At 57.2% G+C, this 56,881-nt stretch carries 55 protein-coding genes, 5 tRNA genes and 1 other annotated feature (1 of these 61 running past the window's edge); of the genes, 50 read left to right on the top strand and 10 right to left on the bottom strand.

Annotated features, from left to right (window positions below; all coding sequences use genetic code 11):
- The 3 genes from pyrG to queE form a co-directional block, all read left to right on the top strand.
- A protein-coding gene (gene pyrG, locus H7K56_RS21430; protein WP_021507363.1) for a glutamine hydrolyzing CTP synthase crosses the window boundary here: on the top strand, positions 1–542 show its 3' portion. The gene continues 1,096 nt to the left of window position 1, outside the view; the window shows 542 of its 1,638 coding nt (coding positions 1,097–1,638); the start codon falls outside the window, past its left edge; the stop codon is at positions 540–542.
- 77 nt (positions 543–619) lie between these two features.
- Positions 620–1,918, top strand: coding sequence for a phosphopyruvate hydratase (gene eno, locus H7K56_RS21435; RefSeq protein ID WP_021507362.1), 1,299 nt, complete (start codon positions 620–622; stop codon positions 1,916–1,918).
- A 149-nt stretch (positions 1,919–2,067) separates the two neighbouring features.
- Positions 2,068–2,739 carry a 7-carboxy-7-deazaguanine synthase QueE gene (gene queE / locus H7K56_RS21440; RefSeq protein ID WP_150361122.1) on the top strand — a complete coding sequence of 224 codons (672 nt, stop codon included), beginning with the start codon at positions 2,068–2,070 and terminating at the stop codon, positions 2,737–2,739.
- A 207-nt stretch (positions 2,740–2,946) separates the two neighbouring features.
- Here queE and queD read toward each other — a convergent pair whose 3' ends face one another.
- Positions 2,947–3,309, bottom strand: coding sequence for a 6-carboxytetrahydropterin synthase QueD (gene queD, locus H7K56_RS21445; protein WP_176428100.1), 363 nt, complete (start codon positions 3,307–3,309; stop codon positions 2,947–2,949).
- Positions 3,310–3,602: 293 nt separating this feature from the next.
- On the opposite strand from queD, the gene cysJ reads away from it, so the two are divergent.
- The 3 genes from cysJ to H7K56_RS21460 are packed head-to-tail and all read left to right on the top strand — an operon-like array spanning position 3,603 to position 7,860.
- The gene (cysJ, locus tag H7K56_RS21450) at positions 3,603–5,405 is read left to right on the top strand and encodes an NADPH-dependent assimilatory sulfite reductase flavoprotein subunit (protein WP_058759740.1); all 1,803 of its coding nucleotides are present in this window, start codon (positions 3,603–3,605) and stop codon (positions 5,403–5,405) included.
- Positions 5,405–7,129 carry an assimilatory sulfite reductase (NADPH) hemoprotein subunit gene (gene cysI, locus H7K56_RS21455; RefSeq protein WP_059010910.1) on the top strand — a complete coding sequence of 575 codons (1,725 nt, stop codon included), beginning with the start codon at positions 5,405–5,407 and terminating at the stop codon, positions 7,127–7,129. Before cysJ ends, cysI begins: the two co-directional genes overlap by 1 nt.
- Positions 7,126–7,860 carry a phosphoadenylyl-sulfate reductase gene (locus tag H7K56_RS21460; protein WP_058759741.1) on the top strand — a complete coding sequence of 245 codons (735 nt, stop codon included), beginning with the start codon at positions 7,126–7,128 and terminating at the stop codon, positions 7,858–7,860. Before cysI ends, H7K56_RS21460 begins: the two co-directional genes overlap by 4 nt.
- 55 nt (positions 7,861–7,915) lie before the next feature.
- On the opposite strand, the gene H7K56_RS21465 is transcribed toward H7K56_RS21460, so the two are convergent.
- Positions 7,916–8,935: an aminopeptidase gene (locus H7K56_RS21465; RefSeq protein ID WP_058775990.1), complete on the bottom strand. Its 1,020-nt coding sequence runs from the start codon at positions 8,933–8,935 to the stop codon at positions 7,916–7,918.
- A gap of 248 nt (positions 8,936–9,183) precedes the next feature.
- On the opposite strand from H7K56_RS21465, the gene cysG reads away from it, so the two are divergent.
- The 17 genes from cysG to rpoS all read left to right on the top strand — a co-directional run bounded on the left by cysG (position 9,184) and on the right by rpoS (position 27,025).
- On the top strand, positions 9,184–10,599 hold the full coding sequence (cysG, locus tag H7K56_RS21470; protein ID WP_021507355.1) for a siroheme synthase CysG: 1,416 nt from the start codon (positions 9,184–9,186) through the stop codon (positions 10,597–10,599).
- Positions 10,600–10,608: 9 nt separating this feature from the next.
- Positions 10,609–11,517 (top strand): sulfate adenylyltransferase subunit CysD, encoded by a 909-nt coding sequence (gene cysD / locus H7K56_RS21475; RefSeq protein ID WP_021507354.1) that lies wholly within the window; start codon positions 10,609–10,611, stop codon positions 11,515–11,517.
- Between the two features lie 10 nt (positions 11,518–11,527).
- The gene (gene cysN / locus H7K56_RS21480) at positions 11,528–12,955 is read left to right on the top strand and encodes a sulfate adenylyltransferase subunit CysN (protein ID WP_058775992.1); all 1,428 of its coding nucleotides are present in this window, start codon (positions 11,528–11,530) and stop codon (positions 12,953–12,955) included.
- Entirely contained in the window at positions 12,955–13,560 is a 606-nt protein-coding gene (gene cysC, locus H7K56_RS21485; RefSeq protein ID WP_021507352.1) for an adenylyl-sulfate kinase, read from the top strand. Before cysN ends, cysC begins: the two co-directional genes overlap by 1 nt.
- A 54-nt stretch (positions 13,561–13,614) precedes the next feature.
- Positions 13,615–13,935, top strand: coding sequence for a DUF3561 family protein (locus H7K56_RS21490; RefSeq protein ID WP_021507351.1), 321 nt, complete (start codon positions 13,615–13,617; stop codon positions 13,933–13,935).
- Positions 13,936–14,105: 170 nt separating this feature from the next.
- On the top strand, positions 14,106–14,423 hold the full coding sequence (gene ftsB / locus H7K56_RS21495; protein ID WP_021507350.1) for a cell division protein FtsB: 318 nt from the start codon (positions 14,106–14,108) through the stop codon (positions 14,421–14,423).
- Positions 14,424–14,426: 3 nt separating this feature from the next.
- On the top strand, positions 14,427–15,143 hold the full coding sequence (gene ispD / locus H7K56_RS21500; RefSeq protein WP_150361123.1) for a 2-C-methyl-D-erythritol 4-phosphate cytidylyltransferase: 717 nt from the start codon (positions 14,427–14,429) through the stop codon (positions 15,141–15,143).
- On the top strand, positions 15,143–15,625 hold the full coding sequence (gene ispF / locus H7K56_RS21505) for a 2-C-methyl-D-erythritol 2,4-cyclodiphosphate synthase (protein WP_031279680.1): 483 nt from the start codon (positions 15,143–15,145) through the stop codon (positions 15,623–15,625). Before ispD ends, ispF begins: the two co-directional genes overlap by 1 nt.
- Positions 15,622–16,665: a tRNA pseudouridine(13) synthase TruD gene (gene truD / locus H7K56_RS21510; RefSeq protein ID WP_150361124.1), complete on the top strand. Its 1,044-nt coding sequence runs from the start codon at positions 15,622–15,624 to the stop codon at positions 16,663–16,665. The genes ispF and truD overlap by 4 nt, the downstream gene beginning before the upstream one ends.
- A 15-nt stretch (positions 16,666–16,680) precedes the next feature.
- Positions 16,681–17,724: a LacI family DNA-binding transcriptional regulator gene (locus H7K56_RS21515; protein WP_150361125.1), complete on the top strand. Its 1,044-nt coding sequence runs from the start codon at positions 16,681–16,683 to the stop codon at positions 17,722–17,724.
- 158 nt (positions 17,725–17,882) lie between these two features.
- Complete coding sequence (locus tag H7K56_RS21520; protein WP_150361126.1) at positions 17,883–18,953, top strand: SIS domain-containing protein; 1,071 nt, start codon at positions 17,883–17,885, stop codon at positions 18,951–18,953.
- A gap of 30 nt (positions 18,954–18,983) precedes the next feature.
- Positions 18,984–20,351: a PTS transporter subunit EIIC gene (locus H7K56_RS21525; RefSeq protein ID WP_150361127.1), complete on the top strand. Its 1,368-nt coding sequence runs from the start codon at positions 18,984–18,986 to the stop codon at positions 20,349–20,351.
- 79 nt (positions 20,352–20,430) lie between these two features.
- Positions 20,431–21,822 (top strand): OprD family outer membrane porin, encoded by a 1,392-nt coding sequence (locus H7K56_RS21530; RefSeq protein ID WP_150361128.1) that lies wholly within the window; start codon positions 20,431–20,433, stop codon positions 21,820–21,822.
- A gap of 11 nt (positions 21,823–21,833) precedes the next feature.
- Positions 21,834–23,678 (top strand): glycoside hydrolase family 9 protein, encoded by a 1,845-nt coding sequence (locus H7K56_RS21535; protein ID WP_150361129.1) that lies wholly within the window; start codon positions 21,834–21,836, stop codon positions 23,676–23,678.
- 385 nt (positions 23,679–24,063) lie between these two features.
- Entirely contained in the window at positions 24,064–24,690 is a 627-nt protein-coding gene (locus tag H7K56_RS21540) for a protein-L-isoaspartate(D-aspartate) O-methyltransferase (protein WP_021507341.1), read from the top strand.
- A gap of 166 nt (positions 24,691–24,856) precedes the next feature.
- Positions 24,857–25,981: a murein hydrolase activator NlpD gene (nlpD, locus tag H7K56_RS21545; protein WP_058776000.1), complete on the top strand. Its 1,125-nt coding sequence runs from the start codon at positions 24,857–24,859 to the stop codon at positions 25,979–25,981.
- Between the two features lie 51 nt (positions 25,982–26,032).
- Positions 26,033–27,025, top strand: a complete 993-nt coding sequence (rpoS, locus tag H7K56_RS21550) for an RNA polymerase sigma factor RpoS (RefSeq protein ID WP_021507339.1) — start codon at positions 26,033–26,035, stop codon at positions 27,023–27,025.
- A 93-nt stretch (positions 27,026–27,118) separates the two neighbouring features.
- On the opposite strand, the gene mutS is transcribed toward rpoS, so the two are convergent.
- On the bottom strand, positions 27,119–29,662 hold the full coding sequence (mutS, locus tag H7K56_RS21555) for a DNA mismatch repair protein MutS (RefSeq protein WP_058776001.1): 2,544 nt from the start codon (positions 29,660–29,662) through the stop codon (positions 27,119–27,121).
- Between the two features lie 472 nt (positions 29,663–30,134).
- Between mutS and mltB the strand changes: the two genes are divergently transcribed.
- The 17 genes from mltB to luxS all read left to right on the top strand — a co-directional run bounded on the left by mltB (position 30,135) and on the right by luxS (position 43,238).
- On the top strand, positions 30,135–31,217 hold the full coding sequence (mltB, locus tag H7K56_RS21560; protein ID WP_150361130.1) for a lytic murein transglycosylase B: 1,083 nt from the start codon (positions 30,135–30,137) through the stop codon (positions 31,215–31,217).
- Positions 31,218–31,303: 86 nt separating this feature from the next.
- The gene (locus H7K56_RS21565) at positions 31,304–31,639 is read left to right on the top strand and encodes a zinc ribbon domain-containing protein YjdM (RefSeq protein WP_021507336.1); all 336 of its coding nucleotides are present in this window, start codon (positions 31,304–31,306) and stop codon (positions 31,637–31,639) included.
- 212 nt (positions 31,640–31,851) lie between these two features.
- Entirely contained in the window at positions 31,852–32,628 is a 777-nt protein-coding gene (tam, locus tag H7K56_RS21570; RefSeq protein WP_136546977.1) for a trans-aconitate 2-methyltransferase, read from the top strand.
- Between the two features lie 102 nt (positions 32,629–32,730).
- Entirely contained in the window at positions 32,731–33,225 is a 495-nt protein-coding gene (pncC, locus tag H7K56_RS21575) for a nicotinamide-nucleotide amidase (protein WP_058776003.1), read from the top strand.
- Positions 33,226–33,318: 93 nt separating this feature from the next.
- The gene (gene recA / locus H7K56_RS21580; protein ID WP_021507334.1) at positions 33,319–34,389 is read left to right on the top strand and encodes a recombinase RecA; all 1,071 of its coding nucleotides are present in this window, start codon (positions 33,319–33,321) and stop codon (positions 34,387–34,389) included.
- Positions 34,390–34,556: 167 nt separating this feature from the next.
- Positions 34,557–35,012 carry a regulatory protein RecX gene (locus tag H7K56_RS21585; RefSeq protein ID WP_104189679.1) on the top strand — a complete coding sequence of 152 codons (456 nt, stop codon included), beginning with the start codon at positions 34,557–34,559 and terminating at the stop codon, positions 35,010–35,012.
- Between the two features lie 135 nt (positions 35,013–35,147).
- Positions 35,148–37,775 (top strand): alanine--tRNA ligase, encoded by a 2,628-nt coding sequence (alaS, locus tag H7K56_RS21590; protein ID WP_150361131.1) that lies wholly within the window; start codon positions 35,148–35,150, stop codon positions 37,773–37,775.
- A gap of 249 nt (positions 37,776–38,024) precedes the next feature.
- Positions 38,025–38,210: a carbon storage regulator CsrA gene (gene csrA / locus H7K56_RS21595; protein WP_058759760.1), complete on the top strand. Its 186-nt coding sequence runs from the start codon at positions 38,025–38,027 to the stop codon at positions 38,208–38,210.
- Between the two features lie 307 nt (positions 38,211–38,517).
- Positions 38,518–38,610 (top strand) — tRNA-Ser (locus H7K56_RS21600).
- Positions 38,611–38,619: 9 nt separating this feature from the next.
- Positions 38,620–38,696: transfer RNA gene (locus H7K56_RS21605), tRNA-Arg, on the top strand.
- Between the two features lie 233 nt (positions 38,697–38,929).
- Positions 38,930–39,006: transfer RNA gene (locus tag H7K56_RS21610), tRNA-Arg, on the top strand.
- 192 nt (positions 39,007–39,198) lie between these two features.
- Positions 39,199–39,275, top strand: a tRNA-Arg gene (locus H7K56_RS21615).
- 189 nt (positions 39,276–39,464) lie between these two features.
- Positions 39,465–39,541, top strand: a tRNA-Arg gene (locus H7K56_RS21620).
- 403 nt (positions 39,542–39,944) lie between these two features.
- Entirely contained in the window at positions 39,945–40,511 is a 567-nt protein-coding gene (gene yqaB / locus H7K56_RS21625; protein ID WP_021507331.1) for a fructose-1-phosphate/6-phosphogluconate phosphatase, read from the top strand.
- A complete protein-coding gene (locus H7K56_RS21630; protein WP_021507330.1) occupies positions 40,508–40,936 on the top strand; it encodes a YqaA family protein in 429 nt (142 codons plus the stop codon). Before yqaB ends, H7K56_RS21630 begins: the two co-directional genes overlap by 4 nt.
- Positions 40,937–40,967: 31 nt before the next feature.
- Positions 40,968–42,572, top strand: coding sequence for a glutamate--cysteine ligase (gshA, locus tag H7K56_RS21635; RefSeq protein ID WP_150361884.1), 1,605 nt, complete (start codon positions 40,968–40,970; stop codon positions 42,570–42,572).
- Between the two features lie 150 nt (positions 42,573–42,722).
- Entirely contained in the window at positions 42,723–43,238 is a 516-nt protein-coding gene (gene luxS, locus H7K56_RS21640) for an S-ribosylhomocysteine lyase (RefSeq protein ID WP_010617126.1), read from the top strand.
- 57 nt (positions 43,239–43,295) lie between these two features.
- Here the strand turns inward: luxS and H7K56_RS21645 are convergent, their stop codons facing one another.
- Positions 43,296–44,582: an HlyC/CorC family transporter gene (locus H7K56_RS21645; protein ID WP_021507328.1), complete on the bottom strand. Its 1,287-nt coding sequence runs from the start codon at positions 44,580–44,582 to the stop codon at positions 43,296–43,298.
- A gap of 13 nt (positions 44,583–44,595) precedes the next feature.
- Positions 44,596–45,390, bottom strand: coding sequence for a cytochrome C assembly family protein (locus tag H7K56_RS21650; RefSeq protein ID WP_010617128.1), 795 nt, complete (start codon positions 45,388–45,390; stop codon positions 44,596–44,598).
- Positions 45,391–45,556: 166 nt separating this feature from the next.
- On the opposite strand from H7K56_RS21650, the gene ffh reads away from it, so the two are divergent.
- From ffh to rplS, 5 genes are all read left to right on the top strand, one after another.
- Complete coding sequence (gene ffh, locus H7K56_RS21655) at positions 45,557–46,918, top strand: signal recognition particle protein (protein WP_021507327.1); 1,362 nt, start codon at positions 45,557–45,559, stop codon at positions 46,916–46,918.
- Positions 46,919–47,060: 142 nt separating this feature from the next.
- Positions 47,061–47,309 (top strand): 30S ribosomal protein S16, encoded by a 249-nt coding sequence (rpsP, locus tag H7K56_RS21660; RefSeq protein ID WP_007893313.1) that lies wholly within the window; start codon positions 47,061–47,063, stop codon positions 47,307–47,309.
- 18 nt (positions 47,310–47,327) lie between these two features.
- On the top strand, positions 47,328–47,876 hold the full coding sequence (rimM, locus tag H7K56_RS21665; protein ID WP_021507326.1) for a ribosome maturation factor RimM: 549 nt from the start codon (positions 47,328–47,330) through the stop codon (positions 47,874–47,876).
- Between the two features lie 35 nt (positions 47,877–47,911).
- Positions 47,912–48,676 carry a tRNA (guanosine(37)-N1)-methyltransferase TrmD gene (trmD, locus tag H7K56_RS21670; protein ID WP_021507325.1) on the top strand — a complete coding sequence of 255 codons (765 nt, stop codon included), beginning with the start codon at positions 47,912–47,914 and terminating at the stop codon, positions 48,674–48,676.
- A gap of 42 nt (positions 48,677–48,718) precedes the next feature.
- Positions 48,719–49,069, top strand: a complete 351-nt coding sequence (gene rplS / locus H7K56_RS21675) for a 50S ribosomal protein L19 (protein WP_021507324.1) — start codon at positions 48,719–48,721, stop codon at positions 49,067–49,069.
- Positions 49,070–49,125: 56 nt separating this feature from the next.
- On the opposite strand, the gene H7K56_RS21680 is transcribed toward rplS, so the two are convergent.
- A complete protein-coding gene (locus tag H7K56_RS21680; protein ID WP_150361885.1) occupies positions 49,126–49,647 on the bottom strand; it encodes a GNAT family N-acetyltransferase in 522 nt (173 codons plus the stop codon).
- 303 nt (positions 49,648–49,950) lie between these two features.
- On the opposite strand from H7K56_RS21680, the gene H7K56_RS21685 reads away from it, so the two are divergent.
- Positions 49,951–51,030 carry a 3-deoxy-7-phosphoheptulonate synthase gene (locus H7K56_RS21685; protein ID WP_150361886.1) on the top strand — a complete coding sequence of 360 codons (1,080 nt, stop codon included), beginning with the start codon at positions 49,951–49,953 and terminating at the stop codon, positions 51,028–51,030.
- Between the two features lie 6 nt (positions 51,031–51,036).
- Positions 51,037–52,158: a bifunctional chorismate mutase/prephenate dehydrogenase gene (tyrA, locus tag H7K56_RS21690; protein ID WP_150361887.1), complete on the top strand. Its 1,122-nt coding sequence runs from the start codon at positions 51,037–51,039 to the stop codon at positions 52,156–52,158.
- 33 nt (positions 52,159–52,191) lie between these two features.
- On the opposite strand, the gene pheA is transcribed toward tyrA, so the two are convergent.
- From pheA to raiA, 3 genes are all read right to left on the bottom strand, one after another.
- Positions 52,192–53,355 carry a bifunctional chorismate mutase/prephenate dehydratase gene (pheA, locus tag H7K56_RS21695; protein ID WP_058776009.1) on the bottom strand — a complete coding sequence of 388 codons (1,164 nt, stop codon included), beginning with the start codon at positions 53,353–53,355 and terminating at the stop codon, positions 52,192–52,194.
- Positions 53,356–53,377: 22 nt separating this feature from the next.
- Positions 53,378–53,502 (bottom strand) — a sequence feature (Phe leader region).
- Complete coding sequence (pheL, locus tag H7K56_RS23215; RefSeq protein WP_121497579.1) at positions 53,454–53,501, bottom strand: pheA operon leader peptide PheL; 48 nt, start codon at positions 53,499–53,501, stop codon at positions 53,454–53,456. Its footprint overlaps the feature before it by 48 nt.
- 97 nt (positions 53,503–53,599) lie before the next feature.
- Positions 53,600–53,926 carry a ribosome-associated translation inhibitor RaiA gene (raiA, locus tag H7K56_RS21700; protein WP_021507319.1) on the bottom strand — a complete coding sequence of 109 codons (327 nt, stop codon included), beginning with the start codon at positions 53,924–53,926 and terminating at the stop codon, positions 53,600–53,602.
- A gap of 64 nt (positions 53,927–53,990) precedes the next feature.
- Here raiA and H7K56_RS21705 point away from each other — a divergent pair, with 64 nt between their 5' ends.
- Positions 53,991–54,182 carry a hypothetical protein gene (locus tag H7K56_RS21705; RefSeq protein WP_150361888.1) on the top strand — a complete coding sequence of 64 codons (192 nt, stop codon included), beginning with the start codon at positions 53,991–53,993 and terminating at the stop codon, positions 54,180–54,182.
- 11 nt (positions 54,183–54,193) lie between these two features.
- On the opposite strand, the gene bamD is transcribed toward H7K56_RS21705, so the two are convergent.
- On the bottom strand, positions 54,194–54,934 hold the full coding sequence (gene bamD, locus H7K56_RS21710) for an outer membrane protein assembly factor BamD (RefSeq protein WP_058759616.1): 741 nt from the start codon (positions 54,932–54,934) through the stop codon (positions 54,194–54,196).
- A gap of 129 nt (positions 54,935–55,063) precedes the next feature.
- Between bamD and rluD the strand changes: the two genes are divergently transcribed.
- A complete protein-coding gene (gene rluD, locus H7K56_RS21715) occupies positions 55,064–56,044 on the top strand; it encodes a 23S rRNA pseudouridine(1911/1915/1917) synthase RluD (RefSeq protein WP_132467020.1) in 981 nt (326 codons plus the stop codon).
- On the top strand, positions 56,041–56,769 hold the full coding sequence (gene yfiH, locus H7K56_RS21720; RefSeq protein ID WP_150361889.1) for a purine nucleoside phosphorylase YfiH: 729 nt from the start codon (positions 56,041–56,043) through the stop codon (positions 56,767–56,769). The genes rluD and yfiH overlap by 4 nt, the downstream gene beginning before the upstream one ends.
- Positions 56,770–56,881: the final 112 nt, after the last annotated feature.

Consider the following 56,881-nt stretch of genomic DNA (forward strand, 5'->3'; position numbering starts at 1 on the left):
AATACGCGCGTGAAAACAACATTCCGTACCTCGGCATTTGCCTTGGCATGCAGATTGCGCTGATGGAATTCGCGCGCAATGTGGCCGGAATGGAAGGCGCCAACTCCACTGAATTTGTGCCAGACTGTAAGTACCCGGTGGTTGCGTTAATCACCGAATGGCGCGATGAAAACGGTAACGTTGAACAGCGTACCGAGCAGAGCGATCTGGGCGGCACCATGCGTCTGGGAAGCCAGCAGTGCCAGCTGACGCCGGAAAGTAAAGTGCGCCAGCTGTACGGCTCTGACGTCATTACTGAGCGTCACCGCCACCGTTACGAAGTAAACAATCTGCTGCTGAAGCAGATTGAAGCGGCGGGTCTGCACATTGCAGGCCGTTCCGGCGACGATCAACTGGTGGAGATCATTGAGATCCCGAATCATCCATGGTTTGTAGCCTGCCAGTTCCACCCGGAATTCACGTCGACCCCGCGTGATGGTCATCCGCTGTTCGCTGGCTTTGTGAAAGCCGCGCAGGAGCACCAGAAGCGTTTAGCGAAGTAAGAGTTTAACGAACAGCGCGCGAACTTTTCGCGCGTTGTTTGTCTTAGGATTGACTAACTTGTACTGAGGAAAATCGAATGTCCAAAATCGTTAAAGTCATCGGTCGCGAAATCATCGACTCCCGTGGCAACCCGACTGTAGAAGCAGAAGTGCATCTGGAAGGCGGTTTCGTTGGTCTGGCTGCTGCGCCATCAGGTGCATCAACTGGTTCACGCGAAGCACTGGAGCTGCGTGACGGTGATAAGTCTCGTTTCCTGGGCAAAGGCGTAACCAAAGCGGTTGCTGCGGTTAACGGCCCAATCGCTGACGCGGTAAAAGGCAAAGATGCCAAAGACCAGGCGAACATCGATAAGATCATGATCGAGCTGGACGGTACTGACAACAAATCCAACTTCGGTGCAAACGCCATTCTGGCGGTTTCTCTGGCAGCAGCGAAAGCAGCAGCAGCCTCTAAAGGCCTGCCACTGTACGCACACATTGCAGAACTGAACGGCACCCCGGGCAAATACTCTATGCCACTGCCAATGATGAACATCATCAACGGTGGTGAGCACGCGGATAACAACGTTGATATCCAGGAGTTCATGATTCAGCCGGTTGGCGCGAAAACCGTGAAAGAAGCCATCCGTATGGGTTCTGAAGTGTTCCATCACCTGGCTAAAGTCCTGAAAGCCAAAGGCATGAACACCGCGGTGGGTGACGAAGGTGGCTACGCGCCAAACCTGGGTTCAAACGCCGAAGCGCTGGCCGTTATCGCCGAAGCTGTTAAAGCAGCAGGCTACGAGCTGGGCAAAGACATCACCCTGGCGATGGACTGCGCAGCATCTGAATTCTACAAAGACGGCAAATATGTGCTGGCTGGCGAAGGCAACAAAGCCTTCACTTCTGAAGAGTTCACCCACTTCCTGGAAGACCTGACCAAACAGTACCCAATCGTTTCTATCGAAGACGGTCTGGATGAGTCTGACTGGAACGGCTTCGCTTACCAGACCAAAGTACTGGGCGACAAAATTCAGCTGGTGGGCGACGACCTGTTCGTGACCAACACCAAAATCCTGAAAGAAGGCATCGAGAAAGGCATCGCTAACTCTATCCTGATCAAATTCAACCAGATCGGTTCTCTGACCGAAACCCTGGCTGCGATCAAGATGGCGAAAGATGCTGGCTACACCGCGGTCATCTCTCACCGCTCTGGCGAAACTGAAGATGCGACCATCGCTGACCTGGCGGTCGGTACTGCCGCTGGCCAGATCAAAACCGGTTCTATGAGCCGTTCTGACCGCGTTGCTAAGTACAACCAGCTGATTCGTATCGAAGAAGCGCTGGGTGACAAAGCGCCGTTCAACGGTCTGAAAGAAGTTAAAGGCCAGGCGTAATCGCCTGCGGATGTGGCTAAACGGCCACATCGCCTGACATCAAGCCCCGCCTCGTGCGGGGCTTTTGCTTTTTATGGCACGAAGCAGCTGTGAAGCGACGCACAAAATCTGCCATAATCTGCGCCTCGAATTTCTGACGTGAGTAAAAAATGTTCTACCCGATTAACGAAATGTTCCAGACGCTGCAGGGCGAAGGTTTTTACACCGGCGTGCCGGCCATCTTTATCCGCTTACAAGGATGTCCGGTGGGCTGTAGCTGGTGTGATACCAAACATACCTGGGAAACGCGGGCGGATCGGGAGACGTCGCTGGGGGACATTCTGGTCAAAACCGTGGAGAGCGATGCCTGGGGCAGCGCCGATGCGGCCACGCTGATTGAGAGCATTCAGCGTCAGGGCTGGACCGCCCGCCATGTGGTAATCACCGGCGGTGAGCCGGCAATTTTTGACTTACGTCCACTGACCGAAGCGCTGGAGGCGGCCGGTTTTCAGTGTCAGATTGAAACCAGCGGCACGCATGAAGTGCACTGTTCCGCTGCTACCTGGGTGACGGTGTCGCCGAAGGTGAACATGCGGGGTGGCTACGATGTGCTGCCGCAGGTGCTGCAGCGTGCCGATGAGATCAAACATCCGGTGGCGCGCGAGCGGGATGTGGAAGCGCTGGATGCGCTGCTGGCTGGCCTGCAGGATGAGAAAAAACGCATTGTGGCGCTGCAGCCCATCAGCCGTGGCGAGGCGGCGACCAGACTGTGTATCGAAACCTGCATTGCCCGCAACTGGCGGCTTTCGATGCAGACGCACAAATACCTGAACATCGCCTGATTCACCCGATGCGCACCCGGCAAAATTAACGCCATTGTGGCGGGTAAGCATCAATGCGCACCCTGTAAAACTCATTACACCGTAGGGTCGCCATTGATGGCGACCTGGCCAATGGTAGCCGATGCGCATTAATGCGCACCCAGTAAAAATCCGCACTGCACCGTAGGGTCGCCATTGATGGCGACCTTCTGACCTTTACCGCGACTGTCAGCCGCGATAGACGCAGCCTGCGGTGCAGGTCTCTTTGATCATCACTGCACTCAGCTCAGGCAGAATCGGCTTCATCTCATCCCAGATCCATTTCGCCAGCACTTCGCTGGTCGGGTTCTCCAGACCGGGAATATCGTTGAGATAATGGTGATCGAGGCGATCGTAGATCGGCCTGAACGCCGCCTTTAGTTCGGCAAAATCCATTACCCAACCGGTATGCGCATCCACTTCACCGGTAATTTCCAGTCGCACCAGAAATGAATGGCCGTGCAGACGACCGCATTTATGCCCTTCCGGCACGTGAGGTAAGCGGTGGGCCGCTTCAAACTGGAACTCTTTAAACAGCGTGGTAGACATAATGGCTCTCAGACGTAAAAACCGCTGAAGTCTACCTGAAAAGCAGATTTTTCGCACCCGCCAGCGCTGAAAAGGGCATTTCTGCTGATTTGCCGTTTATGCCGTAAATTAACTGATTGAATTATTGAGACTTTATTTACCACTTTTACTGGTTAGGCTGACCCAAAAAACCACTTAGTCATTTTGGTTATTTATTATGTCGAAGCCTTATTTAATCGTTAATATACAGGCCGGTAACCTACCCACTCTTCCGCCGCTTCCCGGTACGGATTTCTGACACTGGAATTTTTAACGCGATGACGACTCAGGCACCCCCAGCGATGCTTCCGCTATCCCCGGAGCAAATTGCGCGCTTACAGGCCGCGACCACCGATTTCAATCCAACGCAGCTGGCATGGCTTTCTGGCTACTTCTGGGGCATGGTTAATCAGGCACCGGGCACCGTTGCCGCGCCTGCGCCAGTCGCCGCTGAGGTGCCGGGCATTACGCTGATCTCCGCCTCCCAAACCGGCAATGCGCGCCGGCTGGCCGAGCAGCTGCGTGACGATTTACTGGCGGCGAAACTGAGCGTCAATCTGGTGAATGCCGGCGACTACAAATTCAAACAGATCGGTCAGGAAAAACTGCTGGTCATCGTGACCTCAACGCAGGGCGAGGGCGAACCGCCGGAAGAGGCGGTGGCGCTGCATAAATTCCTGCTGTCGAAGAAAGCGCCGAAGCTGAGTGATACCGCCTTTGCCGTGTTTGGTCTTGGCGATACCTCCTATGAATTTTTCAGTCAGGCCGGTAAAGACTTCGACCAGCGTCTGGCCGAACTGGGCGGCGAACGCCTGCTGGATCGCGTGGATGCCGATGTTGAATACAGCGAGCTGGCCAGCGCCTGGCGTCTGCAGCTCACCGATATTCTCAAAGCGCGCGTGCCGGCGGAACCGGCAGCGCAGCTGGCAGCCAGCGCGGCTGGCAGCGTCAATCTGGTGGACAGCAGTCCTTACACCAAAGAAGCGCCGCTCACCGCCAGCTTTGCTCTGAACCAGAAAATTACCGGTCGCAACTCAGATAAAGACGTGCGCCATATCGAAATCGATCTGGGTGATTCCGGTCTGCGTTACCAGCCAGGCGATGCGCTCGGCGTATGGTATGAAAACGATGCGGAACTGGTGCAGGAGCTGCTGCAGCTGGTATGGCTGAAAGGCGATGAGCAGGTCGAGGTGCGCGGAGAAACCCTGCCGCTGGCCGAGGCGCTGCAGAAACATTTCGAACTGACGGTCAACACGCCGCAGATCGTCGAGCAGTATGCGGCCCTGTCGCGCAACGAGGCGCTGCTGGCGCTGGCGGGCGACAAGCCGAAGCTGCAAAGCTTCGCGCAGAGTTTCCCGATTGTCGACATGGTGCGCCAGGCGCCCACCGAACTGAACGCCGGCCAGCTGACTGGCCTGCTGCGTCCGCTGACGCCGCGGCTTTACTCCATCGCCTCGTCGCAGGCGGAGAGCGAAACCGAAGTGCATATCACCGTCGGCGCGGTGCGTTATGAAATTGACGGCCGTCAGCGCGGCGGCGGCGCTTCTACCTGGCTGGCCGATCGCCTGGAAGAAGATGGCGAAATCCGCGTGTTCATCGAGCATAACGATAATTTCCGCCTGCCGGCCAATCCGGATGCGCCAGTGATCATGATCGGCCCGGGCACCGGCATTGCCCCGTTCCGCGCCTTCATGCAGCAGCGTGAAAACGACGGTGCCAGTGGTAAAAACTGGCTGTTCTTTGGTAATCCGCACTTCACCGAAGATTTCCTCTATCAGGTAGAGTGGCAGAAATACGTTAAAGACGGTCTGCTGACCCATATCGATCTGGCGTGGTCACGCGATCAGGCCGAAAAGATTTACGTACAGGATAAAATCCGCGCCAGAGGGGCGGAAGTGTGGCGCTGGATTGAAGAGGGCGCGCACCTGTACGTCTGCGGCGACGCCAATCGCATGGCGAAAGACGTTGAACAGGCATTACTGGATGTGGTGGTCGAACACGGCGGCATGGATCGTGAAACCGCTGACGAATTTTTAAGTGAGCTGCGCATTGAGCGCCGTTATCAGCGAGACGTTTACTAATGAGCGAAAAACATCCTGGACCGCTGGTGGTTGAAGGCAAACTTTCCGACGCCGAGCGTCTGAAAAAGCAGAGCAACTACCTGCGCGGCACCATTTTAGAAGATCTCGACAATGGCCTGACCGGCGGCTTTACCGGCGATAACTTCCTGCTGATCCGTTTTCACGGCATGTACCAGCAGGATGACCGCGACATCCGCGCCGAGCGCGCCGCGCAGAAGCTGGAACCGCGACATGCGATGATGCTGCGCTGCCGTCTGCCGGGCGGCATCATCACGCCAACGCAGTGGCTGGCGATTGATAAATTTGCCACCGACAAAACGCTGTACGGCAGCATTCGCCTGACTAACCGTCAGACATTCCAGTTTCACGGCATTCTGAAGAAGAACGTTAAGCCGACTCACCAGATGCTGCATGAAGTCGGACTGGACGCGCTGGCCACCGCTAACGACGTCAACCGTAACGTGCTGTGTACCTCGAACCCGGTGGAGTCAGAGCTGCATCAGGAAGCGTATGAGTGGGCGAAAAAGCTTTCCGAGCACCTGCTGCCGCAGACGCGCGCCTACGCCGAGATCTGGTGGGATCAGGAGAAGGTCGCCACCACCGATCAGGAGCCGATCCTCGGTGAGACCTATCTGCCACGTAAGTTTAAAACCACCGTGGTGGTGCCGCCGCATAACGATGTCGATCTGCATGCGAACGATCTGAACTTCATCGCCATTGCGGAGAACGGCAAGCTGATTGGCTTTAACCTGCTGGTCGGCGGCGGCTTGTCGATTGAGCACGGCAACAAAGCCACCTACGCGCGCACCGCCAGCGAGTTTGGCTACCTGCCAGTGGAGAAGATCCTTGATGTGGCTGCGGCGGTGGTCACCACGCAGCGCGACTGGGGTAACCGTACCGATCGTAAAAATGCCAAAACCAAATACACGCTGGAGCGCGTCGGCGTCGAGACCTTTAAAGCCGAAGTCGAGAAGCGTGCCGGCCTGACCTTCGAGCCGATTCGCCCGTACGAATTTACCACCCGTGGCGATCGCATCGGCTGGGTGAAGGGCATCGACAAGAAATGGCACCTGACGCTGTTTATCGAAAACGGTCGCCTGCTGGATTATCCGGGCCGTCCGCTGAAGCGCGGTATCGCGGAGATTGCCAAAGTGCATCAGGGCGATTTCCGCCTGACCGCCAATCAGAACCTGATTGTGGCCGGCGTACCGGAGGTGCAGAAAGCGCAGATCGAAGCCATTGCGCGTGAGCACGGCCTGATGGAAGCGGTCACGCCGCAGCGTGAAAACTCCATGGCCTGCGTGGCCTTCCCGACCTGTCCGCTGGCGATGGCTGAAGCCGAACGCTTCCTGCCGTCTTTCGTCAGCAAAGTGGAGGAGATCATGCACCGCCACGGCGTCGGCGAAGAGCACATAGTGTTACGCGTTACCGGTTGTCCGAACGGCTGCGGGCGTGCCATGCTGGCCGAACTGGGCCTGGTGGGCAAAGCGCCGGGCCGTTACAACCTGCATATTGGTGGTAATCGCATCGGCACGCGCATCCCGCGCATGTACCGCGAAAACATCACGGAAAACGAAATCCTCGCCAGCATCGATGAGCTGGTGGCGCGCTGGGCCAGCGAGCGCACGGCAGATGAAGGGTTTGGTGACTTCGTGATTCGCGCGGGCATTGTGCAGCCGGTGGTCGATCCCGCCCGTGATTTCTGGGACCCGGAGGCAGTATGACACTACCCGATCTCGCCAGCCTGAACAGCGGCAGCAAAGTCGATCGCATCATGGCGCTGGCGGAAAGCAACGTCCAGCTGGAAAAGCTCTCTGCTGAACAGCGCGTCAGCTGGGCGCTGGAGCAGCTGCCGGGCGCCTTTGTGCTGTCGTCGAGTTTTGGTATTCAGGCGGCGGTACTGTTGCACATGGTCACGCAGCAGCGCCCGGATATTCCGGTGATCCTCACCGATACCGGTTATCTCTTCCCTGAGACCTACCGCTTCATTGATGAACTGACGCAGCAGCTGAACCTGAATCTGCAGATCTTCCGCGCCGAAACCTCACCGGCGTGGCAGGAAGCGCGCTACGGCAAGCTGTGGGAGCAGGGCGTTGAAGGGATCGAGCAGTACAACCAGCTTAACAAAGTTGAACCGATGAACCGCGCGCTGCAAACGCTGGGTGCGCAGACCTGGTTTGCCGGCCTGCGCCGCGATCAGTCCGGCAGCCGTGCCAGCCTGCCGGTACTGGCCGTGCAGCGTGGCGTGTTCAAAATCCTGCCGATCATCGACTGGGATAACCGTCAGGTGCACCAGTATCTGAAGCAGCATGGGCTGAAGTACCATCCGCTGTGGGACGAAGGTTACCTCTCCGTGGGCGACACGCACACCACGCGCAAGTGGGAGCCGGGGATGGCTGAGGAAGAGACGCGCTTTTTCGGCCTCAAACGCGAATGCGGGTTACACGAAGGCTGATGGGCGCAATTGCTGCGAGTGCGCAGCGGTGCGCACCCGCAAAACCGGCAAGATCTTACAACGTCGGATTAGCCAGCTCCGTCAGCAGCGGCTGCAAAATGCGTACGCTGTCGCGCGTGCGCTGATGGATGCGCCCCGGCAGCCAGTGGTCGATGTAAGTCAGATTATCGCGCCCGGTCTGGTGGCGCACCGTACCCTCCGGAAAATGCGGTGACCGCGCGCGCTGCTGCTCTCCGGCTTTATTGCCCAGCGCCCAGTTGGCTGCGGTAACGTCCAGCAGTGGAATCCCGGCTTTATCAAACGGATTAACGCCCGGGTAATCGCGTGCGGTCAGCACGTGGCTGGCGGCCGTGATGCCGTAACGGTGCGCAATCTGCAGGGCGCGCGCGCTGGTCTGCTTGCGTACTGCCGCTGGCGTATTCATGCCGTTATTAAAGTAGAGGCGATCGCCAACGATCAGGCTATTCAGATCGATCACCAGCAGCGTATCTTTCTTCTCCTGCACGCTCATGCGCGCCAGATAATCATCCATACCGTGTAAACCGGCTTCGCCTGCGCTCAGTGCCACAAAGCGCACGCCATAGTGCAGCGGCGTTTGACTCAGCGCCTGCGCCAGCTCCAGCATTACGCCCAGCCCGGAAGCGTTATCGTCCACGCCCTGCAAACGCAGGCCGCCGAGATTATTGTCTGCCTCGTGCTGGCTGAGCGGCGTCCAGGTATCCAGATGGGTGACGATCAGAATCTCCTGCGGCACGCTGCCGGCGCGTGCGGCGATCACCGAGGTCGCCGTCACTTTATGGCGGCGCGTGATGCCCTGTTTCTCCAGCCAGTTATAGCTGGTATTAAACTGCCGGGTATTGCTCTGATAACCAAGCTGAGTGAACTGCTGCTGCAGATAATCTGCCGTCATCAGCTCGGCGGGGCTGCCGCTCATGCGGCCGGGGAAATAAGTGGCGATGTGACGCAACTGCTGTTCGGCAAAGTGGCCAGGGGCGATCGCTGCAGCCTGCGCCAAAAGAGGCAAACCGCCGGCAATCAGTGCTGCCAGCACGCTGCGGCGGAGAGTGGCAAACATAGTGGTTGTCCTTTTCTGACATCCCGTCAGGGTAAAAAAATTCTGAGTTAGTATGAAACTGTGACGCCGCCTGCACAATTTGTATCGCTCCGAAACACCAGCAATATCATTTGTTAAGCACAAATTGTTATCAGCAATCCCGGTGCGTTATTCCATTTGGTAACTACTCATGCTAATTCGTAATTTCATCTGCCAGAAGGCGGGGACGTATAGTCGCGTTAACTTATTGTAAAACTAACAAGGTTAACGTGGATTACTTGCCTCTCTTTGCCGATCTCAAAAACCGTCCGGTGCTGGTGGTCGGCGGTGGCGAAATCGCTGCGCGTAAAATTGAGCTGCTGCGGCGTGCCGGTGCGCACGTGCGTGTGGCCGCGCGCGAGCTCGGCCATGAACTGCAGGCGCTGCGCGACATTAACGCCATCGAGTGGATTGCTCAACACTTCGACGCGGCGCAGCTGGACGATGTTTTCCTCGTGATTGCCGCCACCGACGATAACGCTCTCAACGCGCAGGTATTTGATGCCGCCAATGCGCGCCACAAGCTGGTGAATGTGGTCGACGACCAGCCGAAATGCAGCTTTATCTTCCCGTCGATTGTTGACCGCTCACCGCTGGTGGTGGCGATCTCCTCCAGCGGCACCGCGCCGGTGCTGGCGCGTCTGCTGCGTGAAAAAATCGAAGCGCTGCTGCCCGCCAATCTCGGGCAGATGGCCGAAGTGGCCGGTCAGTGGCGCGACAAAGTCAAACAGCGCTACCACAAAATGTCTGACCGTCGTCGCTTCTGGGAGCGGGCTTTTAATGGCCTGTTTGCCAGCCAGATGGCGGCGGGTAACGTCAACGAGGCGCGCCGCACGCTCGATCGCGAACTGGAAAACACCTCCGATAATCAGGGTGAAATCACACTGGTCGGTGCCGGACCGGGCGACAGCGGTCTGCTGACGCTGCGCGGGCTGCAGGTGATGCAGCTGGCCGATGTGGTGCTGTATGACCATCTGGTCAGCGATGAGGTGCTGGAGCTGGTGAGACGCGATGCCGATCGTATCTGCGTCGGCAAACGCGCCGGCGCCCATTCGGTGCCACAGGAAGAGACCAATCAGCTGCTGGTGACGCTGGCGCAGCAGGGCAAGCGCGTGGTGCGCCTGAAAGGCGGCGATCCGTTTATTTTTGGCCGCGGCGGCGAAGAGCTGCAGGCGGCGCAGGCGGCGGGCATTCCGTTCCAGGTGGTGCCGGGCATCACTGCAGCCGCGGGTGCTACCGCGTATGCCGGTATTCCGTTAACCCACCGCGATTATGCCCAGAGCGTGCTGTTTATTACCGGTCACTGCCGCGCCGACGGCGACGGTATCGACTGGCCGTCGCTGGCGCGCGCGCGTCAGACGCTGGCAATTTACATGGGCACGGTGAAAGCGGCGGAAATTGCCGCCGGGCTGATCGAACACGGCCGCGCGCCGTCAACGCCAGTGGCGGTGATTGGTCGCGGCACGCGCCAGGATCAACAGGTGCTGACCGGCACCTTAGCACAACTCGAGGCGCTGGCTGCTGCCGCGCCAACGCCAGCGCTATTAGTGATTGGCGAAGTGGTGAATCTGCACGGGCAACTTGCCTGGTTCCAACATTCGGCACAGCAGGGGGCTCGCGAGTCCGCCGTTGTCAATTTGGCTTGAGGAAAAATTATGGACCAAAATCGTCTCACTCATCTGCGCCAGCTGGAGGCAGAGAGTATCCATATCATCCGCGAGGTGGCGGCCGAGTTCAGCAATCCGGTGATGATGTACTCCATCGGTAAAGACTCCTCGGTGATGCTGCATCTGGCGCGCAAAGCCTTCTATCCGGGCACGCTGCCGTTTCCGCTGCTGCACGTTGATACCGGCTGGAAATTCCGTGAAATGTACGAGTTCCGCGATCGCACCGTGAAAGCGATGGGCGCAGAGCTGCTGGTGCACCGTAACCCGGAAGGCGTGGCGATGGGTATTAACCCGTTCGTGCACGGCAGCGCCAAACACACCGACATCATGAAAACCGAGGGTCTGAAGCAGGCGCTGAACAAATACGGTTTTGATGCGGCATTCGGTGGCGCACGCCGTGACGAAGAGAAGTCGCGCGCCAAAGAGCGTATCTATTCGTTCCGCGATCGTTTCCACCGCTGGGATCCGAAAAACCAGCGTCCGGAGCTGTGGCACAACTACAATGGCCAGATCAACAAAGGCGAAAGCATTCGCGTGTTCCCGCTCTCCAACTGGACCGAGCTGGATATCTGGCAGTACATCTTCCTGGAAAACATCGAAATCGTGCCGCTGTACCTGGCAGCACCGCGCCCGGTGCTGGAGCGCGACGGCATGCTGATGATGATTGATGACGATCGTATCAACCTGCAGCCGGGTGAAGTGATTAAGCAGCGTATGGTGCGTTTCCGTACCCTCGGCTGCTGGCCACTGACCGGCGCGGTGGAATCCGAGGCGCAGACGCTGCCGGAAATCATTGAAGAGATGCTGGTCTCCACCACCAGTGAACGTCAGGGGCGCGTGATTGACCGCGACCAGGCCGGTTCGATGGAACTGAAAAAACGTCAGGGTTATTTCTAAGGAGACGCCGATGAATACCGTTATTGCCCAACAGATTGCCGAGCAGGGCGGCGTTGAAGCCTGGCTGACCGCGCAACAACACAAAAGCCTGCTGCGTTTCCTCACCTGCGGCAGCGTCGACGACGGCAAAAGTACGCTGATTGGCCGTCTGCTGCACGATACGCGCCAGATTTATGAAGATCAGCTGTCGTCGCTGCACAATGACAGCAAACGCCACGGCACCCAGGGCGAGAAACTCGATCTGGCGCTGCTGGTTGATGGCCTGCAGGCCGAGCGCGAGCAGGGCATCACTATCGATGTGGCCTATCGCTATTTCTCCACCGAGAAGCGCAAGTTCATCATCGCCGACACGCCGGGGCACGAGCAGTACACGCGCAACATGGCGACCGGCGCTTCGACCTGCGATCTGGCGATCCTGCTGATCGATGCGCGCAAAGGCGTGCTGGATCAGACCCGTCGCCACAGCTTCATCGCCACGCTGCTGGGCATCAAACATCTGGTGGTGGCGATTAACAAGATGGATCTGGTGGCGTACAGCCAGGAGACCTTCGAGCAGATCAAACAGGATTACCTCGATTTTGCCGCGCAGCTGCCGGACGATCTTGATATCCGCTTTGTGCCGATGTCGGCGCTGGAAGGCGATAACGTCGCCACCCCGAGCGTAACCATGCCGTGGTACAGCGGCCCGACGCTGCTCGACGTGCTGGAGACGGTAGAGCTGAAGCGCGTGGTCGACACGCAGCCGATGCGCTTCCCGGTGCAGTATGTTAACCGGCCGAACCTCGACTTCCGTGGCTATGCCGGTACGCTGGCGTCAGGTACGGTCAGCGTCGGCCAGCGGGTGAAAGTGCTGCCGTCCGGTGTGGAATCCAGCGTTGCGCGTATCGTCACCTTTGATGGCGACCTGCAGCAGGCGGCCGCCGGTGAGGCGATTACCCTGGTGCTGAACGATGAGATCGACATCAGCCGTGGCGATCTGCTGGTGGATGCCGCAGCCGATTTGCAGGCGGTGCAGTCCGCGACCGTCGACGTGGTGTGGATGGCGGAACAGCCGCTGCAGCCGGGACAAAGCTATGAAGTGAAAATTGCCGGCAAGAAAGCGCGTGGCCGCGTCGAAAAGATTCTCCATCAGGTGGAGATCAATACGCTGGAAAAACGCGCGGTCGACAGCCTGCCGCTCAACGGCATCGGTCTGGTAGAGGTGACGTTTGATGAACCGATGGTGCTGGATGCTTACCAGCAGAACCCGGTGACCGGCGGCATGATCTTTATCGATCGCCTGAGCAACGTGACCGTCGGTGCCGGCATGATCCATCAGCCGCTGAGCGCCGCGCGCAGTCAGGCTGGCCAGTACAGTGATTTCGAGCTGGAGCTGAACGCGCTGGTGCGCCGTCACTTCCCGCACTGGAACGCGCGCGACCTGCTGGGCGGTCAGTAATGGCGCAGCACGACGAAAACGTGGTGTGGCATGACCATCCGGTCACGCGCGCTGAACGCGAACAGCAGCACGGCCATCGTGGCGTGGTGCTGTGGTTTACCGGGCTCTCTGGCTCGGGTAAATCCACCGTGGCCGGTGCGCTGGAGCAGGCGCTGCACCGGCTGGGCGTCAGCACCTATCTGCTGGACGGCGACAATGTGCGTCACGGCCTGTGCCGCGATCTCGGTTTCAGCGATGAAGACCGCAAAGAGAATATCCGGCGCGTGGGTGAAGTGGCGAAACTGATGGTGGATGCCGGACTGGTGGTGCTGACGGCGTTCATCTCGCCGCACCGTGCCGAGCGCCAGATGGTGCGCGATCTGCTCGGTGACGGGCAGTTTATCGAGGTGTTCGTCGATACGCCGCTGGCGGTGTGCGAAGCGCGCGATCCGAAAGGCTTGTATAAAAAAGCCCGTGCCGGCGAGCTGCGTAACTTCACCGGTATCGACAGCGTTTACGAGGCGCCAGACGCGCCGGAAATCCAGCTGGATGGTGAACAATTGGTTACAAAACTGACCGGCCAATTGTTAGACCTGCTGCGCCACCACGATATCATCAGATCCTGAACCGACAGCGGCAAATCTCACGGTTTGCCGCGCTTTAGCGTCAACAGGATCTCTATGCAGAACGTTACCCCCATGCTGGCACGCAAAGATGAACGCACCCCGGATGAGCCACGCTCATCGCTGCCGGGCGGCGTGATCGGCTTTCTCTCGTACTGGTGTGCGCTGGGCATCCCGTTTCTGCTGTACGGCTCTAACACGCTGTTTTTCTTTCTCTACACCTGGCCTTTTTTCCTCGCGCTGCTGCCGGTTTCGGTGCTGATTGGCATCGTGCTCAGCCTGATGCTGCGTGGCCGGCTGTGGTGGAGCGGCCTGATTACCGCCCTGGTGGTGGTGTGCCTGTTCTGGCTGCTGTTCTCCTTTCTCTCCGGCTGGTAATCCGGCGCTGATGTGCAAACGCATCGGCAGGTTACAAAACTTTACCCGCCGTCCGGTGCTTTCCCCGTCATTATTTGTCCAGACAAATCTGCTTGCGCGCCATTTTCGCTGCCGCAGTGGAGTCCGGCGTCAAGTTATGGGATGATTGAGCCGTTTTTCAGGGGGCGGGGATGGGAAAACTGACGTTACTGCTGCTCGTGCTGCTGGGATGGTTGCAATACTCCCTGTGGCTGGGCAAGAACGGTATCCATGATTATACGCGCGTCAGCGAAGACGTGGCGTCACAACAGGCGAATAACGCCAAACTCAAAGCGCGTAACGATCAGCTGTTTGCCGAAATTGACGATCTCAATGGCGGTTCAGAGGCGATTGAGGAACGCGCACGCAGCGAGCTGGGCATGATCAGGCCTGGCGAGACTTTCTATCGTCTGGTGCCAGACCAAAACAAACGTAATGCGCAACAAGCGGCGCAGAATCAACAACGATAAACCATGAATCAGCTCTCTTCCTCTGCGGATGTGATTGCCGTGGTGCCGGCTGCCGGTATCGGCAGCCGCATGCAGGCCGCCTGTCCGAAGCAGTATCTCACCATCGGTCCGTTAACCCTGCTCGAGCACAGCGTGGCGCGCCTGCTGACGCATCCGGCGGTAAAGCAGGTGGTGGTGCCAGTCAGCCCGGATGACGGCTGGTTCGATAGCCTGCCGCTGGCGCAGGATGCCCGCGTGCTGCGCGTCACCGGCGGCGAAACCCGCGCCGAGTCGGTGCTGGCCGGATTACAAACCATCCGCCACAGCGCCTGGGTGCTGGTGCACGACGCGGCGCGTCCGTGTCTGCATCCCGATGATTTAGCGCGTCTGCTGGCGGTGCGTGAGCACAGCAAAGTCGGCGCGATTCTGGCGGCACCGGTGCGCGACACCATGAAGCGCGCGGAGCCCGGCAAAGGTGCCATTGCGCATACCGTTGAACGCGATGACTTATGGCATGCGCTGACGCCGCAGTTTTTCCCGCATGCGCTGCTGACCGCCTGCCTGACGCGCGCGCTCAATGAAGGCGCGACCATCACCGATGAAGCCTCGGCGCTGGAGTACTGCGGCTATCATCCTGAGCTGGTCAGCGGACGCAGCGACAATATTAAGGTAACGCGGCCGGAAGATCTGGCGCTGGCGGCCTTCTATCTCACTCAGATTCAGTTAAAGGAGCACGCATGATGCGTATCGGTCACGGTTTTGACGTGCACGCGTTTGGCGGCGAAGGTCCGCTGGTGATTGGCGGGGTGCGTATTCCCTTCGAACAGGGCTTTATTGCGCATTCCGACGGCGATGTGGCGCTGCATGCGCTGACCGACGCGCTGCTGGGCGCGGTGGCGATGGGCGACATCGGCAAACTGTTCCCGGACACCGATCCGGCATTCAAAGGCGCCGACAGCCGCGGTTTGCTGCGCGAAGCCTGGCGTCGCATCCAGCAGAAGGGCTACCGCATCGGCAACGTCGATGTCACTATCATCGCTCAGGCACCGAAAATGCTGCCGCACGTGCCGCAGATGCGCGTCAACATCGCCGAAGATCTCGGTTGCCACATGGATGATGTCAACGTCAAAGCCACCACCACCGAGAAGCTGGGCTTCACCGGTCGCGGTGAAGGCATTGCCTGCGAAGCCGTGGCGCTGCTGGTGAAGGCCGATCGGGCATGAGTGAGCTGCTCTACCTGCACGGCGTGCCCGCTGCCACCGGGATGATTAAAGCCAGTCCCGAAGATTTCGTGGTGATTGAAGATCTCGGCTATCCCTATGACGGCGAAGGCGAACAGCTGCTGGTGCGCATCCGTAAAATTGGCTGCAACACGCGTTTTGTCGCTGAGGCAATCGCCAAATTTCTCGGCGTGCATCAGCGCGATCTCAGCTATGCCGGCATGAAAGATCGCCATGCAGTCACCGAGCAGACGCTGTGCTTCCGCGTGCCGGGCACGGCGATGCCCAACCTTGCCGGCTTCCAGCTGGAAGGCGTGGAGATCCTGCAGGTGATTCGCCACAAGCGTAAACTGCGCACCGGCGCGCTGGCGGGCAATGCGTTTCGTCTGGTGGTACGTCAGGTGTCCGATCGCGCGCAGGTGGAATCGCGGCTGCAGCGAATTCAGCAGCAGGGTGTGCCCAACTACTTTGGCGAACAGCGCTTTGGCCGCGGCGGCAATAACCTGACGCAGGCGCGCCTGTGGGCAGAGGAGAAATTCCGTCCACGCGACCGCAGTATGAAAGGCATTCTGCTGTCGGCGGCGCGCAGCCAGCTGTTCAATCAGCTGACCAGCGCGCGCCTGCAGCGTGACGGTGCGCTGGATCGCGTGCAGCCCGGCGATGCGCTGCAGCTCAGCGGGCGCGGCAGCTGGTTTGTTGCCCAGACGGACGAGTTACCTGCGCTGCAGCAGCGTTTGGATAACCACGAGCTGCGCATCACCGCACCGCTGGCCGGACGCGGCGAGCTGGGCACTCAGGGCGAAACGCTGGCGTTTGAACAGCAGCAGCTGGCGGGCGTGGCCGATCTGCTGGGCCTGCTGGAGCGTGAACGCGTCGATGCGGCGCGGCGCGCCATGCTGGTGGTGCCGAAAGATCTGCAATGGAACTGGTGGGATGACGTCACGCTCGAGCTGCAGTTCTGGCTGCCGGCCGGCAGTTTTGCCACCAGCGTAGTGCGTGAGCTGCTGAGCAACGGCGCGGCGGCCCCGCTCGGCGACGAATAAGCGAACCCGGCGACGATGAGCAAAAATCTCACCATCAAGGATATTGCCGTACTCGCCGGTGTGTCGATCACTACCGTCTCGCGCGTGCTCAACAAGCATGCGTGGGTATCGGAAAAAACCCGCACGCGGGTGGAACAGGTGATCGCCGAGCATCAGTTCAGCCCCAACCTGATGGCGCGCGGCATGATATCGCGCCAGAGCTATACGCTCGCGGTGATCGTCTCTGACATCACTAACCCTTACTTCGTCACGCTGGTGGCGCAGATTCAGCAGGCCTGTCTGGCCATCGGTTATAAAATCACCCTGTACGATACCCAGTCGGCCAACCGCAGCCCTCAGCATGACGATGATGAAAGCGCGATTTTTCAGTCGATTATCGATAGCCAGATCGATGGGGTGATCGTGCTCGGCGGCCACAGCGACTATGCGCCGATTCCGGCCGGCTACCTGACGCTGCTGGAATCGCTGATGGACAAAATGGCGGTGGTGGTGGTGGGGCAGCCGCATCCTGCTGGCCGCTGGCCGTGCGTGATGCGCGACCAGCAGCACTGCGTCGGACTGGCGGTGAATCACCTGCTGGCGCGCGGCCTGCGTGATATCGCGTTTATTGGCGGTTCGCGCAAAGTGTGGGTGACGCGCGAGCGCGTCAGTCATTTCCACGCCACGCTGCAGCAGGCCGGCATTACGCCGCGCGACAGCTGGATCTGCCTGAATAACTTCTATCCTGAACACGGCTATCAGGCGATTGATACGCTGTGGCAGCAGGCAGAGCAACCGCAGGCGCTGGTGGCAATCAACGATCGCGTGGCGATGGGCGCGATCCGCGCGTTACGCGATCGCGGCATTGACGTGCCTGAGCAGGTAGCGGTCATCAGCTGTGAGCGCTTCCCCGGCAGCGAGTATTTTATCCCGCGCCTGACCAGTGTCGATCACCAGAATCCGCAGCTGGGGCAAAACATTATCACCATGATGATGGCGCAGCTGGACGGCAGCTTAAGCCCGCACGCGCGCTGCAGCGCACCGCTAAAGCCGGTATTGATCCCCGGCGAATCCGCCTGATCTTCTCCCCTTAAACGTTCCGCCTGCTTTCGTTGCGCTTTGTTAGCGCGATCGCAATTTCACGATCCTCACGTTGACTTAATATGCGCCATTAAATAAGTTGGCTCACAACCTGAAAACGTTTTCAGGTTGACGGGAAAACAGTTTAAGGAGCGGTAATGAAACCCACCATGATGACCTACATCCACCAGCAACCCGAGGTGCTGAGCCATCTGCTGGCGTGCTATCCGCAGGGATTACCGGTGCTGGGCAAGGCAAAAACTGTGCTGATTCTGGCCACCGGCTCCAGCATCAACGCCGCGCTCAGCGCCAAATATTACGTTGAGCAACTGACCGGCGTACGCATCAGCGTGCAGGAGCCGTTTCACTTTCAGCACTACGAGCAGTGGGATCCGGCGACCGATCTGGTGATCGCGATTTCACAAAGCGGCGAGAGCACTTCGACGCTGGCAGCGATCGACGCGCTGAAAAAACAGCACGGCGTGGCAACCTGGGGCATCACCAGCAAAATCACCAGTCCGCTGGCGCAGGCGGTGGATCACGCCGTAGACATCATGAACGGCGAAGAGCGCGTCGGGTATGTCACCAAAGGCTATGTCGCCACGATCCTGACGCTGATGCTGATTGGCGTGCACAGTGCGCGCCACAGCGGTCGCCTCAGCGCAGAGCAGGAGCAGCAGGCGCTGACGCAACTGCAGCAGGGCGTCGACGCGATTCCGGACATCATCGCCCGCACCGAGCGTTTCTGGCAGCGCTGGCAGGACGATCTCACTGCGGCGCCACGCTTTATCTCGATTGGCTTTGGTCCGGCGATTGGCGTGATCAAAGAGATGGAGACCAAATTCAGCGAAACGGTGCGCGTGCCGTCGCAGGGCATTGAACTGGAAGCGTTTATGCACGGCCCCTATTTCGAAATCAATCCGCAGCACCGGCTGTTCTTTATCGACGTCGAGGCGCCGGTGCGCGAACGCCTGCAGCTGCTGCGCCAGTATGAGCAGCGCGTGACGCCGCACGTCTGGAGCCTGTGTCTCGGGGAAAGTGATGATGCGCGCACGCTGGCACTCGGCGTGGAGGTCAGCGAATGGATAGCGCCGCTGCTGATGGTGATTCCGTTCCAGATCCTCGCGCATCACATCGCTGAAGCCAAAGGCAACAATCTGCCGCAGCGCATATTCACTGATTTTGGCGTGGCGATGAAGAGCAAAACCAAACCGGGTGATTACGACTAACGCCGGGCGCGAGCCATAAGGATAACAACAATGAAACTCGATTACGTGAAGCTGGCGCAGGCCATCAGGGAACAGGTCGGCGGCGACGATAATATCAGCCACATTTCACACTGCGCCACGCGGCTGCGGCTGACGATAAACGATCTGTCCAGTGTCGATATGCCGGCCATCAGTAGCCTGCCGGGCGTCATCCGCGTGGTGAACGCGTCCGGACAGCTGCAGATTGTGGTCGGGCCGCAGGTCGAACAGCTGTTTCAGGCGATGCAGCAGGGCGCAGCGCCGGTGGCCGAACCGGTGAAGCCCGGCAAAGACGAGCGCGGCGTTGCGGGCAAAATGCTGGCCACGCTCGGCGCTATCTTCACGCCCTACATTGGCGTACTGGCCGGCATCGGGGTGATCAAAGGCATCATGGTGCTGCTGCAGACGCAGGGCTGGGTGGCGGACGATGACCTGTTGTTCGCCATGTTCAACGCGCTGGCCAGCGGCGTGTTTGTCTTCCTGCCGCTGTTTATTGCCGTCACCGCAGCAGACCGTTTCGGCGCCAGCCGTTTCACCGCGCTGGCGCTGACGGCGGCGATGGTGTTTCCGCTGACCCAGCCGGATCTGCCGGCGCACTTCGCGCTGTTCGGCCTGAGCATCAGCCTGAAGATTTACGGCGGCGCGGTGATTCCGGCAATTCTGGCGGTGCTGCTGCTGAGCAAGGTTGAGCACCGACTGAAACAGTGGATCCCCGAGGTGGCAGCGCTGGTGTTTGTGCCGTGCCTGTCGCTGCTGATTTGCGGCTTTGTGGTGTTCACGGTGATTGGCCCGCTGGCAGATTACGTTGGCGTCGGCATCGCCAGCGGCTACAGCTGGCTCTATCAGCTCAGCCCGATGATCTCCGGCGCGCTGCTGGCGGGCATAGGTCAGCTGTTCGTGGTGTTTGGCGTCCACTGGGGCATCATCCCGCTGGCGCTGATCAATATTCAGGTGCAGGGCTACGACACCATCATGGCGATGTTTATGTCGGCAGTGATGGGGCAGTTCGGCGCGGTCACCGGCGCGATCTTCATCGCCCGCAGCCTGCGCGACCGGCAGATTGCAATCTCGGCGTCGCTGTCAGCGTTCTTTGGCATCACCGAACCGGCGCTGTATGGCGTCAATCTCAAGTACCGCATGCTGTTTATCTTCGGCTGCATCGGCGCGGCGCTCGGCGGTGGCATCACCGGGCTGCTGCAGGTGAAAACCTACAGTTTCCTGCCGGTGCTGAACGTGTTTGAACTCGGCCTGTTCGAAGGCCCTGAGTCGAAGATGATCTATGAAGTGGCGGCAATTGCCGTGGCTTTCCTCACCCCATTCATTCTGACGCTGATTTACGGCCGCTGGACGCTGCGCAGCGTGAATAAAACCGGCGCCTGATGCGCTGATTCGTTAACACCAAAACAGGGAAATCGCATGCGGCTGCTTCGCAGGGCCGCGTGCACCTTAAGGAAAGGTCATGAACACATTCACCAGGAGAAAAAAGGCAGCGCTGCTGCCGCTGGCCACCCTGATGCTGGGCGCGGCACCGCCGGCGCTGGCGGAAGGATTTGTTGAAGACAGCACGCTGGAGGGCACCATCTATTACTGGCAGCGCCATCGTGAGCGTAAAGATCTCGATCCGCACAGCGCGCACTATCAGCACTATCAGACCAACCTGCATCACAGCACGCTGACCGGCGCGCTCGATTATCAGTCCGGCTATCTGGCCGATACCGTAGGCATTGATGTGGCGGCCTTCGCCACCTGGGATCTGTTTGAAGGCAGCCCGGCGCATCCCAACGAGATCAGCTTCAGTCACGGGCCTTCGATGTGGGAAGACCGTGGTGTCGGCGAACGTAACGGGCTGGATCTCTACCGTGCCGCGCTGAAACTCAAAGCCGGCGACTACTGGCTGCGGGCCGGTTATATCCAGCCGAGCGGTCAGACGCTGCTTGGCACCCAATGGGGATTTCTGCCCGGCACCTACCAGGGCGTGGAAGTCGGGGCAGTCTATGACTATGGCGCTGCCGGCGCGCTGTCGCTGTCGTGGATGGGCGCCAACAAGTACAAAGCACCGTGGTATCGCAAAATGTACGAGTTTCGCGAAATCGACCGGCAAACACGCATTCCTTATCTGCACTCGCTGGGCGCGAAGTATGACTTCAAAAACGGCAACACGCTGGAGCTGGCGTGGGGGGAATCTCCGCATTATCTCGACAAATATTTCGCCAAAGCGGCACGCCAGACCACGCTGTGGGATAACCCGTTCAGCGTCAGCTGGCAGTTCTACGGCTCGCAGGATCGTACCGGCCGCCATGATGTTTACGATGAGTTTGCCTGGCAGCAGGGCCTGACGCTGGCGTACCAGTGGGATCGCTACCAGTTCCGGCTCGAGGGCAGCGCAGTACACGCACCGGGGAAACAAGGTTACTACACCGTGGCGATGACGCCGATCTATCCCAACTCCGCGGGCCGCATCGATATGTGGTGGGATTCGCGCTCTGACTTCAACGCCGACGGCGAAAAAGCGCTGTTTGCAGGCCTGATGATCGATCTCAGCGACATCGTCTGGCCGGGCGTCAGCATCGGTGGCTCGTTTGCCTGGGGCTGGGACGGTAAACCGGCGCGCGGCGGCGACTGGTCGCAGCAGCAGCGCCTGACGGAAACCGCCATCAACGGCGATCTGGTGTGGCAGGTGCAATCCGGCTGGGCCAAAGACACGGTATTTAAGCTGCATCTCACCGCCTACAACAACCATAGCGATAACCCCAGCTGGGGCGGCGGCTATGGCAACGTTTTCCAGGATGAAAAGGACGTCAAATTCATGATGATTGCCCCTTTTAGCCTGTTCAATCACTCACGACACTAAGGATGATGACCATGAGGATTCGCTTCTCCGCGCTGACCGCAGCGCTGTTACTGGCCGGGCTGGCGCACGCCGAAACCCACGTTTTAATCAATCAGGTCGGCTACGATGTTGCCGCGCCGAAAAACGCCATCGTGCAGCTGACCGGCGACTCGCGCGCTAAGCCGCCGGTGAAATTTACCCTACTGGATAATGAGACCAATAAAGCGGTGCTGAGCGGCACGCTGCAGCCGCAGGGGGACGTGCCGGGCTGGGGCGATCGCACCTTCTATCGTGCCGATTTCTCCGGCTGGCAAACGCCGGGCCGCTACGTGCTGCAAACCACCAGCAGCGACGGCGATGTGCGCTCCGGGCCGTTCATTATTGGTGCCGATCTGCTCGAGCGCTATACGCTGTCCGATGTAATTGCTTACTTCAAAAGCCAGCGCGTCACTGGCCTGTTCGATAAGGCGGACCGCAAACTGCCGCTGCCAGCGGGCACCGGCAGCGGCACGGTTGACGTCCACGGCGGCTGGTATGACGCCACCGGCGATTACGGTGTGCACCTGTCGCACCAGAATCTGACCTCTTATTTCAATCCGCAGCAGGCGCCGCTGGTGGCGTGGAGCTTACTGCGCGGTTATCAAAATCTTGGTGCGCGTGACAACCCGAACTTTGATGAGTATCGCCGGCGCATGCTCGACGAAGGGCTGTACGGTGCCGATTTCCTGGTGCGCATGAAGCGGCCGGGTGAATCCTTCTTCCAGGCGATCTCGTCGCCGGGCAAAGAGAAGCTGGCTCAGGACCGGGTGATCGCCAATCCCAACTGGCGCACGCAGATCAAAGAGAAGGAGTCAGATTCCACCATTGTTGAAGAGGAGGCGGTCGGCCCGCTGGCGTGGCAGGCCAGTTTCCGCTCTGGTGCCGGCATGTCAATTGCCGCGCTGGCGCTGGCCAGCACCATGGAGAATGACGGCAACTTCACGCGGCAGCAGTATCTGCAAACCGCAGAAGATGCCTTTGCCTTCCTGCAGAAAAATAACCTGCGCATGGTAAACGACGGTAAAGAGAACATCGTGGATGATTACACCGCGCTGCTGGCGGCTACCGAACTGTATCGTGTCTCGCAAAAAGCGGTCTATCTGGCTGCGGCGCAGCAGCGCGCGGAGAGCCTGATGGCGCGACTGACGTCGCTGGATAACTGGCATGACTACTGGCGTGCCGACGGCGAAAAACGCCCGTTCTTCCATCCGTCCGATGCCGGTCTGCCGGTGATCGCGCTGCTGGAGTACGCGCGCATCGCGCCGCAGGCGCAGCAGGCGAATATCCGCCAGACGGTAAAACGCTCGCTGAGCTTTGAACTGGCGGTGACTAAAGAGAGCAGTAACCCGTTTGGCTATGCGCGCCAGCTGATTCAGCTGAAAGACGGCGTGAAGCGCACCAGCTTCTTCTTCCCGCACGACAGCGAAGCTGCGCCGTGGTGGCAGGGCGAAAACGCGCGTATCGCCTCGCTGGCCGCCGCCGCCCGTCAGGCGATGCCGCTGTTCGCGGACGATAAAGCCTTTACGCAGCAGCTGCAGAGTTATGCCTGGGATCAGCTCAACTGGATCCTCGGTCATAATCCGTACGACGTCAGCATGCTGACCGGCAGCGGCTATCGTCACATCAGCTATCTGTTCTTCAATTCGTGGAAATACACCACGCTGCCGGGCGGTATCGTCAACGGCATCACCGGCGCGTCGAATCAGGTGGCGGACGGTATCGCCTTTGATGAAGGCTATGCGGTCACACGGAAGGATGACGACTGGCGCTGGGCGGAAGGCTGGCTGCCGCACTCGGCCTGGTATCTGTATGCGGTGAGCTTACCGGATCGTCACTGAGGTGATAAATCAGCCCGGCTTTCCGCCGGGCTTTTTACTGGGTGCCATTGCGTTTGACTGCTTATTGTTGCGACAACTGCCGACGGTTGCGTGATTTACGCCTACCACTTCCCGCGCCTCACCGCTAGAATGCAAACATCCTTGTGCCGCCAGCGCAGGACCGCTTGCGCCGCTGAAGGCGCAAAACGGGCGCGGCGGTCGGTGGACCGGTTAATGAAAAAGGTCAGAATCAGATGCGGATACGGCTCAGCAACGATGATGGAATTCAGACTCCCGGCATTGGCGTGTTCCCTGGCGTGAAGACATTACGACAGGTTGATCCTGGCGCCGGCGTGGCGCGGAAGAGGGCAGGCGACGGGCTGTACCAGGCTGAGGTGAATCCGGCATGGTAAACCGGCGCATCGAAACGCTTCTGGCCCAACTGCGCACGCAGGGTATTCACGATGAGCATTTGCTGAAAGCCATCGCTGATGTCCCGCGTGAACGCTTTATCGACGAGGCTTTTGAACATAAAGCCTGGGAGAACGTGGCGCTGCCGATTGGCAACGGCCAGACCATTTCTCAGCCTTATATGGTGGCGCGTATGACGGCGCTGCTGGAGCTGAACCCGACCTCGCGCGTGCTGGAAATTGGCACCGGTTCGGGTTATCAGACCGCCATTCTCGCGCATCTGGTTAACCACGTTTACTCGGTTGAACGCATCAAAGGGCTGCAGTGGCAGGCGAAACGCCGCCTGAAGCAGCTCGATCTGCATAACATTTCCACACGCCACGGCGACGGCTGGCAGGGCTGGGCCGCGCGGGGGCCGTTTGATGCCATTATTGTGACTGCCGCACCGCCAGAAATTCCGACTGCGCTGATAGCGCAACTGGGAGAAGGCGGCAAAATGGTGCTGCCGGTGGGTGAGGACCAGCAGGTACTTAAGCGCCTGCGTCGTCAGGGTGGTGAAATCATTGAAGAAACGATTGAGCCGGTGCGCTTTGTGCCGCTGGTTCAGGGCGATCTGGCATAAAGCCATCTTACGTATTTCTTCACAATCGTTACATGGCATGGCGCAGTTGATATTGTTACTATCCTTGTTAATCAATGCGAAAGCGCGTTTTTGACGGCACAGACAGTGAATCATGCGGTCAAGGTCGACACACAGTTTTATCCAGGATTGCCATCACGGGGGATCAATGAGCACGGGAAGCACAGTATTTCAATTACGCCGTCTGGCGGCACTTTCACTGGTCGGTTTTTGGCTGGCAGGCTGTAGCTCTGGCGACAACACACAAGCCCCCATCAGCCAGATTGGCAGCAACAGCGGCGACAGCGGTATGGCTGCTGCTCCCACCACAGGCGGCGGCATGATCGCCGCGCAGAACAGCACCGTGCCGGCGATGCCGCGTGGTGGAATGTTAAGCGGTGGTACACCATCAGCCGCGCCTGCGGGTGGAATGGTTAGTGGCAATAATAATGTGACCACCGAAAATGGTCGTATTGTGTACAATCGCAATTATGGGAATATTCCTAAAGGCAGCTACGGCGGTGAAACCTACACCGTTAAGCGAGGCGATACGCTGTTCTATATTGCCTGGATTACCGGCAATGATTTCCGCGATCTGGCACAGCGCAATAATATCGCGGCGCCCTATAGCCTGAGCGCCGGGCAGACGTTACAGGTGGGTAACGGTAACGGTCAGACCATCACCGGTGGTAACGCTATAACCGCAGCGGATGCCACGCAGGGCGGCGTTCCGGTGGCATCGAATCAGACGCAAATTAAATCCACCCCTGTTGCACAGCAACCTGTTATTACGTATTCTGATGATTCGGGTTCGACAGGCGGGAAAATGCTGCCGTCGAAAGGGGCAAATAATGTGGCAACGACCACAGCTCCGGTTACCGCACCGCCCACAGTTAGCAGCACAACTAATAGCACAACACCAGTGGGAAGCTGGCGTTGGCCAACTGATGGGAAGATCATCGATAACTTCTCCGCTGCGGAAGGCGGAAACAAAGGGATCGATATCGCCGGGTCGCGTGGACAACCTGTCGTCGCCACTGCATCAGGAAGAGTGGTATACGCAGGCAACGCGCTCCGCGGGTACGGTAATTTAATCATCATCAAACACAACGATGATTACCTGAGTGCCTACGCCCACAACGATACCATGCTGGTCCGGGAACAACAGGAAGTTAAGGCGGGGCAAAAAATCGCTACCATGGGTAGCACCGGAACCAGTTCAGTAAGATTGCACTTTGAAATTCGTTACAAGGGGAAATCCGTAAACCCGTTGCGTTATTTACCGCAGCGATAATCCGGCAGAACCTTAGGTGTTCTGCCCTTGGATCACGGGTAGGAGCCGCTTATGAGCCAGAATACGCTGAAAGTTAATGAGTTACACGATGATGCGGAATTCGAGGAGAACGGAGCTGAGGTTTTTGATGAGAAGGCTCTCGTTGAGAACGAACCTGGTGATAATGAAGTAGCTGAAGAAGAGTTGCTGTCACAGGGTGCGACGCAACGCGTTCTGGATGCGACGCAGCTTTACCTCGGCGAGATTGGTTATTCACCACTGTTAACGGCGGAAGAAGAGGTGTTCTTCGCCCGTCGCGCATTACGCGGTGACATTCCTTCTCGTCGTCGCATGATCGAAAGTAACTTACGCCTGGTGGTAAAGATTGCCCGTCGTTATAGCAATCGTGGTCTGGCGCTGCTGGATCTGATTGAAGAGGGTAATCTCGGCCTGATTCGCGCCGTAGAGAAGTTTGACCCGGAACGCGGGTTCCGCTTCTCAACCTATGCCACCTGGTGGATTCGTCAGACCATTGAACGGGCTATCATGAACCAAACCCGTACTATTCGTCTGCCGATTCACATTGTTAAAGAGCTGAACGTTTACCTGCGTACCGCGCGTGAACTGTCGCACAAGCTGGACCATGAGCCGAGTGCGGAAGAGATCGCCGAGCAGCTGGACAAGCCAGTTGATGACGTAAGCCGTATGTTGCGTCTCAACGAGCGCATTACGTCGGTTGATACGCCGTTAGGCGGTGATTCCGAGAAAGCGCTGCTGGATATCCTGGCCGATGAGAAAGACAACGGTCCGGAAGACACCACGCAGGACGATGATATGAAACAGAGCATCGTTAAGTGGTTGTTTGAACTGAATGCCAAGCAGCGTGAAGTGCTGGCACGTCGTTTCGGCCTGTTAGGCTATGAAGCGGCAACGCTGGAAGATGTGGGCCGCGAAATCGGTTTAACCCGTGAGCGTGTCCGTCAGATTCAGGTAGAAGGTCTGCGTCGTCTGCGTGAAATTCTGCAGACGCAGGGTCTGAATATCGAAGCACTGTTCCGCGAATAAGCCGTAGCTGGCAATAAAAACGGTGACCACAAGGTCACCGTTTTTTTATGCCTGTCATTCAGGCCGGCGCGCCGTGCACGCGCCGGTGGCAGGTTACATCAGGGTTTTCAGACGGTAAATCCACTCCAGCGCCTGTTTGGGCGTCAGGCTGTCAGGATCGAGCGCTTCCAGCGCCTCCACTGCCGGCGAGGTTTCCGCCACCAGCAGCGGCAGCTGTGAGCCCTCCACCGTTGAGCCGGCAGAACTGCCCGACAGCGCTTCCAGCTCTTTTAGCTTGTGGCGCGCACGCTTAATCACCTCTTTTGGCACACCGGCCAGCGCCGCCACGGCCAGGCCGTAGCTCTTGCTCGCGGCGCCATCCTGCACGCTGTGCATAAAGGCAATGGTGTCACCGTGTTCTACCGCATCAAGATGCACATTCACCACGCCTTCCATTTTCTCCGGCAGGGTCGTGAGCTCGAAGTAGTGGGTAGCAAACAGCGTCATGGCTTTGATGCGATTCGCCAGGCTTTCGGCACAGGCCCAGGCGAGCGACAGGCCATCATAAGTGGACGTCCCGCGGCCGATTTCGTCCATCAGCACCAGGCTGTTTTCGGTGGCGTTATGCAGAATGTTGGCGGTCTCGGTCATCTCGACCATAAAGGTAGAGCGACCGGAGGCGAGATCGTCGGCGGCACCGACACGGGTAAAGATACGATCAATGGGGCCGATCACCGTCTCTTCCGCCGGCACATAGCTGCCGATCCAGGCCATCAGTGCAATCAGGGCCGTCTGCCGCATGTAAGTACTCTTACCGCCCATGTTGGGGCCGGTAATGATCAGCATGCGACGCTGCATCGAAAGCGACAGCGGGTTAGCAATGAACGGCTCTTTCAGCACCTGTTCCACCACCGGATGGCGACCGGCGGTGATGCGAATCCCGGCTTTCTCCTGCAGCACCGGGCGGCAATAGTTGAGCGTCCAGGCGCGCTCGGCCAGGTTGGCCAGTACGTCCAGTTCTGCCAGCGCCGCGGCGCTCTGCTGCAGCGCTTCGAGGTGCGGCAGCAGGCGATCGAACAGCTCGTCATACAGGCTCTTTTCCAGCGCCAGCGCTTTACCTTTCGACGTAAGGACCTTGTCTTCGTACTCTTTCAGTTCGGGAATGATATAGCGCTCGGCATTTTTCAGCGTCTGGCGGCGGACGTAATGGATAGGCACCAGATGGCTCTGTCCGCGACTGACCTGGATGTAATAGCCGTGCACAGCGTTGAAGCCAACCTTCAGCGTATCCAGCCCCAGTTTTTCGCGCTCGCGAATCTCCAGGCGGTCAAGGTAATCGCTGGCGCCATCGGCCAGCGCGCGCCACTCGTCCAGCTCGGCGTTATAGCCGGGCGCGATAACACCACCGTCGCGCACCAGCACTGGCGGCGATTCAATAATGGCGCTTTCCAGCAGTTCGCGCAGTTCGCTGAAATCCCCCATCCGATCGCGCAGCGCGTTGAGATGGGGCGCGGCCACGCCCGCTAACTGGGTATTGAGTTCTGGTAATTGCTGGAAGGCATGACGCATGCGTGCCAGATCGCGCGGACGCGCGGTGCGCAGCGCCAGACGTGCCAGAATACGCTCCAGATCGCCCACCTGGCGCAGCACCGGTTGCAGTTCTTCGCTCAGCGACTGCAGTTCGGCAATTGATTCCTGGCGGCGCGTGATGGTGGCCACGTCGCGCAGCGGCATATGCAGCCAGCGCTTCAGCATGCGGCTACCCATCGGCGTGACGGTTTTATCCAGTACCGCCGCGAGCGTATTTTCGCTGCCGCCCGCCAGATTCTGGGTGATTTCCAGATTGCGCCGGGTAGCCGCATCCATAATGACGCTGTCCTGCTGGCGCTCCATACTCAGCGAGCGAATATGCGGCAGCGAGGTGCGCTGCGTATCTTTGACATACTGCAGCAGACAGCCCGCCGCGCGCAGCGCCAGATGCGCCTGCTCGACGCCAAAGCCGCTGAGATCGCGCGTGCCAAACTGCAGGTTGAGCTGCTGGCGTGCGGTGTCGATTTCGAATTCCCACAGCGGACGCCGCCGCAGTCCGCGGCGCTGATCAATCAGCGTCATGGCCTGCAAATCCTCCGGATAGAGCAACTCTGCCGGATTGGTGCGCTGCAGTTCGGCCGCCATGGTCTCGACATCGCCCGGCTCGCTAAGGCGGAAACGCCCGGAGCTGATATCCAGCGTGGCATAGCCAAAACCGCGCTGGCTCTGGAAGATGGCTGCCAGCAGGTTATCCTGGCGCTCCTGCAGTAACGCTTCATCACTGATGGTGCCGGGCGTTACGATGCGCACCACTTTACGCTCAACCGGACCTTTGCTGAGTGCCGGATCGCCAATCTGTTCACAGATCGCCACCGATTCGCCCAGCTGCACCAGCTTCGCCAGATAGCCCTCAACGGCATGATAGGGCACGCCGGCCATCGGGATCGGTTCACCGGCGGACGCACCGCGTTTGGTCAGCGAGATCTCCAGCAGCTGCGAGGCGCGTCTGGCATCGTCGTAGAACAGCTCATAGAAATCGCCCATGCGATAAAACAGCAGGATGTCAGGATGATCGGCCTTCAGGCGCAGGTATTGCTGCATCATGGGGGTGTGGCCACTGAAGTCCATTTGCTCTGCTCCTTTCATCTCATTCTCACTCAGGATTCACTCTTTTGATTTCCGCTGGCTGGACAGGGGCAGCCGGGGATGGATGGTTATCACACTGGCGGATAACGAAAGGGCAGATGTTAGCATTTTTGCGCAGCCCGCTTCATCCGCCAGCCGATGTTTCTGGCTGGCGACCATATCAAATTGCGACAGGCGGTAAAAAGCAAATTTTACGCGGCGGGGAAAACTGTGGAGCCAGCACGCAAATCCGGCGCTTAGCCGCGGCCGGGTGAGGCCGCTGCCGCGCTACAGGTGAGCGTCAGTTCGGTCAGTGCACCCCTTACCTCAGCGGCGTTTTCATTACCTGACCAGAGATAGGGCTGGTCATAACTGCAGAATCACAACGGGCGTAAATTTACGACATTGCTCTGTAAGTCGCTTCGTTGAACGATTACCATGAGCATTCGTGTTTCATCTGGCTTATGGATATCCGATGCGTTTTAAGGTTGCTCTTCTTCCGCTTATTTGTTTGCTTGCTGCCTGCAGCAGTAAGCCCGCCCCCCAGCAGCAATCCGCCGTTGTGCCTGCACCGAAAGGGGGGTTTTTACTGGAACCTTCTCACGCCATTCAGCCGATGTTTGGCGACTTTGCCGGTAATCCGGCGGCGGAACAATTTATCGATCAGATGGTGGCGAAGCACGGTTTCAACCGCGACCAGCTGCATGCGGTCATTGGTCAGGCGAAGCGACTGGATTACGTGCTGCGCCTGATGGATCAGCAGGCGCCGAGCTATACGCCGCCGAGTGGGCCGAACGGCGCGTGGATTCGCTATCGCAATAAATTTATCACCCCGGATAACGTGCAGAACGGCGTCGCCTTCTGGAATCAGTATCAGGGTGCGCTGCAGCGCGCCCAGCAGGTGTATGGCGTACCGCCGGAGATCATTGTCGGGATTATCGGGGTGGAAACACGCTGGGGTCGGGTGATGGGCAAAACCCGTCTGCTGGATGCGCTGGCGACGCTCTCGTTTAGCTATCCGCGCCGTGCCGCTTACTTCAGCAGTGAGCTGGAGACCTTCCTGCTGATGGCGCGCACCGAGCAGGACGATCCGCTGGATCTGCGCGGCTCTTTCGCCGGTGCCATGGGTTACGGCCAGTTTATGCCATCCTCCTATAAGCAGTATGCGGTCGATTTTAATGGCGACGGCCACATCAATCTGTGGGATCCGGTGGATGCCATCGGCAGCGTTGCCAACTACTTCAAAGCGCATGGCTGGCGTTCCGGTGAAAACGTCGCCGTGCCCGCCAGCGGTCAGGCACCGGCGCTGGAGAACGGTTTCAAAACCTCTTATTCAGTGAATACGCTGGCGGCCAGCGGTCTGGCACCGCAGGGTTCGCTGGACGGCAACAGCCAGGTCAGCCTGCTGCGGCTGGATCTCGGCACCAGCTATCAATACTGGTACGGTCTGCCTAATTTCTACGTGATCACTCGCTACAACCACAGCACGCACTATGCCATGGCGGTGTGGCAGTTGGGGCAGGCGGTCGCCCAGGCGCGTCAGGGCAACATGCTTTAATACTGTCCTTATAAAGTATGAGGGTATAAGATGGCGCCCGTTTTGCGGTGCCTTCTTCATCGCATACCGACCACTGAGGAATATGTATGACGACTTTACCTGCCTGCCCGGCCTGCCAGGCAGATTACACCTGGCAGGAGGGTGAAAACCTGAACTGCCCCTCCTGCGGCCATATCTGGTCCGCCAGCGCGGATGACAGCAGCGAAGGGCTGGTGGTGCGCGATGCCAACGGTAACCTGCTGGCAGATGGCGATAGCGTAACTGTAGTGAAAGATCTCAAGGTGAAAGGCAGCTCTTCCACCCTGAAAATCGGCACTAAAGTGAAAAGCATCCGTCTGGTTGAAGGTGACCACAATATCGATTGCAAAATCGACGGCTTCGGTCCGATGAAACTCAAATCTGAGTTTGTGAAAAAGAACTAATTGCAGGACGGCCATGCGCCGTCCTGTTGCTTTTCCCCGCAGGATGCGGAAGTAATGACACCCGCATCCTGCGCGCTATCACCACGCCTGAGCCTGCAGCACCTGACTCCGCTGCGCCATCCACACTTTTTCTGCAACCGCACTTTTCTCTTCGCGCCTCGCGCAGCAAAACAGGTAGTGTGTGACTCTTCCACACAGACAGGAGCGTTGCTATGCAAGACTGGAATCCCCAGCTGTATCGTCAGTTTGAATCTGAGCGTACGCGCCCGGCACAGGAGTTGCTGGCGCGTATTCCCGTCAACGAGGTGCGCTTTGCTACGGACCTGGGATGTGGCCCGGGCAACAGCACGGAACTGCTGGCGCAGGCCTGGCCGCAGGCGTACATCGCCGGCATCGACAGCTCTGAGGCGATGCTGGAACAGGCGCGGCAACGCCTGCCGGACTGTGATTTTCGTCAGGCCGATATCCGCAGCTGGCAGCCTGAGCAGCCGCAACAGGTCATTTATGCCAACGCGTCGCTGCAATGGCTGACCGACCACGAAACCTTGTTGCCGCATCTGGTAAACCAGCTGGCACCGGGCGGTGCACTTGCGGTGCAAATGCCGGATAACCTGCAGGAGCCGTCGCATCGTCTGATGCGTGAGGTGGCGGCCAGCTCACGCTGGCAGGCGCATATTTCGCCTCAGGCGGCAGAACGCAAACGCCTGCTGAGCAGCGATCGCTACTATGATTTATTAGGCGATGCAGGCTGTCAGGTCGATATCTGGCGCACCACTTACTATCATCCGATGGCGGATGCGCAGGCGATCATCAGCTGGCTGCGTGCCACCGGGCTGCGTCCGTTCCTTGCCGCGCTGGATGAGGCGCAGCAGGCTGACTTTTTACACGACTATCATCAGGCGCTGCTGCCCGCTTACCCGACGCGTAGTAATGGACAGGTTTTGCTGGCCTTTCCGCGTTTATTTATGGTGGCGGTGAAAACGCGCTGACCCTGCCGGAACGCAGTGCGCAAAATGCGACGGCGGCGGTTGAAAAGGGCTTGTCGCCGCACCATTTACTGCTAACGTGAAGCGCCACAACAGGAGAAGGCGATGAACGACGAACAACTTCAGCAGCTCAGCCGCCGTATTGGCGAACAGCTCAGGCATCGTCAGGCGACGGTGACGGCGGCGGAGTCCTGTACCGGCGGCTGGATTGCCAAGGTATTTACCGACATCAGCGGCAGTTCTGCCTGGTTTGAGCGCGGCTTCGTTACCTATAGCAATGAGGCCAAGCAGCAGATGGTTGGCGTGCAGGCGGCGACGCTGGCGCAGCATGGTGCCGTCAGTGAGCAAACGGTACGCGAAATGGTGACCGGCGCCTGTGCCGCGGCCGGCGCTGGCTACGGTATTGCGGTGAGCGGCATCGCCGGACCAGATGGCGGCACGGCTGAAAAGCCGGTCGGTACCGTCTGGTTTGCGCTGGCGGGTCCGGAGGGCCGCGTGCTGGCACAGCGCCAGCAGTTTGCCGGCGATCGCGATGCTGTCCGGCGTCAGTCGGTCAGCTGGGCGCTGCAGGCGCTGCTGGATGAATTTCTGACAAATTAAACTTGATACTGTATGACTATACAGTATAATTAGCGGCAACAGAACGAGCAGGCATACACGGTGCCCGCTCACCCGGCATGATTAGGAGTGGAAATGGCGATTGACGAGAACAAACAGAAGGCTTTAGCTGCCGCGCTGGGCCAGATTGAGAAACAATTTGGTAAAGGCTCCATCATGCGCCTGGGTGAAGACCGCTCGATGGATGTTGAAACCATCTCTACCGGCTCCCTGTCGCTGGACATCGCGCTGGGCGCGGGTGGCCTGCCAATGGGCCGTATCGTTGAGATCTACGGACCTGAGTCCTCCGGTAAAACCACGCTGACCCTGCAGGTCATTGCTGCTGCGCAGCGTAAAGGCAAAACCTGTGCCTTTATCGATGCCGAGCACGCGCTGGATCCGGTATACGCCAAGAAACTGGGCGTCGACATTGATAACCTGCTGTGTTCGCAGCCGGATACCGGTGAGCAGGCGCTGGAGATCTGTGATGCGCTGGCCCGTTCTGGTGCGGTAGACGTGATCATTGTTGACTCCGTGGCGGCGCTGACGCCGAAAGCGGAAATCGAAGGTGAAATCGGTGATTCGCACATGGGTCTGGCTGCGCGTATGATGAGCCAGGCGATGCGTAAGCTGGCGGGCAACCTTAAGCAGTCCAACACGCTGCTGATCTTCATCAACCAGATTCGTATGAAGATTGGTGTGATGTTCGGTAACCCGGAAACCACCACCGGTGGTAACGCCCTGAAGTTCTATGCCTCCGTACGTCTGGATATCCGCCGTATCGGTGCCATTAAAGAGGGCGACGAAGTGGTGGGGAGCGAAACCCGCGTTAAAGTGGTGAAGAACAAAGTGGCAGCACCGTTTAAGCAGGCTGAGTTCCAGATCATGTACGGTGAAGGCATCAACACCTTCGGCGAGCTGGTTGACCTCGGTGTGAAGCACAAACTGGTGGAAAAAGCCGGTGCGTGGTACAGCTACAACGGCGATAAAATCGGCCAGGGTAAAGCGAACGCTACCAACTTCCTCAAAGAGAATCCGGCGATTGCCAATGAGCTCGACGTTAAGCTGCGTGACATGCTGCTGACCGGTGCAACGGCAGAAGCGGCAACAGCGGATAGCGCGGCTGATAAATACGAAGAAGCCAGCGAAACCAACGAAGATTTCTAATCATACCCACGGGAGCAGCAATGCTCCCGTTTTGCTTTTTCCCGCCCGTGCTTTTCCTCTCTGCCTTCTTGCTTTACCCTGCGCAACAGTCACAACAAGGTAATCCTATGTCATCGACCTCATCACAGGCTCCGCAGCCAACCTTTTCCCGGGTACTCGATCGTGCCATGCGTATTTTGTCGCAGCGCGACCATAGCCGCGACGAGCTGAAACGCAAACTGCAGCTGAACAATCAGCGTGCGGCCTGGCTACAGCAACAGGAGAGCCAGCCGATACCGGAAGCGCTGCTGGAGAAAGTGCTCGACTGGTGTCAGGAGAATGGCTGGCTCAACGACCAGCGTTTTACCGAACACTTTATTCAGAGTCGCGCGCGCAAAGGCTATGGTCCACAGCGGGTGCGCATGGAGCTGCAGCAAAAAGGCATCGACCGTGATGAGATCAACCAGGCGCTGTTCGATAGCGAGGTTGACTGGAGCCAGTGCGCGGCCGAGGTCGCTAAACGTAAATTCGGCGAACCGCTGCCGCAAAGCTGGGCGGAAAAAAGCAAAGTCCAGCGCTTTCTGATGTCGAAAGGCTTTATGATGGAAGACATTCAGGCGATTTTCAGAAATATTGACGACTGAAAGGCGATGGGATTTTACTTCCCATTGAAGAAAATTTATCTTATTCCCACTTTTTGTTCCTCAGTCAGTGGCGGGCCGGGCGCATGCGGTTTGCCAGCGAAAGGGAACGTTCGTTAGCGTGATTCCAGGAATTTTATGAGCAAGAGCACTGCTGAGATCCGTCAAGCGTTTCTCGACTTTTTTCATAGCAAGGGACATCAGGTTGTAGCCAGCAGCTCCCTCGTACCAAACAACGATCCGACGTTGCTGTTTACTAACGCCGGCATGGTGCAATTTAAAGACGTTTTCCTTGGTCAGGACAAGCGCGATTATTCGCGTGCCACCACGTCGCAGCGCTGCGTGCGTGCCGGCGGTAAGCACAATGACCTGGAAAACGTCGGCTACACCGCGCGTCACCACACCTTCTTTGAAATGCTGGGCAACTTCAGCTTTGGCGACTACTTCAAGAAAGAAGCCATTGCCTACGCCTGGGAACTGCTGACGGGCGAGCAGTGGTTTAAGCTGCCGAAAGAGCGTCTGTGGGTAACCGTATACGAAACCGATGACGAAGCCTTTGAAATCTGGGCCAATGACATCGGCGTACCGCGCGAACGTATTATCCGCATTGGCGATAATAAAGGCGGTGCTTACGCCTCTGACAACTTCTGGCAGATGGGTGACACCGGCCCTTGCGGTCCGTGCACCGAAATCTTCTACGATCACGGCGACCATATCTGGGGCGGCCCTCCGGGCAGTCCGGAAGAAGATGGCGATCGCTATATCGAAATCTGGAACATCGTGTTCATGCAGTTCAACCGTCAGGCCGACGGCACCATGCAGCCACTGCCGAAACCGTCGGTGGATACCGGTATGGGCCTTGAGCGTATCGCCGCGGTACTGCAGCATGTGAACTCCAACTATGAAATCGATCTGTTCGCGAAGCTGATTAACGCGGTGGCGCAGGTAACCGGCGCCACCGATCTGAACAATAAATCACTGCGCGTGATCGCCGACCACATCCGTTCATGTGCCTTCCTGATTGCCGATGGTGTCATCCCGTCGAATGAAAACCGTGGCTATGTGCTGCGCCGCATCATTCGTCGCGCGGTGCGTCATGGCAACATGCTGGGCGCGAAAGAAGCCTTCTTCTACAAACTGGTGGCTCCGCTGATCGAGGTGATGGGCGCAGCAGGTGAGGATCTCAAGCGTCAGCAGAAGCACGTTGAGAACGCCCTGAAAAATGAAGAAGAGCAGTTTGCTAAAACGCTGGAGCGTGGCCTGGCACTGCTGGACGACGAGCTGGCGAAGCTGAAAGGCGACACCCTCGACGGCGAAACGGTTTTCCGTCTGTATGACACCTTCGGCTTCCCGGCGGACCTGACTGCTGACGTATGCCGTGAGCGCAACCTGAAGATTGACGAAGCAGGCTTTGAAGCGGCGATGGAGCAGCAGCGTCAGCGTGCGCGTGAAGCCAGCGGCTTCGGTACCGATTACAACACGGTTATCCGCTTTGATACGCCGACTGAATTCAAAGGTTACGACCACCTCTCGCTCGAGGCGACGGTGCAGGCGCTGTTTGTGGACGGCCAGCAGGTTGAGCAGGTAGCTGCCGGGCAGGATGCGGTGGTGATTCTGGATCAGACACCGTTCTACGGTGAGTCCGGCGGCCAGGTGGGCGATACCGGCACTCTGACCGGGCAAAAGGCTGAATTTAGCGTGCAGGATACGCAAAAATATGGCAAAGCCTTTGGTCATATCGGTAAGCTACGTCAGGGTCAGCTGCGGGTGGGCGATCGCCTGCAGGCGCAGGTTGATGAAGTGCGTCGTTCGCGCATCATCCTTAACCACTCCGCGACGCATCTGATGCACGAAGCGTTACGCGAAGTGCTGGGCGATCACGTTGGCCAGAAAGGCTCGCTCAACAACGACAAGTACCTGCGTTTTGACTTCTCACACGGCGAAGCCATGAAGCCGCAGCAGATTCGTGCGGTTGAGGATATCGTTAACGCCCAGATTCGCCGCAACCTGCCTATCACCACTAACGTGATGGACCTGGAAGAGGCGAAAGCGCTGGGCGCCACCGCGCTATTCGGTGAAAAGTACGATCAGCGTGTGCGCGTGGTCAGCATGGGCGAGTACTCCATTGAGCTGTGTGGCGGTACGCACGCGGCCCGTACCGGTGACATCGGCCTGTTCCGCATTCAGGGCGAAGCCGGCACGGCGGCGGGTATTCGCCGTATCGAAGCGGTGACCGGTGAAGCCGCGATTGCACAACTGCACGCGCAGAGCGATCAGCTGAGCGACATTGCTCAGGTGGTGAAAGCCAACCACAGTAATCTGAACGAGAAAGTGCGCGGACTGGTAGAAAACGTGCGTGCGCTGGAGAAAGAGCTGCAACAGCTACGCGATCAGCAAGCGGCGCAGGAAAGCGCTTCACTGAGTAGCAAAGCGGTTGAGGTGAAGGGCGCGAAACTGCTGGTAAGCGAACTCAGCAATGTCGAGCCAAAAATGCTGCGCACGATGGTGGACGATCTGAAAAATCAGCTTGGTTCTGCTGTCATCGTACTGGCAACCGTTGCAGAAGGTAAGGTGTCGCTGATTGCTGGCGTCACCAAAGATCTGACCGATCGGGTGAAGGCCGGTGAGCTGATTGGCGAACTGGCTGCGCAGGTCGGCGGTAAAGGCGGCGGGCGTCCGGACCTGGCGCAGGCTGGCGGAACCGACGCCCAGGCACTTTCTGGCGCGCTGGCTGGCGTGCCGGAGTGGGTGAGTAACCGGCTGTAACGAAATAAAATTAAGCATCGTGAAGAGCGCCAGGAACATCTGTTTCGGCGCTTTTTAACGCGGTGTGCACCAGGTAATGACAAAGTCCGGTTGATGTAGTGTATTTCGGCTAAACTAACTATCAGCAGAATGTATTGGCATGGCAGAACACAATGGTGTATTTGTCATAGGCATTGTTCAGCGTTATATGATGGATATGGCCGGGAGACCGAACAGGCCCGACTCTTTTAATCTTTCAAGGAGCAAAGAATGCTTATTCTAACTCGTCGAGTTGGTGAAACCCTCATGATTGGTGATGAGGTAACTGTAACGGTGCTGGGTGTTAAGGGTAACCAGGTCCGCATAGGCGTAAACGCGCCAAAAGAAGTGTCGGTTCACCGTGAAGAGATCTATCAGCGCATCCAGGCTGAAAAAACACAGATTACACCTCAATAACGTATTCAGTGCCTCGCTATGTGGCGAGGCGCTACCGCTTCTCTTCCTCCCGTCGTTGTTTTTATCCGTTCACGCTCTCCTGATTTTTACGCGAATTATGTCGGCTGCCGCACGCTTTTACTGTTGATAAATCACTCTTTTTGTCGGCAAAACATGCGGATTGCACGTCATTTGCGCAATCAAACCTGAATCGGTAAAAAGTCGGGAAAAATTGTTTGACTTATAAGTCCGGGAAAGTAATATGTGCGCCACGCAGTGCCGATGAGCGGAAACAAAGTTCAAAAGCACGGTTTGCAAGAACGCGTAAGGTGAGGTGGCCGAGAGGCTGAAGGCGCTCCCCTGCTAAGGGAGTATGCGGTCAAAAGCTGCATCCGGGGTTCGAATCCCCGCCTCACCGCCATTTTCCGATGCATCCATAGCTCAGCTGGATAGAGTACTCGGCTACGAACCGAGCGGTCGGAGGTTCGAATCCTCCTGGATGCACCATCTTTTTCAGGATGGAAAGTGCCTCAGTGGGTCATGAAGCGATAAGCTTTCAGGGCGTACTAAGGAGGATAACGTTGCTTCAGCAACGGCCCGCAGGGTGAGGCGCAAGCCGAATAATCCTCCTGGATGCACCATCTTCGGATATGGTATTTACTTCAGAGTAGTAAGAGTGAACGAGTAGTTCCTTTCATGGTGAGTTGTTAGCACCCTGCGTTGTACAAGAATCATTTAATGCATCCATAGCTCAGCTGGATAGAGTACTCGGCTACGAACCGAGCGGTCGGAGGTTCGAATCCTCCTGGATGCACCATCTTCTCCGAGATGGAAAGTGCCTCAGTGTGTCATGATGCGATAATCGTTCAGGACGTACTAAGGAGGATAACGTTGCTTTAGCAACGGCCCGTAGGGTGAGGCGCAAGCCGAATAATCCTCCTGGATGCACCATTCTTTGTATTATTCCCAGGTTGATTTCAGTCAGTCCATCGTAAGAAAATCTCTCAATGCATCCATAGCTCAGCTGGATAGAGTACTCGGCTACGAACCGAGCGGTCGGAGGTTCGAATCCTCCTGGATGCACCATCTTCTCCGAGATGGAAAGTGCCTCAGTGTGTCATGATGCGATAATCGTTCAGGACGTGCTAAGGAGGATAACGTTGCTTCAGCAACGGCCCGAAGGGTGAGGCGCCAGCCGAATAATCCTCCTGGATGCACCATTCTCTATGTTATTCTCAAGTCTGTTCAGTATGTTCATCGAAAGAAAATCTCAATGCATCCATAGCTCAGCTGGATAGAGTACTCGGCTACGAACCGAGCGGTCGGAGGTTCGAATCCTCCTGGATGCACCATCTTCTCCGAGATGGAAAGTGCCTCAGTGTGTCATGATGCGATAATCGTTCAGGACGTACTAAGGAGGATAACGTTGCTTCAGCAACGGCCCGCAGGGTGAGGCGCCAGCCGAATCATCCTCCTGGATGCACCATCAAATAAAAAGCAAACTGCCCTTGTGCGCTGTTCCGCTTCATTCTGACCCGATTCAACATCCGCATTCCGAAAGATTTTCTCACGCGCCGTCTCCATCAAAAAATCACTGCATTTACCGCCATTTATCGCCGGTCGCGCGCTCTGACCTTATTCTGAAAACGAAAATTGCTAATGCTTTCAAAGCATTTGCGGTTAAGCCTGCCTGGCGACAACCTGAGCGCATTACGCTAAAGTAATGGCTCATTTTGTGGTGTTAATGGAGTCACAATGTACGACCACTATGACGCCCTGATTTTCGATATGGACGGCACCATTCTTGATACCGAGCCGACACATCGAAAAGCCTGGCAGCAGGTGCTGAGCCGCTATGGTTTCACCATGGACGAAGCAAAGATGGTGGCATTCAACGGGGCACCCACCTGGCAACTGGCCCGCTACATTCTGGAACAGAATCAGGCGCAGCACGATCCGCATCAGCTGGCGGCAGAGAAAACGGCGGCATTGAAAGCGATACTGCTCGAAGACATACGTCCGCTGCCGCTGATGCAGGTGGTCAAAGCCTATCACGGTCGCCGTCCGATGGCGGTTGGCACCGGCAGCGAACACAGCTTAGCCAAAGCGCTGCTGGAAGCGCTCAACGTTTATCATCTGTTTGATGCGGTAGTCGGGGCGGACGATGTCCAGCGTCATAAGCCGCAGCCTGATACCTTCTTACGCTGTGCGGAGCTGATGGGGGTTGCGCCTGCGCGCTGCGTGGTATTCGAGGATGCTGACTTTGGCGTGCAGGCGGCTAAAGCGGCGGGCATGGATGTGGTTGATGTCCGTTTACTGTGAATGAATTTCTGACGTATGGATCGTTATTCGGCAGTAGCTTTCTGAGTGCAACGCTGCTTCCGGGCAGCTCAGAAGCGGTGCTGATTGCGTTATTGATCGCCCAGAAAGGGTCGGTCTATGGATTGTTACTGGCTGCATCAGTGGGAAACACGCTGGGCGGCCTGACCAACATTCTTCTTGGTCGCCTGATGCCAGCAACAGGGCAGGGGCGATGGCACGACACAGCAATGACGTGGCTACAACGATGGGGACCCGCAGCGCTGCTGTTTAGCTGGCTGCCAGTGGTGGGCGATTTACTCTGCGTGCTCGCAGGGTGGTTGCGCTTCTCCTGGCTGCCCTGCGTGCTGTTTCTCGCCCTGGGTAAAACGCTGCGTTATATCGTTATCGCGACCGCCACTTTACAAGGTATGCAATGGTGGCATTGATTCGCACAGATTCGAGGCTACGGTTAACATTATGCTGAACAAAAATAAATTATTCACACAGCGGGAGGTTAATGTGATCCCGGACGTATCAAAAGCGCTCTCCTGGCTGGAAGCGCATCCCGACGCGTTAAAGGGTATCGGCCGTGGCATTGAACGTGAAACACTCCGCGTCCAGCCGAATGGTCATCTGGCTACTACTGGCCACCCTGAATCGCTGGGTTCAGCGCTGAAGCACGACTGGATTACCACCGATTTTGCTGAAACGCTGCTGGAGTTCATCACCCCGGTGGATCAGAACATCGATCGCTCCCTGGCATTTCTGCGCGACATCCACCGTCACGTGGCGCGCGAGCTGGGCGACGAGCGCATGTGGCCGTTCAGTATGCCGGGCTATGTTGAAGATGTGGACAACATTGAGCTGGCGCAGTACGGCAGCTCCAATATCGGCAAAATGAAAACCCTGTATCGTCAGGGGCTGAAAAACCGCTACAGCGCGCTGATGCAGATTATTTCTGGCGTGCACTATAACTTCTCGCTGCCGCTGTCGTTCTGGCAGGAGTGGGCGGATGTCAAAGACGCGGAGAGCGGCAAAGAGACCATCTCGGCCGGCTATCTGCGCCTGATTCGCAACTACTATCGCTACGGCTGGGTGATTCCTTATCTGTTTGGCGCTTCGCCAGCCATCTGCTCTTCCTTCCTGCAGGGACGGGAAAGTAAGCTGCCGTTCGAAACCAACGGCGATGGGACGTTGTGGCTGCCGTATGCCACTTCGCTGCGCCTGAGTGATTTGGGCTACACCAATAAATCACAAAGCGGGCTGGGTATTACTTTCAACTCGCTGGAAGGGTATGTCGCTGCGCTGAAAGCGGCGATCAAAACGCCGTCTGCCGAATATGCGGCGATGGGCACCAAAGACGCGGAAGGCAACTGGCTGCAGCTCAATACCAACGTGCTGCAAATCGAGAACGAACTGTACGCACCGATTCGTCCGAAACGCGTGACCCGCTCGGGTGAGGCGCCGTCCGATGCGCTGCTGCGCGGCGGCATTGAGTACATTGAAGTGCGTTCGCTGGACATCAACCCGTTCTCTGCCATCGGTGTGGACGCCGATCAGGCGCGCTTCCTCGATCTGTTCCTGATTTGGTGTACGCTGGCCGATGCGCCGGAGATGAGCGCAGATGAGCTGCTGTGCAGCCGGAAAAACTGGAACCGCGTGGTGCTGGAAGGGCGCAAGCCGGGTCAGGTGATCGGCGTGGGCTGCAGTGATACGGAACATCTGCTGGTTGATGTCGGTAAAGCGCTGTTTGCCGATCTGCGCCGGGTGGCTGAAGTGCTGGATAGCAACGACGGCAGCACGCAATATCAACAGGTTTGCGATCAACTGGTAGCGTCGTTTGACGATCCTGAGCTAACCTATTCGGCGCGCATTCTGCAAGCCATTAAAGAGCAGGGGCTGACCGGAGCCGGCGTGGCGCTGGCCGAGCAGTATCGTCATCTGCTGTGCGAAGAGCCGCTGGAAATTCTCACCGAAGCCGATTTTAGCCGTCAGGCGCAGGAGTCAGTGCTGAAACAGCAGCAGCTGGAGCAGAGTGATACACTGGATTTTGCCAGCTATCTGGCAGGTCGCGAAGGCTAGAAAAGAAAATGGCCACATCACTGTGGCCTAAATTAACATCTCTGTTGTCAGGGATGATGATAACAAATGCGCGTCTTTCATATATTCAGACGTTGGGCGAACAGAAAAGTTTCATCGTTTTAAAAAAAATCTCAAAACAGGAGGTGACGTATGCCACTACTGGATAGTTTTACTGTTGATCACACCATCATGGGCGCGCCAGCGGTACGCGTGGCGAAGACCATGAACACTCCGCATGGCGATACCATCACCGTTTTCGATCTGCGTTTCTGCCGTCCGAATATCGACATCCTGACCGAACGCGGCATCCACACGCTGGAGCACCTGTTCGCGGGCTTCATGCGTAACCACCTCAACGGTGACGGCGTGGAAATCGTCGATATCTCACCGATGGGCTGCCGCACCGGCTTCTACATGAGCCTGATTGGTACGCCAGACGAGCAGCGCGTGGCAAAAGCGTGGAAAGGCGCGATGGAAGATGTGCTGAAGGTAAAAGATCAGAACCAGATTCCGGAACTGAACGAATACCAGTGCGGCAGCTACAAGCTGCACTCGCTGGACGAAGCGCAGCAGATTGCGCGCAACGTGCTGGCGCACGACATTGGCGTCAACCGTAACGAAGATCTGAAGCTGCCGGCTGAAAAGCTCAAAGAGCTGCAACTCTAGTTGCCGCTTCAGCCATAAAAAACGCCGCGATTATCGCGGCGTTTTGTTTTTATCGTCTCAGGAACCGATGGACGCTTTCAGCGGCTGATGCGGCGTGATGCGCACCTGCTTCACCATGTTGTCCTGCACATCAAGAATATCAATGTCGTAATGGCCAACCTGTACTTGCGTGTCCATCTGCGGGATCTCTTCCAGCGCTTCCAGCAGCATACCGTTGATGGTGCGCGCTTCCTCTTCCGGCAGCGTCCAGTTGAAGGCCTTATTGATTTCCCGCACGTTGGCGCTGCCTTCAATCAGCACCGAACCGTCGTTTTGCGGCATCACTTCTTCGGCCAGTGACGGTGACATGGAGGTGGTAAAGTCGCCGACGATCTCTTCCAGAATATCTTCGATGGTAACCAGTCCTTTGATGTCGCCGTACTCATCGATCACCAGCCCCACTTTCTTCTTATTGCGCTGGAATTTTACCAGCTGCACGTTAAGAGGCGTACCTTCCGGCACGTAGTAGATTTCATCGGCAGCGCGCAGCAGTCGCTCTTTATTGAACTCTTTTTTCTCAGCCATCATGCGCCACGCTTCGCGCACGCGCAGCATGCCTACGCTATCGTCCAGTGAGTCGCGGAACAGCACAATACGGCCATGCGGTGAGTTGCTGAGCTGACGCTCGATGGACTTCCACTCATCGTTGATATTGATGCCGACGATCTCATTGCGCGGCACCATGATGTCGTCAACGTTGACCTTCTCAAGGTCCAGCACCGACAGCAGCATGTCCTGGTTGCGGCGCGACATCAGCGAGCGGGATTCATATACGATAGTGCGCAGCTCTTCTTTGCTGAGGGCGGAGTTAATCGACCCTTCGGTCTTAATGCCCACCATGCGCATCAGAATGCGGGTAATGGTATTGAGCAGCCACACCAGCGGCAGCATCACGTACTGCAGCGGCGCCAGCAGAAAACTGCTGGGGTACGCGACTTTTTCCGGATAGAGCGCCGCGACGGTTTTAGGCAGCACTTCGGCAAACACCAGCACCACGAAGGTCAGCACGCCGGTGGCGATGGCTACGCCGGCATCGCCGTACAGGCGCATACCGACAATGGTGCCGAGCGCCGAGGCGAGAATATTCACGAGGTTGTTGCCGATCAGCACCAGGCTAATCAGACGGTCGGGGCGACGCAGCAGTTTCTCAACGCGACGCGCGCTGCGGTTGCCGCTTTTGGCTTTGTGGCGCAGTTTGTAGCGGTTGAGCGTCATCATGCCGGTCTCTGAACCCGAGAAGTAAGCCGAGACCAGCACCATAATGATCAGCGTGATAATGAGCGTGGTGGTTGAAACATGTTCCAACGCAAAAATTCCTTTAGTGAGAGGTGAGCAGGTGCTGCAGAACGCGGCTGCCGAAATAGGCCATGGTCAGCAGCAGCGCACCGCCGCAGTTGAACCACACCACACGGCGACCGCGCCAGCCTTCATGATAGTGGCCCCACAGCAGCACGATGTAGACAAACCAGGCGATAATCGACAGCACTGCTTTATCAATGTTTTCCGGGCTGAACAGGTTATTCATAAAGAACAGGCCGGTGCACAACACCAGCGTCAGCAATACCACGCCAATCTGCGTGATGTGGAACATCTTACGCTCGATGCTGAGCAGCGGCGGCATATCCTGGGTAAACGTCAGCTTTTTGTTCTTTAACTGATAGTCGATCCACGCCAGCTGCAGCGCATACAGCGCCGCGATGATCAGCGTGGCATAGGCAAACAGCGACAGACCGATGTGCACCATCATGCCTGGCGTGGTCTCAAGATGGGTGATAAAGGCGTTTGGCACAAAGGTGGCGAAGGCCAGATTGATCAGCGCAAAACTGTAAACAATCGGCAGCAGCAGCCAGCCGCGATTGCGCGACGCAACGATAGTCATGATGGCGCAGATGAGCAAACTGACCAGCGAACCAATATTCAGCAGGCTAAGATTTTGTCCATTATCGACGGCAAATATGCGTTGCTGTAGCGCTACCGCATGGGCAATCAGCGCCACGCAGGCGGATAACACGGCAAAACGCCGCCAGCCGCTGTTGCGTTTCAGCAGGCTCGGAATGATCAATGCAAGACTGAGAGAGTAGGCGAACAGCGCCACGATCGCGAAAACGAACATAGATCCTTTCAGGTGTCGGTCAGATAAGGAAAAAAGCAGTATAGCGCCAGCGGCAGCAGGCTCCAAACGATCTCACGGTCAATTGCAGAGATCGGCCTGGCTTCGTGTTATAATCCGCCGCATTGTGTCGCCCTGGCGGCCTCGCTACGCTATTAAGTGAGAGAGCATGTTTGATAATTTAACCGATCGTTTGTCGCAAACCCTGCGCAATATCAGTGGCCGCGGAAGGCTGACCGAAGACAACATCAAAGATACGCTGCGCGAAGTGCGTATGGCGCTGCTGGAGGCCGACGTTGCGCTGCCGGTAGTGCGCGATTTCATTAACCGCGTGAAAGAAGCCGCGGTGGGGCAGGATGTAAACAAAAGCCTGACGCCGGGTCAGGAGTTTATCAAAATCGTGCGCAACGAACTGGTTGCGGCGATGGGGGCCGAAAATAACGCGCTGAACCTCAATGCTCAGCCGCCGGCCGTGGTGCTGATGGCGGGCCTGCAGGGTGCCGGTAAAACCACCAGCGTCGGTAAGCTTGGTAAATTCCTGCGCGAAAAGCACAAGAAAAAGGTGCTGGTGGTGTCTGCGGACGTCTACCGCCCGGCGGCGATCAAACAGCTGGAAACCCTGGCGCAGCAGGTCGGTGTGGATTTCTGTCCGTCCGACCTCAGCCAGAAGCCGGTGGATATCGTTAACAACGCGCTGAAAGAAGCCCGTCTGCAGTTCTACGATGTGCTGCTGGTGGATACCGCCGGTCGTCTGCACGTTGACGAAGCGATGATGGATGAGATCAAACAGGTGCACGCCGCGATCAATCCGGTTGAAACGCTGTTTGTCGTCGATGCCATGACCGGCCAGGATGCCGCCAATACCGCGAAAGCGTTCAACGAAGCGCTGCCGCTCACCGGTGTGATCCTGACCAAAGTTGACGGCGATGCGCGCGGCGGTGCGGCGCTGTCGATTCGTCACATCACTGGCAAGCCAATCAAATTCATGGGGATGGGCGAGAAGACCGATGCGCTGGAAGCGTTCTATCCGGACCGTATTGCATCGCGCATTCTCGGCATGGGCGACGTGCTGTCGCTGATTGAAGATATCGAGAGCAAAGTTGACCGCGAGCAGGCGGAAAAGCTGGCGAAGAAGCTGAAAACCGGCGACGGCTTTGATCTCAACGACTTCCTGGAGCAGCTTAAGCAGATGCGCAACATGGGCGGCATGGCCAGCCTGATGGGCAAACTGCCGGGCATGGGCCAGCTGCCGGATAACGTTAAATCGCAGATGGATGACAAAGTGCTGGTGCGCATGGAAGCCATCATCAATTCGATGACGCGCAAAGAGCGTGAGAAGCCAGAGATCATCAAAGGTTCGCGTAAGCGCCGTATCGCTACCGGTTCCGGTATGCAGGTGCAGGACGTCAACCGGCTGCTGAAGCAGTTTGATGATATGCAGCGCATGATGAAGAAAATGAAGAAGGGCGGCATGGCCAAAATGATGCGTGGCATGAAAGGCATGATGCCGCCAGGATTCCCCGGCCGCTAAGGCGACACAGCCCGAACCAGAAAAGTGAGACACTCAGGTTGCTTTTTGCGCCAAAATGAGTAAAATTTTCGGGCTTTTTATATTGCACCCGGGCCCCGTTCCTCGATGGGGCCCGGTTGTTTTATTAACTAAAGAGGATGTTATGGTAACCATTCGTTTGGCACGTCACGGCGCTAAAAAGCGTCCGTTCTATCAGGTCGTCGTCACTGACAGCCGCAATGCTCGCAACGGTCGTTTCATCGAGCGCGTAGGTTTCTTCAACCCGATCGCTTCTGGTCAGGCTGAAGGTCTGCGTCTGGATCTGGACCGTATTGAGCACTGGGTTGGCCAGGGCGCAACGCTTTCTGATCGCGTTAACGCGCTGATCAAAGAAGCAAAAAAAGCAGCTTAATCTGTCACGGTGGTGAGCATGAGCAGTAAACCTGCCGCACAGCCTCCCGTTAACCCAATCATTCTGGGCAAAATGGGTGCCGCTTACGGAATTCGGGGTTGGCTCAAAGTGTTTTCCTCCACTGAAGACGCTGAAAGCATCTTCGACTATCAACCCTGGTTTATCCAGCGCGCCGGTCAATGGCAGCAGGTCGAGCTTGAGGGTTGGAAGCACCACAATCAGGACCTGATCATCAAAGTCAAAGGCATTGACGATCGGGACGCTGCAGCACAGTTGACCAATTGCGAAATTACGGTTGACTCCACGCAGCTGCCGGCGCTGGAAGAGGGCGATTACTACTGGAAAGACCTGATGGGTTGCAAAGTGGTAAACCTCGACGGCTACGAGATGGGCAAAGTCATTGATTTGATGGAGACCGGCTCGAACGACGTTCTCGTCGTAAAGGCAAACCTGAAAGATGCATTCGGTGTACAGGAGCGGTTAATACCGTTTCTTGATGAACAGGTTATCAAGAAAGTCGATCTCGCTACTGGCACCATTGAAGTAGACTGGGATCCTGGTTTTTGATCTCCGGACAATCCGGTAACGTAACGGCGAACGCGATGTGGATTGGTGTTATTAGCCTGTTTCCAGAGATGTTTCGCGCTATTACCGAGTACGGGGTAACTGGCCGGGCAGTAAAAAATGGCCTGCTCAACATAGAGAGCTGGAGTCCACGCGACTTCACGCACGACCGGCACCGTACCGTGGACGATCGTCCTTACGGCGGCGGACCGGGTATGTTGATGATGGTGCAACCCTTACGGGATGCTATCCACGCAGCGAAAGCGGCGGCGGGAGAAGGCGCTAAGGTGATTTATCTTTCACCTCAGGGTCGCAAACTTGACCAGCAAGGCGTTTGCGAACTGGCGACCAGCCAGAAGTTAATTCTGGTTTGCGGTCGTTATGAAGGGATAGATGAGCGTGTGATTCACACTGAGATTGATGAAGAATGGTCAATCGGTGATTACGTGCTCAGTGGCGGTGAGCTGCCAGCGATGACGTTAATTGACTCGGTCGCCCGGTTTATTCCTGGCGTGCTGGGGAAACAGGCGTCAGCCGATGAGGATTCGTTCTCGGAAGGTTTGCTGGATTGCCCGCACTATACCCGACCTGAAGTGTTAGAAGGGATGGAGGTTCCGCCAGTTCTGCTGTCGGGCAACCATGCCGATATTCGCCGCTGGCGCCTGAAACAGTCGCTGGGCCGTACCTGGCTAAGAAGACCTGAACTTCTGGAAAACCTGGCTCTGACTGAAGAGCAAGCAAGGTTGCTAAGTGAGTTCCAGCGGGAACATCAGCAGCAACAAAACGATGAGGTGGAAGAGTAATCTTCCCTGACTATCAGTTTACCCAGGATAAGAGATTTAATTATGAGCAACATTATCAAGCAACTTGAACAAGAGCAGATGAAACAGGACGTACCTTCCTTCCGTCCGGGTGATTCCGTGGAAGTGAAAGTATGGGTCGTTGAAGGTTCTAAGAAACGTCTGCAGGCATTCGAGGGCGTGGTTATCGCTATTCGTAACCGCGGTCTGCACTCTGCATTCACTGTTCGCAAGATTTCTAACGGCGAAGGCGTTGAGCGTGTCTTCCAGACTCACTCTCCGGTAATTGACAGCATTACTGTCAAACGTCGTGGTGCTGTGCGTAAAGCCAAACTGTACTACCTGCGTGAGCGTACCGGTAAGTCAGCTCGTATCAAAGAGCGTCTTGGCGCGTAAGCGACATCCCAAAGTTAATAGCAAACAAGGGGTTGGCCATAAGGCCAGCCCCTTTTTTATGGGCGTCTGAGGTGATAGATCGCCGTGTTGACCGGACCGCTCTCCAGCACAATCAACCCGTAGCGGTAATCCACAAATGAGAAGCCGCTGCGCAGGGCCACGGCGCGGCTGGCGTGATTCTCTTCTGCAGCAAGAATCTCCAGCACAGCAATATGTGGCTGGGCGAACGCCAGATTCACCAGCTGTGCCACCGCCCGGCGGGCAACGCCCTGTTGCTGCTCCTCGCTGCGAACCCAGTAGCCCAGCGCACTGAACTCACCGGGCTGGCGCGCATAACGTAAGCCAGCACCGCCCAGCAACCGATCGTTGCCATCAACAATCGCGAACTCTTCAGCTTCACCCTTTTGACGCTGCAGATGGGTGAAATTGATCCAGCTGACGGCTTCACCGACGCTGTAATCCGCATGTGCCCATACCATCCACGGCTGCAGGCTGCCCAGAGACTGATTAACGGCATGCGTAAACGCTTCGGCATCCTGCAGAATAAAGGGACGCAGGGTGACTTGAGGGATGGACATAAAGCGATCCTGAATTAATCAAATGGATAACAGCATGTTAGCGATATCGTAAGGAAAAAACATCTGGCCTGGCCAGATTGGTGTAATTATAGATTTACAGTGGTGTTTGGTGGATCTTACAGGCTCTAATATTGTTAATTTTATGATTTATATATTTTAATTTACTTTTATTTTGTGGTCTAAAAGATAGTGGTAATAAAAGTGTACATGTATGGATTGCATGATTTACATGCTGTGGTAAAGTAAGCGTCATCCTCAGTGAGGATCGTAAAACCGCATAACGAGTGAAAAAGGATCGCCATCATGCAAAAAGACGCGCTGAACAATGTGCATATCGCCGACGAACAGATTTTAATCACGCCACAGGAACTGAAAGCGAAGTTCCCGCTGACCGCGGCGCAGGAAGCGCAAATTGCCGCTTCCCGCCAGACCATCGCGGATATCATCGCGGGTCGCGATCCGCGTCTGCTGGTGGTGTGCGGTCCCTGCTCGATCCACGATACCGAAGCCGCACTGGATTACGCTCGTCAGTTACAAACACTCTCTGCACAGTTGAAGGATCAACTGTATATCGTTATGCGCGTCTATTTTGAAAAACCCCGTACCACCGTCGGCTGGAAAGGGTTAATCAACGATCCTTACATGAACAACTCGTTTGATATGGAAGCCGGCCTGCACATTGCGCGTCAGCTGCTGGTCAATCTTGTGGAGATGGGCCTGCCGCTGGCCACCGAAGCACTCGACCCAAATAGCCCGCAATACCTCGGCGATCTGTTTAGCTGGTCGGCGATTGGGGCGCGTACCACAGAATCGCAGACGCACCGTGAAATGGCGTCTGGCCTGTCGATGCCGGTAGGCTTTAAAAACGGCACCGATGGCAGCCTCGGCACCGCAATCAACGCCATGCGCGCCGCTGCGATGCCGCACCGCTTTGTCGGCATTAACCAGGCCGGTCAGGTGTGCCTGCTGCAAACTCAGGGCAACCCGGATGGTCACGTGATTCTGCGCGGCGGGAAAGCGCCAAACTACGGCCCGGAAGATGTCGCGCAGTGCGAAAAAGAGATGCTGAAAGCGGGACTGCGTCCGGCCTTAATGATAGATTGCAGCCATGGCAATTCTAACAAAGACTATCGCCGTCAGCCTGGCGTAGCCGAATCGGCTATCGCGCAGATTAAAGATGGAAACCGCTCCATCATTGGCCTGATGCTGGAAAGTAATATTCACGAAGGCAACCAGTCTTCTGAGCAACCGCGTAGCGAGATGAAGTACGGGGTTTCCGTCACTGATGCCTGCATCAACTGGGAAACCACTGAAAATTTGCTGCGTGAAATCCATCGGGATCTGCAGGGAGTGCTGTCGGCGCGTCTGTCACACGAGGTGTAATGAGTCATGGTGGCTGAACTGACCGCGCTGCGCGATCAAATTGATGAAGTAGATAAAGCCCTGCTGGGGCTGCTGGCGAAACGACTGGCGCTGGTGGCCGAAGTCGGCGAAGTCAAAAGCCGCTACGGGTTACCGATTTATGTGCCTGAGCGCGAGGCCAGTATGCTGGCGTCGCGTCGTCAGGAAGCGGAAGCGCTCGGCGTGTCGCCGGACCTGATCGAAGATGTGCTGCGTCGTCTGATGCGCGAATCCTATGCGCACGAAAATGACAAAGGCTTCAAAACGCTGTGTCCTGAACTGCGTCCGGTGGTGATTGTCGGCGGCGGCGGTCAGATGGGACGTCTGTTCGAGAAGATGCTGACGCTCTCCGGCTATCAGGTGCGTATTCTTGATAAAGATGACTGGCCGCGCGCGGATGAACTGCTGCACGATGCGGGCATGGTGATCATCAGCGTGCCGATCCATCTGACCGAACAGATCATTGCCGATCTGCCAGCGCTGCCTGATGACTGCATTCTGGTGGATCTGGCGTCGGTGAAGAACCGTCCGCTGCAGGCGATGCTGGCGTCGCACAGCGGCCCGGTACTGGGACTGCATCCGATGTTCGGTCCGGACAGCGGCAGCCTGGCGAAGCAGGTGGTGGTATGGTGCGATGGCCGTCAGCCGGAAGCCTATCAGTGGTTCCTGGAACAGATTCAGGTGTGGGGCGCGCGCTTACACCGCATCAGTGCGGTTGAGCACGATCAAAACATGGCGTTCATTCAGGCGCTGCGCCACTTCGCCACCTTCGCTTATGGTTTGCATCTGGCGGAAGAGAACGTCAATCTGGATCAACTGCTGGCGCTGTCCTCGCCTATCTATCGCCTCGAACTGGCGATGGTGGGACGGCTGTTTGCGCAGGACCCGCAGCTGTACGCCGACATTATCATGTCGTCGGAAAGTAATCTGGCGCTGATTAAACGCTACTATCAGCGTTTTGGTGAAGCCATCACGCTGCTGGAGCAGGGCGATAAACAGGCGTTCATCAACAGCTTTGAGCGTGTGGAACACTGGTTTGGTGACTACGCGAAACGCTTCCTTGTCGAGAGCCGCAGCATGCTGCGCTCCGCCAACGACAGTCGCCAGTAATGATTAAGGCATCCGCGAGGATGCCTTTTTGTTTTACAGACGCGGTTCTACCGGTACCACGTTCTCACCGGGATAACAGCCTAATACCTTCAGTGAACGCGTGAGCGCGCGCAGTTCTTCCAGCGCCTGTTGCATGTTCTCCGACTGCAGATTGCCCTGCACATCAATGTAAAACATCTCTTCCCACGGGTTACCGTTGATTGGCCGGTTTTCCAGCTTGCTCATGATCAGATTGTGATTACGCAACACCAGCAGTGCTTCAACCAGCGCGCCGGCCTGCTGGCCCGTCGCCATAATCAGCGTGGTTTTGGCCGGCACCTGGCTGGAGACTTCAATCGGTTTACGCGCGAGCACAATGAAGCGGGTATGGTTCTGCTGCTGATTCGCCAGGTTGCGCTCCAGCACCTGCAGGCCATACAGCTCACCGCCAGCTTCACTGCCCAGCGCGGCCACGCGCGGCGAGTTCATCGCGGCTACCTTCTCCATCGCCGCCGCCGTGCTTTCGGTGTATTCGATTTTCCACTGCGGGAAGCGGTTGATGAACTGGCTGCACTGCTGGAACGGCTGCGGATGGCTATACACGGTTTCAATCTGCTGCAAATCGGTATTACCGCTAACCAGCACGCAGTGTTCGATAGGAATGGTCAGCTCGCCGACGATCGACAGCGACGTTTGCTGCAGCAGATCGTATACGTCATTGATCGAGCCGGAGCTGGTGTTCTCAATCGGCATCACCGCGTAATCCGCCTGACCGCTTTCAACCTGCTGAATGATGTCGTGGAATTTCAGACACCCCATTTCCACCATCGAATCGAAGTGGCGCGTGGCGTATTTACGGGCGGCAAGGTGCGAATAGGAGCCTTTTGGGCCGAGGAAGGCGATGCGCGGCGCGTGCGCATGAGGATGATTCAGGTTTTTCTGCAGCAGCGCCTGCTGGGTTAGCACCGAATCTTCAATCACTAACTGGAACAGGCGCGTGATGTAGTGCGCATCCAGCTGATGTTTTTTACCCAGCGCGATGAGATTTTCCAGCAGGGCGCGTTCGCGCTCGACGTCACGAATCGGGCGGTGGGTGGCCAGCTTGGCCTGCGCTACCTCAACGGCCAGCGCGCGCCGTTCAGCCAGCAGCGTTAACAGCCTGGCATCGACGGCGCTGATCTTATCGCGTAACGCCAGCAGCGGATTCTCGGGATTCATAGGGCTCACCTGTAAAATGTCCAATAAAAAAGCCTCCCGGTTGGGAGGCTTTGTTGTTCGTCTTCGCATTCATTTTCACACGACGAATCGCCTCCCAATCAGGGGAAGGTAAAAAAGAATGCGAAGAAGAACGGCAGCAGTTTCATGATCAATTCCGGCAATAAAGTGAACTGAGAGTAACCGCACAGCTTAAAAGCTGTCAATAAAAAACGCGCCCGCAGGCGCGTTGCTGAAAAGCGATAAATTACCCGGCAGGGGTGAAATCTTTAACACTGCTGGTGGCACGTCGTGCTTCAGGCTTGTGCTGTGCTTTATTTAGCTGGCGCTCCAGCTTGGCGATCAGGTCATTGATGGCCGTATACATATCATCGTGTTTCGCGCTGGCGACCAGCGTGCCGTTTGGCGTGTTAATGGTGGCATCGGCCACAAATTCTTTCGGCTCTTTCGATAACACAATGTGCGGATTTATCAGGTGGGTTTGCCATTTTTCCAGCTTGGCGAGACGGTCTTCGACATGGTTGCGGATTGCCGCAGTGATTTCCATTTGTTTGCTGGTAATGTTCAGAATCATAGTTAAACCTCTCTGTCATTTCCGTCTGGGTAGGACCAGCATACCGCGCAAATCAGGAAAATGTGTGATCTGGATCACATTGGGATGTCACTTTTTGTCAATGCCAGCGAATTGTGAGAAAGGCTGGGAAAAGGGCGAAAAAAGCTTGATGCACAGCGGGGATAGGGGCAAGATTGATGAGTTAACCGTAGCGGAAAAAACCATTTCAGACGGTTTTCTGACCAAAAAAAAGCAGCCACAGCGGCTGCTTTTTTAATGGCACGAAAATCAGGACGCGCTATTCGCCGCAATGATTTTCGCAACTTTGTCAGCTTCCGTCGTCAGCTGCAGCTGGCGATAGGCATTTTCCATCAGCGGCAGCGCGTCACGCGTGGCCTGGGTGTCCGGATAATCGCGCATCATACCTTCAACCCGATTAACTACGGCGACATAGGCACCGCGCTTGGTATAGAATTGCGCCACGGAGAGCTCATACTTCGCCAGGCGATCTTTCAGGAACGTCAGACGTTTCTGCGCATCTGCCGCGTACTGGCTGTTCGGATAGCCGCGCAGTAGCTGAGAGAAGTCACGGAATGCATCACGCGCATGCGTAGGATCGCGGTCGGAACGATCGATCCCGAAGAAGCCCTGCAGCGCGGAATCATCCAGTGCCATGTCCGTCAGGCCCTTCATATAGATCACGTAATCAATGTTAGGGTGCGTCGGGTTCAGGCGCATAAAGCGGGAAATGGCGGCTTGCGCCAGTGGCAGATCGGCATTTTTGTAGTACGCGTAGATCAAATCCAGCTGCACTTGCTGCGAGTAAGGACCAAACGGATAACGGTTATCCAGCGCTTCCAGTTGCTTAATCGCCGCTTTAAAGTTACCGTCCTGCAGCTTTTGCTGCGCTGTGGCGTAAATTTCAGACGGCGGGCTGTCCGGGACCGGGTCCGATGAGCCGGAACAGCCCACCAGTGCCAGGCTCAGGCTCAGTGTGGCAGCAGCCACCAGATGTTTCATACGCGTCATGACGAAATGATTATCCTCAAAGTGTTATGGCGGAAGCTGTCCGTATAGCTCCCGGTAATGACCAGTACGATAGCACATTATATTAAACGGCATCGCCGTGAAAACCCAACGTTAACGAAGAAGCTGTATATGGCACAACAAGTTCAACTCACCGCAACGGTGTCCGAAGCACAGCTTGGACAACGCTTAGATCAGACTTTGGCGGAATTGTTCCCTGATTATTCACGTTCCCGCATAAAAGAGTGGATCCTTGAGCGTCGGGTCAGCGTCAACGGCACCATCATCGATAAACCGAAAGAGAAAGTACTCGGCGGTGAGCGGGTGGCGATTGATGCCGAGATCGAAGAGGAGCAGCGCTGGGAAGCGCAAAATATTCCGCTGGATATCGTTTATGAAGATGACCACATCCTGGTGATCAACAAACCGCGCGACTTAGTGGTCCACCCTGGCGCCGGTAATCCGGACGGCACGGTACTGAATGCGCTGCTTTATCACTATCCGGCGATTGCCGACGTGCCGCGCGCCGGCATCGTGCACCGTCTGGATAAAGACACTACCGGACTGATGGTAGTGGCCAAAACGGTACCGGCGCAGACGCATCTGGTTGAAACGCTGCAGCTGCGTGAAATCACCCGCGAATATGAAGCGGTGGCGATTGGCACCATGACCGCCGGCGGTACGGTGAATGAGCCGATGGCGCGTCACTCTACCAAGCGTACCCACATGGCAGTGCATCCGATGGGCAAGCCAGCGACAACCCACTATCGCATCATGGAGCATTTCCGCGCTCATACGCGTTTACGCTTGCGCCTGGAAACCGGCCGTACTCACCAGATTCGCGTGCACATGGCGCACATTAACCATCCGCTGGTGGGCGATCCGCTGTACGGTGGTCGTCCGCGTCCGCCAAAGGGCGCTTCTGAGGCTTTCATCAGTACGCTGCGCGGTTTTGACCGCCAGGCGCTGCACGCCACTATGCTGCGTCTTTATCATCCGATCACCGGGATTGAGATGGAGTGGCACGCGCCATTGCCGCAGGACATGGTTGATCTGATTGATGCACTGAAAGCCGATACCGACGAGTTCCGCGATCAGCTGGACTGGCTATGAGTGACTGGATCGTGCCGCAGTGGCCGGCGCCGGCGCGCGTGCAGGCTTATTCGACCACGCGGCACGGCGGCGTTAGCGCGGCGCCATGGGATTCCCTCAACCTCGGCGCGCACGTCGGGGACGAGGCGGATTGCGTGATGCACAATCGTCAGCGCGTGGCAGAGCAGCTGGCGCTACCGGCGATGCCGCAGTGGCTGGAGCAGGTGCACGGCCAGACGGTGGCGCGTCTGCCGGCGGCTGCGTCCCTGCCGCGAGCCGATGCGGCGATAACGCGGGAAAGTGGCGTGGTGTGTGCAGTGATGACCGCCGACTGCCTGCCGGTGCTGTTTTGCTGCCATGATGGCAGCGAAGTTGCCGCGGCACATGCCGGCTGGCGCGGGTTGTGTCATGGGGTGCTGGAGCAAACGCTGGCACAGTTTCACTGCCCGGCGAGCGAGATTCATGCCTGGCTCGGTCCGGCGATTGGTCCGCAGGCATTTGAAGTGGGGGCCGAGGTGCGCAGTGCGTTCCTGGCGCAGGATGCCGCTGCCGATGCGGCTTTTCGCCCGACCGGTGAGAAATATTTTGCCGATATCTGGCTGCTGGCAACCCAGCGTCTGCAGGCCGCTGGCGTGCAATCTGTCACGGCTGAGAAGCGCTGTACCTATCAGAAAAGCGCCGATTTTTTCTCCTTCCGACGCGACGGAATCACCGGGCGTATGGCAACTTTGATTTGGCTGAGATAACCTTACGCCGCAAGACGATCCAGTAAGCGTATTTTTTGCTCACAACTCAGGTCATTAACCTTGAAAATTTGAGGGATGACCTCATTTAATCTCCAGTAGCATTTTGACCTGT

It is taken from the genome of Pantoea dispersa (assembly GCF_014155765.1).
Taxonomy (GTDB): domain Bacteria; phylum Pseudomonadota; class Gammaproteobacteria; order Enterobacterales; family Enterobacteriaceae; genus Pantoea; species Pantoea dispersa.

Excerpts from the sequence above, each read along its gene's own strand:
- alaS (WP_150361131.1), top strand. The coding sequence starts at position 35,148 with ATGAGCAAGAGCACTGCTGAGATCCGTCAAGCGTTTCTCGACTTTTTT.
- H7K56_RS21650 (WP_010617128.1), bottom strand. The coding sequence starts at position 45,390 with ATGTTCGTTTTCGCGATCGTGGCGCTGTTCGCCTACTCTCTCAGTCTT.
- mltB (WP_150361130.1), top strand. The coding sequence starts at position 30,135 with ATGCGTTTTAAGGTTGCTCTTCTTCCGCTTATTTGTTTGCTTGCTGCC.
- rimM (WP_021507326.1), top strand. The coding sequence starts at position 47,328 with ATGAGCAGTAAACCTGCCGCACAGCCTCCCGTTAACCCAATCATTCTG.
- H7K56_RS21530 (WP_150361128.1), top strand. The coding sequence starts at position 20,431 with ATGAACACATTCACCAGGAGAAAAAAGGCAGCGCTGCTGCCGCTGGCC.
- H7K56_RS21680 (WP_150361885.1), bottom strand. The coding sequence starts at position 49,647 with ATGTCCATCCCTCAAGTCACCCTGCGTCCCTTTATTCTGCAGGATGCC.
- pncC (WP_058776003.1), top strand. The coding sequence starts at position 32,731 with ATGAACGACGAACAACTTCAGCAGCTCAGCCGCCGTATTGGCGAACAG.
- cysD (WP_021507354.1), top strand. The coding sequence starts at position 10,609 with ATGGACCAAAATCGTCTCACTCATCTGCGCCAGCTGGAGGCAGAGAGT.
- luxS (WP_010617126.1), top strand. The coding sequence starts at position 42,723 with ATGCCACTACTGGATAGTTTTACTGTTGATCACACCATCATGGGCGCG.
- ispD (WP_150361123.1), top strand. The coding sequence starts at position 14,427 with ATGAATCAGCTCTCTTCCTCTGCGGATGTGATTGCCGTGGTGCCGGCT.
- cysI (WP_059010910.1), top strand. The coding sequence starts at position 5,405 with ATGAGCGAAAAACATCCTGGACCGCTGGTGGTTGAAGGCAAACTTTCC.
- yfiH (WP_150361889.1), top strand. The coding sequence starts at position 56,041 with ATGAGTGACTGGATCGTGCCGCAGTGGCCGGCGCCGGCGCGCGTGCAG.
- mutS (WP_058776001.1), bottom strand. The coding sequence starts at position 29,662 with ATGGACTTCAGTGGCCACACCCCCATGATGCAGCAATACCTGCGCCTG.
- H7K56_RS21520 (WP_150361126.1), top strand. The coding sequence starts at position 17,883 with ATGAAACCCACCATGATGACCTACATCCACCAGCAACCCGAGGTGCTG.
- recA (WP_021507334.1), top strand. The coding sequence starts at position 33,319 with ATGGCGATTGACGAGAACAAACAGAAGGCTTTAGCTGCCGCGCTGGGC.
- H7K56_RS21585 (WP_104189679.1), top strand. The coding sequence starts at position 34,557 with ATGCGTATTTTGTCGCAGCGCGACCATAGCCGCGACGAGCTGAAACGC.
- H7K56_RS21535 (WP_150361129.1), top strand. The coding sequence starts at position 21,834 with ATGAGGATTCGCTTCTCCGCGCTGACCGCAGCGCTGTTACTGGCCGGG.
- raiA (WP_021507319.1), bottom strand. The coding sequence starts at position 53,926 with ATGATTCTGAACATTACCAGCAAACAAATGGAAATCACTGCGGCAATC.
- truD (WP_150361124.1), top strand. The coding sequence starts at position 15,622 with ATGAGTGAGCTGCTCTACCTGCACGGCGTGCCCGCTGCCACCGGGATG.
- H7K56_RS21525 (WP_150361127.1), top strand. The coding sequence starts at position 18,984 with ATGAAACTCGATTACGTGAAGCTGGCGCAGGCCATCAGGGAACAGGTC.
- bamD (WP_058759616.1), bottom strand. The coding sequence starts at position 54,934 with ATGACGCGTATGAAACATCTGGTGGCTGCTGCCACACTGAGCCTGAGC.
- cysJ (WP_058759740.1), top strand. The coding sequence starts at position 3,603 with ATGACGACTCAGGCACCCCCAGCGATGCTTCCGCTATCCCCGGAGCAA.
- H7K56_RS21460 (WP_058759741.1), top strand. The coding sequence starts at position 7,126 with ATGACACTACCCGATCTCGCCAGCCTGAACAGCGGCAGCAAAGTCGAT.
- tyrA (WP_150361887.1), top strand. The coding sequence starts at position 51,037 with ATGGTGGCTGAACTGACCGCGCTGCGCGATCAAATTGATGAAGTAGAT.
- rpoS (WP_021507339.1), top strand. The coding sequence starts at position 26,033 with ATGAGCCAGAATACGCTGAAAGTTAATGAGTTACACGATGATGCGGAA.
- nlpD (WP_058776000.1), top strand. The coding sequence starts at position 24,857 with ATGAGCACGGGAAGCACAGTATTTCAATTACGCCGTCTGGCGGCACTT.
- rluD (WP_132467020.1), top strand. The coding sequence starts at position 55,064 with ATGGCACAACAAGTTCAACTCACCGCAACGGTGTCCGAAGCACAGCTT.
- pheA (WP_058776009.1), bottom strand. The coding sequence starts at position 53,355 with ATGAATCCCGAGAATCCGCTGCTGGCGTTACGCGATAAGATCAGCGCC.
- yqaB (WP_021507331.1), top strand. The coding sequence starts at position 39,945 with ATGTACGACCACTATGACGCCCTGATTTTCGATATGGACGGCACCATT.
- csrA (WP_058759760.1), top strand. The coding sequence starts at position 38,025 with ATGCTTATTCTAACTCGTCGAGTTGGTGAAACCCTCATGATTGGTGAT.
- H7K56_RS21490 (WP_021507351.1), top strand. The coding sequence starts at position 13,615 with ATGCAGAACGTTACCCCCATGCTGGCACGCAAAGATGAACGCACCCCG.
- rpsP (WP_007893313.1), top strand. The coding sequence starts at position 47,061 with ATGGTAACCATTCGTTTGGCACGTCACGGCGCTAAAAAGCGTCCGTTC.
- queE (WP_150361122.1), top strand. The coding sequence starts at position 2,068 with ATGTTCTACCCGATTAACGAAATGTTCCAGACGCTGCAGGGCGAAGGT.
- cysN (WP_058775992.1), top strand. The coding sequence starts at position 11,528 with ATGAATACCGTTATTGCCCAACAGATTGCCGAGCAGGGCGGCGTTGAA.
- gshA (WP_150361884.1), top strand. The coding sequence starts at position 40,968 with ATGCTGAACAAAAATAAATTATTCACACAGCGGGAGGTTAATGTGATC.
- rplS (WP_021507324.1), top strand. The coding sequence starts at position 48,719 with ATGAGCAACATTATCAAGCAACTTGAACAAGAGCAGATGAAACAGGAC.
- tam (WP_136546977.1), top strand. The coding sequence starts at position 31,852 with ATGCAAGACTGGAATCCCCAGCTGTATCGTCAGTTTGAATCTGAGCGT.
- H7K56_RS21540 (WP_021507341.1), top strand. The coding sequence starts at position 24,064 with ATGGTAAACCGGCGCATCGAAACGCTTCTGGCCCAACTGCGCACGCAG.
- eno (WP_021507362.1), top strand. The coding sequence starts at position 620 with ATGTCCAAAATCGTTAAAGTCATCGGTCGCGAAATCATCGACTCCCGT.
- H7K56_RS21515 (WP_150361125.1), top strand. The coding sequence starts at position 16,681 with ATGAGCAAAAATCTCACCATCAAGGATATTGCCGTACTCGCCGGTGTG.
- ffh (WP_021507327.1), top strand. The coding sequence starts at position 45,557 with ATGTTTGATAATTTAACCGATCGTTTGTCGCAAACCCTGCGCAATATC.
- ispF (WP_031279680.1), top strand. The coding sequence starts at position 15,143 with ATGCGTATCGGTCACGGTTTTGACGTGCACGCGTTTGGCGGCGAAGGT.
- ftsB (WP_021507350.1), top strand. The coding sequence starts at position 14,106 with ATGGGAAAACTGACGTTACTGCTGCTCGTGCTGCTGGGATGGTTGCAA.
- trmD (WP_021507325.1), top strand. The coding sequence starts at position 47,912 with ATGTGGATTGGTGTTATTAGCCTGTTTCCAGAGATGTTTCGCGCTATT.
- H7K56_RS21685 (WP_150361886.1), top strand. The coding sequence starts at position 49,951 with ATGCAAAAAGACGCGCTGAACAATGTGCATATCGCCGACGAACAGATT.
- cysC (WP_021507352.1), top strand. The coding sequence starts at position 12,955 with ATGGCGCAGCACGACGAAAACGTGGTGTGGCATGACCATCCGGTCACG.
- H7K56_RS21465 (WP_058775990.1), bottom strand. The coding sequence starts at position 8,935 with ATGTTTGCCACTCTCCGCCGCAGCGTGCTGGCAGCACTGATTGCCGGC.
- H7K56_RS21565 (WP_021507336.1), top strand. The coding sequence starts at position 31,304 with ATGACGACTTTACCTGCCTGCCCGGCCTGCCAGGCAGATTACACCTGG.